The following is a 57142-nucleotide window of genomic DNA, read 5'->3' as shown; positions in this document are numbered from 1 at the left end:
AGTCCTAGCATCCGGCGCCGTCGCTGACAAATGTATCGCAGCGGGAAGGGGAACGCATGTGGGCAAGTTGAAACGTGACGAATACGAACAGTTGCTCGAGCCGCTGGAGGAACAGCTGGTGGCGATGGCGCGCTGGGCGCAGACAAGCGGTGCGCGGATCGTTGTGCTTTTCGAAGGGCGCGATACGGCGGGCAAGGGCGGAGCGATCCGTGCCGTTTCGGAGCGCCTGAACCCCCGGCAATGCCGAATTGCCGCGCTGGCCAAGCCGAGCGAGCGCGAACTGGGCCAGTGGTATTTCCAGCGGTATATCGCCCATCTCCCCGCCGCCGGGGAAATCGTCCTGTTCGACCGCAGTTGGTACAACCGGGCGGGGGTCGAAAAAGTGATGGGGTATGCGACGGAGGAACAGGTCCGGCATTTCCTTGACACGGTGCCGGATTTCGAACGGATGCTCGTGCGCGACGGGATACTGCTGTTCAAATACTGGCTGACGACCGATCAGGACAAACAGGAAGAGCGCCTGGCGGAGCGGTTGGAAGACCCGCTCAAACGCTGGAAGCTTTCCCCGATCGACCTCGCCGCGCGGGGTAAATATGCGGAGTACACCGCGGCGCGCGAAGCCATGCTGGAAGCGACCCATAGCAAACACGCACCGTGGACGCTCGTCGATTTCAACGATCAGAAACTCGGGCGGCTGACCTTGGTCCGTGACTTGCTCGACCGCCTGCCGGACACCAATGTCGAACCGCCGCCGCTTGAATTTCCGCCGCTGGGGCATGATCCGCTACCGGAAAGCTACGCTGTCCTGAAACCGATCAAGCCGTACGAGACCTGACCAGCGCTACGCGGCGGCGCCAGCGGCAAATTCGCGGAGCATGTTCTTGGCGATCACCAGTTGCAGGATTTGCGTGGTCCCTTCGTAGATCGTGTAAATCCGGCTGTCGCGGTAGAACCGTTCGGCTTCGTATTCCGCAAGATAGCCGGCGCCGCCGTGGATCTGGACACAGCGGTCGGCGACCCGGTTGCACATTTCCGAGGCGAACATCTTGGCGCTGGCGCATTCAATGATCGCCTTGCCCTTGTCGGCCTTTTCCGATGCGTCGCGCAGCATGCATTCGGCGGCGTAGATTTCCGCCCGGCTGTCAGCCAGCATCGCCTGGATGAGCTGGAAATTGGCGATCGGCTCGCCGAATGCCTTGCGTTCGCTGGCATAGCGCAGCGCCGTATCGAGGATCCGCTGGGCATAACCCGCGCTGGCTGCGCCGACCGAAAGACGGCCGTTGTCGAGGCTCTGCATCGCGGTGGCAAAGCCCTTGCCTTCTTCCCCGCCGAGCAGCGCATCGCCCGGCAATTTCACGTCGTCGAGATAAATGTCGGCGATGTGGCTGCCCGACTGGCCCATTTTCCGGTCGGGTTTGCCGACCGAGATGCCGGGGCTGTCCATCGGCACCAGGAAGGCGCTGACATGAGCGTTTCGCGGCAGGGCTTCCTGGCTAGTCCGCGCCATGATCAGGCCCAGTTTCGCATGGGGCGCGTTGGTGATGTAGCGCTTTGACCCGTTAAGGACATAGCCGTTACCGTCCTTCCGCGCCGTGGTCGCCATCGCGGCGCTGTCGGAACCGGAGCCCGGTTCGGTCAGGCCGAAGCAGGCGATTTCCCCGGCGGCAAGGCGCGGCAGCCACTCGGCCTTTTGTTCATCCGTACCCGAATTCTTCAGTGCCGAACAAACCATCCCGAGATTGATCGAAGTGATCGACCGGTATGCCGGCAGCGCGTAGCTGAGCACCCGGATGGTCTCGACATATTGCGGCACGTTCATGCCCGAACCGCCGTATTCTTCCGGCATGGTCAGTCCGAACAGGCCCATTTCGCGCATTTCGTCGAGCAAATCGTCCGGAATCCGGTCGTTGGCAATCACCTCGGCCTCCGCCGGGATCAGCCGCTCGCGGACGTAGCGTTTGAGCTGGTCGATGAATTGGTCGAAGATTTCGGGATCCATGCCGGTGGTGGCCATAAAAAGTCCTTCTGAGCTATCCTCGTGGCTCCCTGCGGTTCAAGTGAGCCGTGTGTGGCGGAACTATTCCTACTGCGGGGTGGTCGGCGCGTCTTCGGCGGGTTCGGTCACGATCTCCTCTGGCGGGAGCTGGCGCGCTTCGAGCATTTCCGCCGCTTCGTCGAGCGCCCGGGCTTCGCCGACCGTAACTCCGCCAGGGCCGGGATCGTTGTCCGCCGGACCGCAAGCTGAAAGCGCGCCGAGGATCAGAAAGGGAAAGACAGGTTTCATTCCGCCACCATAGCGAGATGGCGGAAAAGGAAAAGCGGGCGAATCGCTGTCACGATCCGCCCGCCTCCCTTGTGTCGTGAGCCGGACTCGCGGCCCCGCTTCGGATGCTTTCGATCAGTTCGGAGCCGTCGGTGCGGGCGGTGTCCGCGTGGCGGTCGGCGTCGCGCCGGTCATTTCCTGGATTTCGGCCGCTGCAGCGGCTGCCGCGTCACCGGCCGCGTCGGCTTCGCTGCCTACGGGGTCGGTTGGCTCAGCCGTTGCGGCTTCGACCGCGTTGGCTTCCGGATCGGCTGCAGGCACTTCGGTGACGGGCTCCATCGCGTCGTTGGCAGGCATTTCGACGGTATCAGCCTCGGCCTCGACCGACGCATCGTCGGAACTGCCGCAGGCGGCAAGCGCCAGCGCCGAAAGAGATGCAAACAGCACGGTGGTGATCTTGTTCATGGTAGTGTTCTCCGGAAAGTTTCTGTCCGCCTTCTAGCGAGGTGCAAAAGGCGGGGCAAATACCAATTCTCCCCCGCCGATGATCCCGCCGGGCATTCACCCCGCGCGCTGCATCTGCCATGGAGCGGCGCATGCATGACCCGCTGCCAGACTTCGACCCGGAGCAATCCCGCGCTCCGCAGCAAGGCTTTTCGCTGGAAGATGCCCGCGCGCGGCTGAAAAGCATCTTCGGCTTCGACGAATTTCGTGGCCGCCAGCCCGAGGTGCTCGAACGGGTATTGGCAGGAAAGTCCACGCTGGCCGTGATGCCGACCGGCGCGGGCAAGTCGCTCACCTACCAGTTGCCCGCCACCATGATGGCGGGGACCTGCGTGGTGATCTCGCCGCTGATCGCGCTGATGCACGACCAACTGCGCTCCGCCCGTGCCAACGGTATCCGGGCGGCCACCCTGACCAGCGCCGACGCCGACTGGCGCGAGACGATGGACGCGTTCCGCGCGGGGCAGCTCGATCTGCTGTATGTGGCGCCGGAACGGGCGAGCCAGCCGGGTTTCCGCGATATGCTGGGCAGCGCGCCGCTGGCCCTGTTCGCTATCGACGAGGCGCATTGCGTGTCCGAATGGGGGCATGATTTCCGCCCAGACTACCGGCAGCTGCGCCCGATGATGGACGCGTTTCCCAAGGTGCCCCGACTGGCCCTGACGGCGACGGCGGACGAACACACCCGCGCCGATATTCTGGCCCAGCTGGGTATTCCCCGGAACGGGATGATCATCGCGGGCTTCGACCGGCCCAACATCCGCTACACGATCCGCCACCGCGACAGCGCGGCGAAGCAGATCGCGCGCCTGATGGCCGAAACGCCGGGGCCGGGAATCGTCTACGCGCCGACCCGGCGCAAGGTGGAGGCGTTGGCCGAACAACTGGCCGCGGCAACCGGTCGTCCGGTGCTGCCTTACCACGCAGGCCTTCCGGCGGAGGAACGCAGCGCCAACCAGGCGGCGTTCGTGGCGAGCGAGGACATGGTGATCTGCGCGACCATCGCGTTCGGGATGGGGATCGACAAGCCCGACGTACGGTTTGTGGCCCATGCCGGGATCCCCAAGTCGATCGAGGCCTATTACCAGGAGACCGGCCGTGCCGGGCGCGACGGGGACCCGGCGATCGCGGTCATGCTGTGGGGCGCAGGCGATTTCGCGCAGGCCCGCCAGCGGCTGAGCGAAACCCCGGAAGAGCGGCGCGGGGGTGAGCGCACCCGGCTGGACGCGCTGGCGACGCTGGTCGAAGCTCCCGGTTGCCGCCGTGCGATCCTGCTGCGCCATTTCGGCGAAAATCCTCCCGAGTCCTGCGGGAATTGCGACAATTGCCTCAATCCGCCCAAGGTGGCCGACACCTCAGAGGTCGCCCGCAAGCTGCTGTCCGCCGTCTATCGCACAGGACAAAGTTTCGGCTTCGGCCACATCCAGAAGGTGCTGACCGGCAACGCCGACGAGCGGATTCGCCAGCGCGGGCATGACCGGTTGAGTGTGTTCGGTATCGTCGGTGAAAGCGAGGCGGCGCTGCTGCAACCGCTCTCCCGCGCGCTGCAGGCCCGCGGCGCTCTTGTCGCCACGGAACATGGCGGACTGGCGCTGGGCGGCAATGCTCGCGCTATCCTGAAGGGCGACGAAACGGTTGAGATCGTCCTGGCGCCCCCTCGCGAAAGGGGCCGGAAACGCGGGACCGCGGCGGCCAACCCGGTCGGCGATCCGCTGTTCGACGCCTTGCGCGAATTGCGGCGTGAGCTGGCGGTGGAGGCGCAGATGCCGCCTTATGTCATCTTCCACGACGCGACCTTGCGCGAAATGGCTGCCGCGAGGCCATCGAACCTCGGCGAGCTTGGCAAGATCGGCGGTGTCGGCGCGAAAAAGCTCGAGGCCTATGGCGACGCGTTCCTCGCGGCTATCCGGCGGCATTGACGAGATGGATTGACTCCCCTCCGAATTGATATAAATATGATATCATAATTATATCGGAGGAGATTCGGAATGTCGGTTGAAAACGGGGGCCATAGGGGCAGGATGAACGTCAGCCGCGAACGCGCGGCGACGACTTACAGCGGTTACATAATGTTGCTGGTGCTGGTGGTAATTGCGGCACTCGCGGTCTGGACGCTTACGGGCGGCCGGCCGGACAATATCGGTGGCGCGGTCGATAATGCGGGAAGGATGGCCGAGTTCGTCTTCTTCAGTTCGCTAGGCGTGCTGAGCTTGTTGTTCCTGCTCGTATCCTGCGGGTTCTTCATGATCCAGCCCAACCAGGCGGCGGTGATCACGCTGTTCGGGGAATACCGCGGCAGCGAGCGGACCGAGGGCCTCCGCTGGATCTGGCCGTGGATGATGCGCAAGAAGCTGTCCGCACGCGCGCATAACGTCCATTCCGACCGGGTGAAAATCAACGACCTGCGCGGCAATCCGATCGAGATCGCCTGCAACGTGGTGTGGCGCGTGCAGGATACCGCGCAAGCGAGCTTCGACGTCGACGATTACAAGGAATTCGTCAGCATCCAGATCGAGGCGGGGCTGCGAACTGTCGGCGCGCGCCATCCGTATGACGATTTCGAGGGCGAAGCGGTGACGCTGCGCGGCGGGGCGGACGTGATCAACCGCGAATTGCTGGAGGAACTGAACGACCGGTTGGCGGTCGCCGGGATCGTGGTCGACGAAGCGGGCCTGACCCATCTGGCCTATGCCTCCGAAATCGCCAGCGCCATGCTCAAACGCCAGCAGGCGGACGCGATCATCGCCGCCCGGGCGAAGATCGTGCTCGGCGCGGTCGGCATGGTTGAGGATGCGCTGAACAAGCTCAGCACCGACGGGATCGTCGAACTCGATGACGAGCGCCGCGCGGCGATGGTTTCGAACCTGCTGGTGGTGCTGTGCAGCGAACGCGAGACGCATCCCGTGGTCAACGCCGGCTCGCTATACTGAGCGCGGGCAGGCAGTACGATGTCCAAAAAGGCCTTCGCCCTCCGGCTCGATCCGGCAGTTCATGCCGCGATCGAGCGGTTGGCGGCGGCCGAGCTGCGTTCTGCCAACGCGCAGATCGAAATGCTTCTGCGCGAGGCCTTGTCCGCGCGCGGAATCCAGATTGCCGACGCACCCAAGCCCCGGCGCGGCCGCCCGCCCGGAAAGGAAGGAGCAAATCCCAATGCTGCATAGATTTTTCGAGCCCGGGTACTGGTTTGCACCCAAGAAATTAGGATATGGCGCCGGACTTCCGATCGCGTGGCAGGGATGGGTCCTGCTGCTTTGCTATATCGCTTTGGTATCAGGCATCGGCTTGTTCATGGGTTCTCTTGGCGGATATGGAATTGTCGCGGGCGTCGCGCTGATTATCCTCATCTCCTTCCCCTTCATGGTGATCGTCAGGCGGCGCACCGAGGGCGGCTGGAAATGGCGGCCGTGACGGTCCACGCTGGCAGATGCTTAGCTGGGCGTTAACCCGAGCCTGATACGCGGGCGGAATGAAGTCATCCGACCGCGCCATGCCTGCTCGCCCCGCCCCCGCCGTGCCCGGGATCCTGGCCGCACTGGCCATTCCCGTCATTCCGCTCGCGCCGATGCTCGCGCAAACTGCGGCGCCGTTCACGGTGACCGAGACCGGGCAGACCTTCGGCCAGTTGCAACAGGCGGTGAACGCAATCGGCAGCGGTAACGGAACCATCGCCATCGCGCCGGGAACCTACCGCCAGTGCGCGGTGCAGACGGCGGGTTCGGTGGCTTATCTCGCGGCCCGGCCCGGCACCGTCACCTTCGACAGCGTCACCTGTGAAGGCAAGGCAGCGCTGGTGCTGCGCGGCCGCGACGCCAGCGTTTCCGGGATCGTGTTTCGCGGCATGGCGGTGCCCGATTTCAACGGGGCGGGCATCCGGCTCGAACAAGGAAACCTTACCGTCGCGCAAAGCTGGTTCGCCGACAGCCAACAGGGCATCCTGTCGGGCGATGACCAGAACAGCCGGATCGTGATCGATAAATCCACCTTCTCCGGCCTTGGTACCTGCGAGGGGTCGGGCGGCTGTGCGCATTCCATCTATATCGGCGACTACGGCCATCTCCGCGTCACCCGGAGCCGGTTCGAGAAGGGCAATGGCGGCCATTATGTAAAAGCCCGCGCGGCCCGCGTGGACGTCGCCTCGTCCAGCTTCGACGACAGCGCGGGGCAGGAAACCAACTACATGATCGACCTGCCCGCCGGAGCCGTCGGCCAGATCAGCAACAACTGGTTCGTCCAGGGGCAGAGCAAGGAAAACTACTCCGCGTTCATCGCGGTCGGTGCGGAAGGCAAGCTGCACAGTTCCGACGGGCTCGAGATCGCCGGGAACGATGCCCGCCTCGCGCCCGCAGTGCACCGCAACACGGTTTTCGTGGCCGATTGGTCGGGCGCGCAGCTGGCAATCGGAAACAATAACCTCGGCACCGGCCTTACAGCTTACGAGCGGCGGTAGCGGCGGAACCATTACGCCCCCTGCCGGATTGTATCGGTGAAGGAGCGGGCACAATGGCTGGCGGTTGGACGCGTGATGGCGCGGTTCAGGATCAAATCGATGACACGGTAAGCGACGCGGTGAAAGCTGCGCGTTCGCGGATCCCGCGCGGAGAAAGCCCCGAATATTGCGACGAATGCGGCGAGGCCATTCCGGAAAAGCGCCGCGCCGCTCTTCCCGGTATCCGGACCTGCGTCGCGTGCCAGTCCGGACGTGACAGCGCGGTAAAGCATTCCGCCATCAACCGCCGCGGCAGCAAGGATAGCCAGCTTCGTTGAACCGCGTGGCCGCTGCGTCTAGGGCGCAGGTCTTAGGCGCGCCGGACTGCCGCGCCCGCACAACCAGGACAAACCATGGCCTTTAGTCCCTTCATCTGGCTGCAACACATTGCGCCCCAGCACACTTTGTCCCGCGCGGCGGGGATGATCGCGCGGGGGCGGAACAGAGCGCTCAAGGACCAGCTGATCCGGCGCTTCATTAGCGCGTACGATGTCGACATGGCCGAGGCCGAGACACCCGCTGCCGACTATCCGTCGTTCAACGACTTCTTCACCCGCTCCCTCAAGCCCGGCGCGCGCCCGATTGCGGACAGTGAAACCTTCGTCGTCAGCCCGGCAGACGGGGCGATCAGCCAGCTTGGCCGCATCGAAGGGGGCCGCATCGTGCAGGCCAAGGGGCAGAGCTATACCGCCGAAGAGCTGATTGGCGGCGATGCGGACCTCGCGGCCCGGTTCGAGGGCGGGCATTTCATCACCATTTACCTGTCCCCGAGCGACTACCACCGCGTCCACATGCCGGTCGCCGGGACCTTGCGAGAGACCACCTATATTCCTGGCGCGCTGTTCTCCGTCAACACGGTGACCGCCGCCGCCGTGTCCCGCCTGTTCGCCCGCAACGAACGGCTATCCTGCATCTTCGACACGAAGCAAGGCGCGGTCGCGAGCGTGATGGTGGGGGCGATGATCGTCGCCAGTATCGAGACAGTGTGGTCGGGCCCGGTCACGCCGCACGGCAAGCAGGTGATCCGCACCGATTATACAGGAACGCAGGCACTGCATCTGGAAGCAGGCGCGGAAATGGGCCGGTTCCTGCTCGGATCGACGGTGGTCCTGCTGTTCGAGCGCGGAAAGATCGAATGGCTGGACGGATTGAAACCCTTGGACAAGGTCCGCATGGGGCAGGCGCTGGCACGGAAGACCGCTTCCGGTTAGTCGAGCAGGTGGCCGGACCGGTCGCGTTTGGTGCCCAGATAGCGGGCGTTGTGCGGGTTGGCGGGCAGTTGATGCTGGACGCGCTCGATCACGCGGACGCCGGCCTCTTCCAGCGCCACGACCTTGCGCAAGTTGTTGGTCATCAGCTTCACGTCACGCACTCCGAGCAGCTCGAGCATTCGCGCAGCCGTACCGAAATCGCGCGCCTCGTCTGGCAGACCGAGCCGCTGGTTCGCGTCCACGGTGTCGAATCCCTGGTCCTGCAGGCGGTAGGCACGCATCTTGTTGACCAGGCCGATCCCCCGGCCTTCCTGCCGCATATACAACAAGACACCCCAACCGCCACCGTCCGCTTCATCGGCCATCGCTGTCAACGCCGCATGCAATTGCGGGCCGCAATCGCATTTCAGGCTACCGAGGATATCGCCGGTCAGACATTCGGAGTGCAAGCGAACAAGCGGCGCGCGGTCCGACATCTGCGTGCCGATCACCAGCGCGACGTGTTCGCGGGTGTCGTCGGCGCTGCGGAAGGCGACGATCTCGGTGTTTTCGCAGGCCGCAATCGGCAGGCGTGCGCGGGCAGCAATCGTCAGTCTGGCGGTGTCGGCCCAATGCGCCAGATCACCTGCCGCGACCGGCTGCGCTTCGCCGGCTCCTTCCGGATCGACCAGGAATGCCGGCAGGATGCCTGCGAGCCGGGCCAGTTCCAGCGCGGCATCGGCGGCATCGGTCCATGCGAGCAATTCGGCCTTGAAAGGGCCTTTCAGCGGGCTGGCAAGGTCGAGAGCGGGATCGGCAATCGGACGGGCGGCGGCGAGGGTGAACGGTTCCGCGCCGCGTATCAGTACCGGCGCGTGCGGCGCAGCGGCTTCGCGCTGGTTGACCAGTTTGAGCGTGGCGGCGCGGGCGGAGGAAATCAGCATCCGCGGCGCGTGGGCCTGCGCGTCGATCGCGGTTTCGACCGGCAGCAGCACCGGCCCATCTCCGACACCTCCGCCCTCCATCCTCAGCGGCCAGCCATGGCGCAGCGCGTCGATCGCCTGCGCCACCCGCCGCGCCGGCGATGGAGAGAGCGGCGATTCGCTCAGAGATCGAACTCCGTCACCAACGGGACATGGTCGGACGGCTTGTCCCAGGCGCGGCAATCCTCGCAGACGTAATGCCCGGTCGACGCCGCTGCCAGTTCCGGGCTGGCCCACATGTGGTCGAGCCTGCGCCCCCGGTCATTGACCCGCCAGTCTTTGGAACGGTAGCTCCACCAGCTGAAATAGCGTTCCGGGTCGAGGATATGCTGGCGGCCGATATCGACCCAGCCATGCGCGTCCTGGAACCGTTTGAGCGTCTCGACCTCGAGCGGGGTGTGGCTGACCACTTTCAACAATTGCTTGTGGTTCCACACATCGCTTTCCAGCGGGGCGATGTTGAAATCGCCAACGATCAGCGTGGGGCCGGAAACGGTCTCCGCCCAGCGCGTCATCCGTTCGAGGAAGTCGAGTTTCTGGCCGAATTTGCTGTTGAGTTCGCGGTCCGGAATGTCGCCGCCCGCAGGCACATAGACATTTTCCAGCAGCATGCCGCGGCCCGGTCCGAGCAGTTCGACACCGACGTGGCGAGCCTCGCCATTGTCCTGCCAGTCGTTGCGGGTCACTTCTTTCAGCGGGATACGGCTGACGGTGGCGACGCCGTGATAGCCCTTCTGCCCGTGCACCGCATGGTGGGTGTAACCAAGCGCGGCGAAGGCTTCGTAGGGGAAGGTTTCCTCGACCGTCTTTATTTCCTGCAGGCACAGCACGTCGGGCGCCTGTTCGGTCAGGAAACGTTCGACGATCGGCATCCGCAGGCGGACCGAATTGATGTTCCAGGTAGCGATCTTGATCATGCGCGCGGGGATAGGGGGCCAGCGCGGCACTGTCTATTGGTTTGGCCCACTGGTTTGTTGCAGGAGCCACCACCCAAAAAAGAAACCCCCGCGCCGGGGGCATTGGCACGAGGGTTTCCTATTTAGCGTTCGTCACGCTTGTACGAGAAGGCCTTGATGACAGCAGGACAACAGGGGGGAAACCCGCTGTCAGCCAACTCGTAGTCGTAAACTAGTCGTTTTTGGCTTGCTGGCCAATGAACAAAGCGACGCATCTTGTCGTATTTATACAACGACACGTCGGCTGAATGGTTAGCGAGGCCGACGAGTCGTTTGGCGCGGGTCATCGTAGGTGAAGCTCTTGTCGCTCACCGACACCCCGTATTTATGATTCCGCAGCTTGACCGTGGTGCGGTTGTTTTGCGAATCGAGAGCAACCCAATTGGTCAGCTGCCAGCCGCCCGGCGCCGCACCGTTGCGAATGAAGATCATCGTGATCACCCCGAACTCGGGACGCTTCGGATCGCGCACTTCGACACTGATCACTTCGGAGTTTCCGGTGGGGATCAGCTTGCCATACTTGGCGATGTCGCGTTTGGGATCGAGCAGGGCACCGAGCGGCGAATCCTGGATAGGCCAGCGCTGCACCTGGTTGACGTCGTAGTCGATCATCGTCAGCGATTTGCCGTTCGAGACGATCAGCATGTTGACGTCTTTTTGGTATTCGAACCGGATCTTGCCCGGCCGCTTCAGCGTCATGACGCCGGATACGGACCGGCCCTGACGGTCGGTCTGGACGAAGTCGGCCTTCATCGTGGAGATTCCGCGGATTGCCTCGACCGCGTTATCGATCTGGCTTTGCGCCGCGGCGACCGGGGCGGCGGTGGCCAGCATGGCTGCTGGCACCGCGATTGCAGCGGCTCCGGCAAGCAATGTCTTGAAGGCGCTGCTGGAAATAGAACCCAGCAGGGACGGGCGATTGGTCAGGTTTGAAATGTTCATGCTCCGGCAAATGACAGCGAAGCGTTGAACCGTGTCTGAATTGATCCGCTGCCGGAAATTCAGCTTACTTGATCTTCGCTTCCTTGAACTCGACATGCTTGCGCACGACGGGATCGTATTTGCGAAACGTCATCTTTTCCGTGATGTTCCGGGGATTTTTGGTGGTGGTGTAATAGAAGCCGGTGTCAGCGGTCGAAACCAGCTTGATCTTTACTGTTGCAGGTTTCGCCATGGCGGGTTCCTAAATTCTCTGATGGGGCCGAAAGGGCCGAAATAATACCGGCGGCGCGCCCGATAAGGGGGACCGCCGCCGTTCAAGCCGCCGCCATTGGGACAGCAGCCCTAAAAAGTCAAGCGCGATTGAGCGTGTTTGCGCGCGGGGTTACCACTCCACCTTGCCGCGGTTGGCCTTCACCGTGCCGCGGTTTTTCTTGCCCTTGATCCGCGCTTCCTTGTTGATCCGGTTGACCCGGCTTTTCTTGCGGACGCGGGGCGCGCGCTGCGCTTCCTCGAGCATTTCGGTGATTCGTTTTCGGGCATCATCCCGATTCGCTTCCTGGGTCCGGTAGCTGCGCGCCGTCAGGACAATCTCGCCCTTCGAAGTCATCCGGCTTCCGGCAAGTGCCTTGAGCCGATTGAACACGGCAGGTTCCAGCCGCAGCGCGAACACGTCCAGTCGGACCTGCACCGCGGTCGCCACCTTGTTCACATTCTGCCCGCCCGGACCGGAGGACGCGATGAAGCTTTCCTCCACCAGCCCCATCGCGCGGGACACGATGTCAGACATCGGCGGGAACCGGCTCCTCGAGATCCGTGAATCCGAGCCGGAGAAAATCCGCGGGCATCGGCGCGGTAGCGGTGATCGGTGGCTTGCCATCGCGCGGAACGATCAGCCCGGCTGCGTGCAGCATGGTCCGGGTCCCGCGTTTGTCGGCGGGGTCTTCCTCGGTAGACACGGCACCATAAACCGGATCATTCAGGAGCGCCTTGCCCAGGCCCGCTTCCGCATGGATGCGAATCTGGTGGGTCCGGCCGGTCTCGGGGCGGAATTCGACCAGCGTGTTGCCGCCCTGCACATCGATCCGCCGCCAATGGGTAACCGAGGGCTTGCCTTTTTTGGCGGCGATCATCCGCCAGCCCTTCTCCGCGCTGCTGATCTTCGACAGGGCCAGTTCGATGGTCCCTTCTTCCTCCGCCAGTTCGCCCGCAATGATCCCGAGATAGCGCTTGATCACCAGCCGATCCTCGAACGCCTTGGCAAAGCGTTTGTGCGCCTTGGGATTGCGCGCCAGCAGCAGGCAGCCGGACGTATCGGTGTCGAGCCGGTGCACGGCAGCAGGCGGGCGCTGGAAACCCAGCTTCAGGTCCTCGTAATGGTCCTCCAAAGCGCGGCCGCCCTTGCGCGGGCGGTCTATCGACAGGCCTGCCGGCTTGTCGATCACCAGCGCTTCGCCGTCTTCAAACAGGATCGGGATATTCATACGAACTTCGCTTTCATCAGGCCGCGGACAGCATTGCCCAGCAGAAATCCCTGTTCGAGATCGGCAATCTGCAGATTGGATTCAAGCGCCTTGCCCGCTTCGAGGAGCGAACGGCGCAACACTCCGGGGAGAAGCCCCAGTCCGGCTGGCGGGGTCAGCAGGATGCCGTCCCGTTCGACGAAGATGCTGGTCCAGCTGCCTTCGGATAGCAGCCCGTCATCGCGCAGCAACAACGCTTCCCCGGCGTTTTCACCGCGGGCAACCGCCAGTGCGTCCTGATAGAACCCGCGGTCGGTGGTTTTGTGCCGTAGCCGCCAGTCACCGCTGTCGACCGGCAACGGGAGCACGATGCATTCGACCGGCTCGGCAGGGGGATCGCCCAGTTGCTGCGCTTCCAGCGCGATCGCGCCGCTGCGCGCGAGCAGCAGGCGAACCTTGGCGGGGGCTTCAAGTTCGAAACACAGCGCCTGGATCTGGTTGCGGGTCTGGTGACGGTCGAATGCAAAGCCCAATTCCGCCGCACTCGCCTTCATGCGTTCAAGATGCAGTTCGAGCAATTCCATGCCCGTTTCGGGATCGAATTTCATGCTCTCGATCAAATCGAACCCGCCCGCATGTTGGCGCGCGAACCCGCCCTTGAGAATCGCTTCGCGCCATTCGGGCATCGCTTCGCTGTCAGCAACGATGGCCGAGCCGACGCCAAGCACGGCGGCGCCTTGGTTATTCTCGATCGGGGTGAGGCGGAGGGTACGGATAGCGACGTTGAAAGCGGCATCGCCATTGGCATCGATTCGTCCGATCGCCCCGCAATAGGGGCCGCGCGCATCGCGTTCGGCCTGGCCGAGCAATTCCATCGCGCGGATTTTCGGTGCGCCGGTGATCGAACCGCACGGAAAAATCGCGCGGATCAGGTCCGCCGCGCCTTTGCCGTCTTGCAGCCGCGCGCGGACGGTGGAGACCATCTGGTGCACCGTTGGATAGCTTTCGACCGTAAACGGCGAGTCCACCTCGACGCTGCCCGCTTCCGCCACGCGCGACAGATCGTTGCGCATCAGATCGACGATCATCAGGTTTTCGGCGCGGTCCTTGACCGAACCGGCCAGCTCTTCCGCGAGCGCCGCGTCGGCTGCCGCGTCCTGACCGCGCGGGCGGGTGCCTTTCATCGGTTTGACCTTGGCCTCGTCCCCGCGCAGGCTGAAGAACAGTTCGGGCGAGAGGCTGAGCAGCCAATGCGCCCCGTCAAACACGATCCCGCCATACCCGGCCTGCGCCGCGGGCCGTAGCGCCGCGTACAGCGCCGCCGGATCGCCGCGATAGCTGCCGGCGAGGGGGAACGTGAGATTGGCCTGATAGATATCACCCGCCCGGATCGCGTCCTGCAGCGCGGCAAAGGCTTCGGCATACCCGCCGGGCGACAGCTGCGGATCCAGCGGTCCAAGCGACGCGGTCCCTTCCGAGCGCGCGGACAGCCAATCCGGAACTGCATCTGCGGACACGGTTTCGGCATGGTCGAATAACCCGAGCCATACCAGCGGACCGCTTGCGCCGCAGCGTTCCTGCGCCAAGTCAGCCAGTTTCGGTTCCAGCGCCAGGCCGGCTTCGTAGGCGATATACCCCGCCAGCGTGCCGCCTTCGGCCATCCGTGCGGCATCGGCGGCGGCCAGCACACCCGCCACTTCGTCCGCTTGCCGCGCCACGAAAATCCGCCGCGGACTATCATAGACATGCGCGTCCACGCCGCCATCTCCGCGGGCGTCGTCGAGCAGGACAAAGGGTTGCCGGTCGGCCATAATCCCCGCCATATACGGACACCGGCAAATTGGAACAGCCTGCAGCGCGAAAGCTGGCGCTTGACCGGCGCGCCCCCCCTGCGCCAGAGGTCGGGAAAGCGGATGGGGAGTGTTGAGGGTGAGCGATATTTTTCTGGACCAGATCTTCCTGGGACTGGGCGCAAATGGCGAGAAACAATCGCTGCATCTGGGCCGGGCCAATCGCCACGGGTTGATCGCAGGGGCGACGGGCACCGGCAAGACGGTCACGCTGCAAGGGTTGGCCGAGAGCTTCTCCGCCCGCGGCGTGCCGGTGTTCGTGGCCGATGTGAAGGGCGACTTAGCGGGTATCTCGATGCCCGGGTCCCCGACGTTCAAACACGCCGACAAGCTGGAAAGTCGGGCCAAGGAACTCGGCATGGACGACTATGCCTATTCCGATAACCCGGCGGTATTCTGGGACCTCTACGGTGAACAGGGCCACCCGATCCGCACCACGATTTCGGAAATGGGCCCGCTATTGCTCGCCCGCCTGCTCGACCTCAACGAAACGCAGGAAGGCGTCCTCAACATCGTGTTCCGCTTCGCTGACGAAGAAGGAATGCTGCTGCTCGACCTCGAGGACCTGCAAACGATGCTGGTCTATACGTCGGAACATGCCAGCGAACTGACCGCCAAATACGGGAACGTCTCGAAAGCCAGCATCGGCACGATCCAGCGCCAATTGCTCAGCCTCGACAGCCAGGGCGGGGGACAGTTCTTCGGCGAACCGGCGTTGGAAATCGCCGACTTCATTAAGCTGGACGATCAGGGCCGCGGTTACATCAACGTGCTGGCGGCTGACAAATTGATGCGCAGCCCGAAGCTGTATGCCACCTTCCTGCTGTGGCTGCTGGCGGAATTGTTCGAGACGCTGCCCGAAGTCGGCGATCCGGAAAAGCCGAAACTGGTGTTCTTCTTCGACGAGGCCCACCTGCTGTTCGACGATGCGCCCAAGGCATTGGAAGACAAGATCGAACAGGTTGTCCGTCTGATCCGCTCCAAGGGTGTCGGCGTGTTCTTCGTGACGCAGAACCCGATCGACATTCCCGAGGAAGTCGCCGGGCAATTGGGCAACCGGGTCCAGCACGCGCTGCGCGCTTTCACCCCGAAGGACCAGAAGGCGATCCGCGCCGCCGCCGATACCTTCCGGATCAATCCCGATCTCGACGTCGAGACCGCGATCACCGAATTGCGCACGGGCGAGGCGCTCGTTTCGACCCTGATGGAAGACGGCGCGCCGGGCATCGTGCAGCGGACCCTGATCAAGCCGCCGCGATCACGCCTCGGGCCGATAACGCCCAAGGAACGCGCGATCATGCAGTCGATCTCGCCAGTCGAGGGCAAATATGACGAGCGGGTCGACCGTGAAAGCGCCGCCGAAGTGATCGCCCAGAAGATGATCGATGCCGCCGCGACCGCCGAGGAAGTGGAAGCGCAGGGGCGCGAGGCAGTCGCCAAACAGGAACGCAAGTCGACTTCATTGTGGGACGGCCTGGGCGGCAAGGTGGCCAAGGCCGCCGGCAGCGCCGCAGCGGCGAGCGCCGGGTCGATCCTGGCGGCGAAACTCAGCGGCAGGAAGAGCCGCGCCAATCCTACCGCCAGCGCCGCCAGTTCGGCGGGCGGGACCATAGCGACCGAAATCGGCAAGGCGGTGGGGATACCGGGACTTGGCCGGTTCGCCCGCAATCTGATCGGCGGCTTGATGCGCTAAGGCGGCGTCACGCCCCCGAGGCCGGCGCGGGGGGCAGGATGATGTCCGCGCGAAGGCCGCCTGCGGAACGGTTCGACAATTCCAGTCGCCCGCCATGCTGTTCAGCGATCGCGCGGGCCAGCGTCAGCCCCAGGCCCGCACCGCCGGTGTCGCGGTTGCGCGACGCCTCCCCCCGGGTGAAGGGTTCCTGCATCGCTTCGATCCGGTCTTCGGGAATGCCGGGGCCGCTGTCCTCCACCCGCAGGACGGTTTCCGCGCCAGACTGAACGAGGGAAACCGTGGCCGAACCGCCATACCGCACAGCGTTGGCAATCAAATTGCGCAATGCGCGGCGCAGCCAGGTAACATGCACCGGATGGACGATCCGGCTGGTCTCCGCCAGCGTGACCGGGTCGCCCATGTCCTCGAATTCCTCGACCACCGAGGCCACCAGTGAAGAAAGCTCGGCGCGTTCGGGAGGCTCGCTGGCCCGGCCAACGCGGGCGAGCGAGAGGATATCGTCGAGCGAGCGGGTGATATCCTCGATGCTCGCCGCCATCCTTCCGCGCTCGTGATCGTCCTCCACGCTTTCGATCCGTACACGGAGCGCGGCGAGAGGCGTCTTGAGATCGTGGCCGATCGCGCCGAGCATCACGTTCTTCTCGTCGAGCAGGGCGCCGACCTTGGCTTCCATCCTGTTATGCGCGGCGATCAGGCGGCGGATATCATCGGGCCCTTCCGGCGTGAGCGGCGTAGAGGGATCCTGCGTCCTGGCGAAGCGTTCGGTGCGGCCGGTCAGCAGCTTGAGCGGCCGGGTTATCCGCCGCAGCAGGAGGAACTGCAGCGCGAACAGGAACAGGAAAATAAGCAGGGTCTGGCCGATGATCGTTCTCAGGGCACCCCGCTGCGGGGGCGGTTCCACCACCCGGGCGACCGTCCAGCCGGCGCGCTGCGGCATTTGCGCCGCGGCCACCATCACCCGGGTGCCTGGGCCCATCGCGCGCGCCATCCGTTCGCGCAGCCGGCTGCGATCCCTGGTCATCGGATCGACGGATAGTGGACGGGTGACCACGATCACGTCGCCTACAGCAATTCCCTGCTGCCCGAGGATATCCCGCAGCGCCTGTTCGCGCGACCGGTCACGGGTCTCCCCGGCGAGCAGGGGGGATGTCCCGGTCACCTGCAGGCGGAGAGGTATCGGCAGGCCCTGGGTCATTCCGCCCCCGCTTGCGCCCGCCCAGGCCCGGCGTTCGGCGCGGCGGGAGCGGTTTCCGTCACCGTTTTCCCGGCCCCTGCGGCGCTCGGCACGCTCGCGGTCCGGCTGGGGATTGCCAAGCAAGCGAAATGCAGCCGCGTTGACGAGCGCCTGTTCGCGCCGGTTTTCCGCGGCCTGGTACAGCAGCGCGGCGGAGATGGATTGGGCGACCAGCAGTCCCAGCGCCAGCGCCAGCAGCATCTGTCCCAACAGACTGCGGGGCCACAGCCGGAATGCGGGGCGGGTCATCGGGTTTGCGATGCAGGCGCGGTACGGCGCACGTCGGCTGCCAGCCGGTAGCCGCCGCCGCGCACGGTCTGGATGATTTCGGGGTTGCGGCTGTCCACCTCGATCTTGCGGCGGAGACGGCTGACCTGGTTATCGACCGCGCGGTCGAACAGATGCGCTTCCCGTCCCTGGACCATGTCGAGCAGGCGGTCGCGGTCGAGTACCTGGCGCGGATGGTCGAGGAAGGCGCGCAGCAACCGGAACTCTGCGGTGGAAATCGCGATCATCGCCCCTTCGGGATCGATCAGCTTGCGCTTCAGCGGGTCCATCGACCAGCCTTCGAAGACATACAGCGCGGTTTCTTCCTCGGGTGCCGGGGCCCGGCGGGCTCGGCGCAGGACCGACCGGATGCGGGCGACCAGTTCGCGCGGTTCGAAGGGTTTGACGACATAATCGTCCGCACCGATTTCCAGCCCGACGATCCGGTCGGTCGGTTCGGTCTTCGCAGTCAGCAGGATCACTGGCAAATCCCGGGTTTCGATCAGGTGTCGGCACAGCGACAGCCCGTCCTCTCCCGGCATCATGATGTCGAGCAGCACCAGGTCGGGGGTGAATTCGATCAGCTTGGCCCGCGCCGCGGCCGCGCTTTCCGCTTCCTGCACGGCAAACCCCTGGCGAGTGAGATACTCGGCCAGGGGCTCGCGCAGGATAGGCTCGTCATCGACCAGCAGGATCCGGGTGGGCGTGTCTTCGATCATGTCGCGTTCCCGCCTACCCGTTTCCGTATGGTCCGATCAAGCTGTGCTCAGTTGGCGGGGGCTGCAGCGGCCTTGCGTTCGGCGCGTTGGGCCCGCATCGCTTCGCGGGCTGCCGTCCGTTCTGCCTGGGTGATGCTGCCGTCGTTGTTGGTATCGGCCTTGGCAAAGCGGGCCTGCGTGGCGGCGTCGAATTCGGCGCGGCTGATGGCCTTGTCGCCGTTGGTGTCGGCCCGCATCATGTGGCCCATCTTACCGCCGCGCTTGCCGCCCTTCATGGCGTGATGGCCGCGTTTGCCCCGCTTTTCGCCGGTCATTTCACCGCGTTCGCCGCGCTTTTCCATGCGCGCTTCACGGGCTGCGGTCATTTCGGCTTCGGACACTTCGCCGCTGCCGTCCGTATCCATCCGGGCGAACATCTGCGAACGGCGCGCTTCGCGGTCCGCTGCATTGATCACGCCGTCCTGGTTGGCGTCCATCCTGGCGAACCGGCTGGCCGCGTGGGCGGTAGCTTCGGCGCGGGTAACCACACCGTTGCCGTCCGCATCAGGGCCGGTCTTGGTCTGCGCATAGGCAAAACCGCCGGCACCAACGGCCAGGGCTGCGGCTGCGGAAAGGGCGAGTGGGAAAGTGAACTTACGCATGGTGTTATGCTCCTGAAAAAAATCCAAGAGCTGCGGGGTGCCCGATCAGGGGGAGGGAAACCTTGGTGGCACCGCCGCAACTCACATCCAGCGTTCTAGGCCCCTATTGTCGCAGGAATATCCCCGGGACAAAGCGAATTGTCGCAAAGTGTCGCAGGACCCGCTGCCCGTTCATCGGGGCGCAAAAGTCAGGCGTCAGCGCGGGCGGTGCTCGGTTCCTTCACCGGCGGTGATGAAAACGGCTTCGGCTTCTTCCTCCACATCCGCCGTGTGCCACACGCCCGGCGGATTGATTGCGTATTGGCCGGGCCGCAAAATGGTCGAGACCTGTTCGCCCGCGATTTCCTGGATCAGCGTGATGGCGCCGCTGGTGCACAGCACCATTTCGCTGCCGGCGGGATGCATCTCCCAGACGTCCCAATCGCCGGCGAAGCGGTGCATGCTGACCAGCCGTCCCTCCGCCCCGTCAGCGGCATAGCGATCGCTGTAATCGCCGTACCATTGCATCCCGTTGAAGGGCGGCTGGGTCTCCGACGTGGCGCCAAGACCCAGATGCACCCAATTTTCGTGCAGATCGGGCGCTGAGCCTGTCATCTCAGCTGCCCGTCATCAGGAAGGCGTTCAGTTTGTTGCCATCGGGATCGCGGAAATAGGCGGCGTAGAACCCGTCACCCCGCGCGCCCGGTGCGCCTTCATCGCTGCCGCCATTGGCCAGCGCGATGTCATAAATCCGCTGGACCTGTTCCTCGCTGGCCGCCTCAAAGGCCACCATCACGCCGTTGCCCACGGATGCAGCTTCACCGTCGAATGGCTTGGTTGCGGCAATGCCGGGCGCGCCGCCGGCCGTGCCCCAAGCGATGAAACTGTCGAATTCCATCATGCGTCCCACGCCCATTTCGGCGGCGATCGCATCGTAGAATTTGGCCGAACGCGGCAAGTCGTTGCTGCCGACGGTAACATATCCGATCATCTCTGGGTTCCTCCTCCTGCAAACATGAGGCGACTCGCCCCAGTTGGAACATTACCAGAACATCAATATGCCTACAAGATCGGGCGTTACAGCGGCCGGCACCCTTCTTCGACCCACGCGCGGACCTCGGCATCCGCTGGCGCCGTCAGCTGTGGAAGCAGGATTTTCCCGACCTGCGCATGATAATCGTTCCACCATGCTATCTCTTCTCGTGTCAGCAGGCCGACATCGACCATGCTGCGGTCGATCGGCACGAAGGTGAGTGTTTCGAAGCCGAAATACGTCCCTTCCGCGCCGGGGATTTCCCGCGGTTCCACCAGCACCAGATTTTCGATCCGGATGCCGAATTCGCCTGCCTTGTAATACCCCGGCTCGTTCGACAGGAACATGCCCGCCTGCAGCGGTTCGTCCGTCCCCGCCTGTCCGCCGCCCGATTTCGCGATCCGCTGCGGGCCTTCATGCACCGCCAGGAAGCTGCCGACACCGTGGCCGGTGCCGTGGGCGTAATCGACCCCCGCCTGCCACAGGAACTGGCGGGCGAACGCGTCGAGCTGGCTGCCGGCGGTATTTTCCGGGAACACGGCCAAAGCGATGGCGATATGGCCCTTCAAAACGCGGGTGTAGCGGTCCTTGACCTCAGCCGATGGTTCGACCGGTTCGATCCATACGGTGCGGGTAATGTCGGTGGTGCCGTCGACATACTGGCCGCCCGAATCGACCAAATAGACGCTGCCCGGCGCAATCGGAATATTGCTGTCCTCGTCCACGCGGTAATGCGGCAACGCGGCGTGGGGACCGGCGGCGGAAATGGTATCGAAGGACAGGTCCTTGAGCATCCCCGTCTGCTCGCGGAATTCGCGCAGCTTCGCCGCTGCGTCCAGTTCGGTCACCCCGCCAGCGGGCGCGGTCTTCGTTAGCCAGTGGAGGAATTTCGACACCGCCACGCCGTCGCGCGCCTGGGCATCGCGGTGTCCCTGCTGTTCGACCGGGTTCTTGACCGCCTTGGGCAATAACGCGGGATCGCGCGCGGCGACGACGGTGGCCCCGGCGTCTTCCAGGGTCTGGAAAATGGCCGCGACCCCGCTGCCGGGATCGACCGCGATCTTCTTGTCCCGCAGGTGCTGGAGCGCACTTTCGAATTCCGTGCGGGGCCGGATGGTGACCGCGTTGCCCAGGTGCCGGGCAACTTCGGGGGTGATCTTTTCGGGCGCGATGAACAATTCTGCCGTGCCGTCGGCATGGGCCAGCACATAGGACAGTGTCACAGGAGTGCGGTCGACATCCGAACCGCGAATGTTCAGCAGCCACGCGATCGAATCGAGTGCGCCGATTACCGCGCCGTCGAGCCCTTCCGATTTCAGCCAGTCAGCCACCAGTTCGCGCTTTTCCGCGCTCGATTGCCCGGCGTTGCTGTCATCATGGACCATGACCGCGGCGTCCGAGGGGGCGGGCCGGTCTTCCCAGACCGCGTCAACCGGGTTGGCGTCGACCGGGACAAGTTCCGCGCCGATCTTTGCGAGCGCTTGCGACACGTTGTCCGCCCAGCCGCGCGTGTGGAGCCACGGGTCGTAACCGATCCGCGCGCCGGAACCTGCGTTGGCGGCAATCCATGCGCCGATGCTCTCCTTGGGGATCTGGCAGTAATCATACAGATTGCCGTCCACCTGGTCGCGGACCTGCACGGTATAACGCCCGTCCACGAACATCGCCGCCTTGTGTTCCAGCACCACCGCACTGCCGACCGAGCCTCCGAATCCGGTCAGCCATGCCAGCCGCTGGGCATAGGAGCCGATATATTCCGACATGTGCTCGTCGGAAATCGGAACAACGAAACCGTCCAGTCCTCGCTTCTTCAACTCCTCCCGGAGGGCGGAGAGACGGGCTTCGTGTGTTAGCATCAGCATGGTTGCGGTCCTTTCGTGACCAACATAGAGGGCCAGCATGACCAATTCCACCTCTGCGGCACCTGCCGCCGCCCCGACCGCCCTGAAAAAGCCCTCGTCCGCGACCCATCACGGCATCACGGTCAGTGATGATTACGCGTGGCTGCGCGACCCGAAATACCCGGTGGTGGACGATGCGGAGGTGCTGGCGCATCTGGCGGCGGAGAACGCCTGGTTCGAACACCGCATGGGGCCGCACAAGCCGCTGGTCGATAGCCTGTTCAAGGAAATGCGCGCCCGGATCAAGGAAGCGGATACCTCCGTCCCGCAGAAGGATGGCGACTGGCTCTACTGGGTCGAATATGAGGAAGGCGCGGAATACCGCCGCTGGTGGCGGAAGCCGGTAACCGGTGGCGACGACGAGCTAATTCTCGACGAACCGGCACTGGCCGAAGGGAAGGAATATTTCCGCCTTGGCGCGCTCGCGGTCAGCAAGGGCGGGACCAAGCTGGCGTTTTCGGTCGATGACAACGGGTCGGAGCGGTTCACCGCGCGGGTCAAGGATCTGGTCACCGGCGACATGCTGGGTGACGAGATTCCCGGCACGCTGTCCTCGCTGGTGTGGTGCGCGGGCGACCGGGCGCTGGTCTACAGCCTCGCCAACGAACAATGGCGCACCGACAACGCACGGCTCCACTGGCTGGGCACGAGCGTGGCGGACGATGTCGAACTTTATCACGAGGATGACGAAGGCTTCCGCGTGGGATCGGGGCTGTCATCGAACGAGAAATGGGTGGTCATTTCCGCTGGCGATCATGAAACCGGCGAAAGTTATATCATCCCGGCTGACGATCCCCTGGCCGCGCCGCTGCTGGTCAAGTCGCGGCAGAAGGGCGTCGAGTACGATGTGGACGAGCGGGATGGGACGCTGTTCATCCACACCAACGACACGCACGAAAACTTCCGCATCGCGACCGCGCCGCTGGACAATCCGGGCGAATGGACCACGCTGATCGAGGGATCGGACGAGTTTTACATCACCGGGTTCGAACTGTTCCGCGATTTCTACGTCGTCGAGGGGCGCCGCGGCGGTCTCGACGTGATCGAAGTGCGGTACTACGACGACCCGCAGCGGATCGAGCCGATCACCTTCCCCGAAGCGAGCTACAGTGCGGGGCTGGGCGACAACCGCGAATGGCACATGGAGCAGCTGCGGCTGTCCTATGAAAGCATGGTCAGCCCGGGCACGACCTATGATTACGATGTTGCGGCGCGGACGCTCGAAACCCTGAAGGTCCAGGAAATCCCCTCGGGATATGATGCCGACCTCTATACCACGGAACGGCTCGAGATCGCGGCGCGGGACGGCACGATGATCCCGGTCAGCGTGCTTTACCGCAAGGACCGGGTGACCCCCGGCCCGCTGCATCTATACGGCTACGGCGCTTACGGGATTTCCATTCCGCCCGGTTTTTCGACCACCCGGTTTAGCCTTGTGGACCGCGGCTTTGCCTATGCGATTGCGCATATCCGCGGCGGCGACGACCTCGGGCGGGCGTGGTACAAGGCGGGCAAACTGGAAAGCCGTAACAACGCCTTTACTGATTTTGTCGATGTGGCAAGCGGCCTGATCGATCGCGGCCTGACGCAAGTGGGCAAGATCAGCATCTCGGGTGGGTCGGCGGGCGGCGAACTGATGGGCGCGGTGATCAATTCCGACCCGCACCTGTTCGGCGCGGTGGTGGCGCATGTGCCCTTCGTGGATGTGCTGGCGACGATGCTCGATGCCACGCTGCCGCTGACCCCGGGCGAATGGCCAGAGTGGGGCAATCCGATCGAGGACCGGGCCGCGTTCGAGCTTATCCAGTCCTACAGTCCGTATGATCAGGTGAAGGCACAGGATTATCCCCCGATGCTGGTCACTGCCGGGCTCAACGATCCGCGCGTGACGTATTGGGAGCCGGCAAAATGGGTCGCCAAACTGCGCGAGCTGAAAACGGACCAGAACGAATTGCTGCTCAAGACCAACATGGGCGCGGGCCATGGCGGCAAATCGGGCCGCTTCGAAAGCCTGACCGAGACCGCCGAGGAATTCGCGTTCATCCTGTGGCAGATGGACGTGGCGGAGTGAGCAACCGCTTCACCAGGACCTTCACCGCAGGGCCGGACCATATCGACGTGATGGGCCATGTGAACAACGCGGTGTGGGTCCAGTGGGTGCAGGACATGGCGACGGCCCATTGGGAAGCAGCGGCACGGCCGGAGGACAAGGAAGCGTTCGTCTGGCTCGTGATCCGGCACGAGATCGATTACCGCGGCAATATCTCCGTCGGGCAAAGCGTCACCGCGGAAACCTGGATCCCCGATGGCGCGCGCGGCGCGAAATCAAACCGGCGTGTCGACTTTACCGATTCGGCGGGCAGGGTGATCGTCTCGGCCAGCACGACCTGGGCGATGCTGGACCGCGAGACCGGCCGGCTCGCCCGCGTCCGGCCCGAAGTAATGGCGCCGTTCGCCCAGCCTTGATGCGCCCGGGTTAAGCGGCGACCTGTTTGCCGGGCCGACGTTCGCCGCGCCGGTCGGGAAATCCGATCAGCTTTTCGAACACCGCGCGGTTCCGCCCCGCTTCCTTGGCTTGGTATAGCAGTTCGTCGGCCCGGACATACAGTTCGTTGAAACTGGTCGCTTCCAACCCTTCCAGCGGCATTTCGATCAGCCCCATGCTGGCGGTGACCAACCGGTCGAGCCCCGGCACTTCGCCGGCGGTCCGGGTCGGGATCGCCGTTCGGCGCTGTTCAGCCATCCGATGCGTGTCCGAACCGCGCAGCAGCAGGACGAATTCCTCCCCGCCAAGCCGCATCGCCAGCACATTCTCGTCGGGTTCCAGCGCCTGCGCGACGGCCTGCAAGACGGCATCCCCCACCGCATGACCGTGCGTATCGTTGACCAGCTTGAACCGGTCGAGATCGATGAGCGCGAACGTATGGAAGCCCAGCGCGCGCAGTTCGGCAAAGCGAGGTTCGATCCCTCGCCGGTTCATCAGGCCGGTCAGGGGATCGCATTCGGACAGCGCCTCGGACAGGCGGGCCTTCGAAATGGCCTGATCTCGCTGGCGGCGCACGATCATGAAACGGTCGGCCACGCCAAGCGCGGTGGCGACGCATTCCAGTGCAATTCCGAAATGAAACAGGCCGTTGGCATCGGTCTGGGTCAATTCGGGCACAAAATAGCTGATCACGCGCGCCGATCCGGCCAGGAACAGCGGTGTCCAGCCGATCAGCTGGAACCAGATCGCACGGCTACCGCTGCGAATTGCACTCCACATTACCATGGCGAACAGGGGCAGCATCATCGCGGAGCCGAAGTAGAACAGGTCGGATGAATAGCGGCCAAGGTTCTCGATGGCGCTGGCGTGGACCAGGGTAATGAAACCGGCCCACAGCGCGCCGAACATCAAGGCTCTGCGCATCGCGGGGGACAGTTTGCCGGGCTCGATGAAATGGGCCGCAAACATCGCCGCCGAAACGATCATTCCGCCCAGTGACACGACGACTCCTGCCCGCAGCTGCTGCATGCTCAGATCAACGAACCACGTATAAAAGCCAGCGGTCAGCACAATCTGGGCCAAGGCACAGATCGACAGGGCCAGGTGCCACAGCAAGAACGGCTCTCTCAGGATGCGGTAAAAGGCCAGGTTGAAGGCCAGCGGCATCATGATCATCCCGCACAGGACTGCCAGGAACAGCAAGAGACCCCGCTCGCGCGAAGCATTCCCCGGCAGTTCGTCCGCGAGTTCGAGTTGATCGAAGACGATCTGCTGTCCGGCTCCTTCGACGGCTATATAGACGAACCGTGTGTGCCCGGTGATTGCCGGGAGCGCGGCGGAATATCGCAGGTCGGGCAATCCGGGCTGCACTTCGCCAAAGGAGTAGCCGCGTGTGCGCATGGACCCATCGCGGTCTTCTGCAAGGATTTCGATGCGCTTGAAGGTTGCGCTGCGACCGATAAGAAAGCGGGGCAGATTTTCGTCGACCGTGCCGGGCTCGCGGCCGATTTCCATACGCAATACAGTGCGTTCCTGCGACAGGTCGAAATTGCCCGCCGCGCAATTCCACACGGGTTGCGAGGCGGTCAATCGTGCCAGGCTAATGTTGGCAGGGCCGCTGACCGAACACGCCGCACGCTGCACGGAAGCGCCCGAAACGGTAGGCATCGCCGCAGCGGGCAGGGCGATACCGGCGCCGATCAGCGCGATACACCAAACCAGTGCCCTGAAGAGTAAGTCCCGCCCCATCGTGGCACGGGTAACGAAAACTACTTAGCCCAAGGTTAAAAGGGCCAATCTTTTCAGCTTATTGCAGCGTCCACGGAAAGGTGCTGGTAACCAAGTTCATCCGCCACCGCGGCATAGGTCACTCGCCCGGCATGGACATTCAGCCCCTCGGCCAGATGCGGGTTGCGGCGCATCGCTTCCTTCCAGCCCATCTGCGCGATTTTCAACGCATGGGGCAGGGTGACGTTGTTCAGCGCGTAGGTGCTGGTCCGGGCCACCGCGCCGGGCATGTTGGCGACGCAGTAATGCACGATGTCATCCACCACATAGGTCGGTTCGGCATGGGTGGTGGCGTGACTGGTTTCGAAACAACCGCCTTGGTCGATCGCGACATCCACCAGCACCGCGCCGGGGCACATGGTCTTCAGCATCGCGCGGCTGACCAGTTTGGGCGCGGCCGCCCCCGGGACCAGTACCGCGCCGATTACCAGGTCCGCTTCCGCCACGGATTCCTCGAGGTTCGCCTTGTTCGAGAAACGGGTCTTGGCCCGGCTTTCGAAGTGAATGCCGAGCTTTTCGAGCACTTCGGGATCGCGGTCGAGAATGGTGGTATCCGCCCCAAGGCCGACCGCCATCTGCGCCGCGTTGAAGCCGACTACGCCGCCTCCGATCACCACGACCTTGCCCGGAAGAACGCCGGGGACGCCGCCCAGCAGCACGCCGCGTCCGCCGTGCGCTTTTTCCAGCGCGGTGGCGCCCGCCTGGATGCTCATCCGCCCGGCAACCTGGCTCATCGGCTTCAGCAGCGGCAGACTGCCGCCCGGACCGGTCACGGTTTCATAGGCGATCGCGGTGACGCCTGAGCGGACGAGGTCGGCCGTCTGTTCGGGGTCCGGCGCGAGATGAAGGTAGGTGTAGAGGATCTGGCCTTCGCGCAGCTTGGCGCGCTCGACTGCCTGGGGTTCCTTGACCTTGACCACCATTTCGCAATTGGCGAAAATCGGGTCTGGCCCGTCCTGGATGACCGCTCCGGCGGCGAGGTACTGGTCATCGGTCGCGCTGATGCCCATTCCGGCACCGGTCTCGACCCAGACCTGGTGGCCGTTGACGGTCAGTTCCTTGACGCTTTCGGGGGTCAGGCCGACCCGGTATTCGTGATTCTTGATTTCCTTGGGGCAACCGACGAGCATGGCGCTTCTCCTTGGCCCGGGTCGTTACAAGTGAAACCGGATTGGTGCAACGCCGTTCCGTCCCTTGTAAACTTAAAGCGGATTGCCGTCCCGGTCGCGGTAAATCTCGCGGCGCCCGACATGGTTGGCAGGACCGACGAGACCTTCTTCTTCCATCCGTTCGATCCATTTGGCGGCGGTGTTGTAACCTACGCCCATCTGGCGCTGCAGCCAGCTGCCGCTCGCCTTCTGGCTTTCGAACACCGACTGGCAGGCCTGGCGGTATTTGCGCTCGTCCGGATCGTCGCTGGAGGTCAGTTCATCGTCGAAACTGAAGCCGCCGTCTTCCGGTTCCTCGGTTACCGCATCGACGTAATCCGGTTTGCCCTGCGCCCGCCAGTGGCTGGCGACCCGTTCGACTTCCTCGTCCGAGACGAAGGGCCCGTGGACACGTACCATCGCACCGGTGTTCGGCTTGTACAACATGTCACCCTTGCCCAGCAGCTGTTCGCTGCCCTGTTCGCCCAGGATGGTGCGGCTGTCGATCCGGCTGGTGACCTTGAAGCTGATCCGGGTGGGGAGGTTGGCCTTGATCACGCCGGTGATGACATCGACCGAGGGGCGCTGGGTCGCCATGATCAGGTGGATGCCCGCGGCGCGCGATTTCTGGCTCAGGCGCTGGATCAGCACTTCGATTTCCTTGCCGATGGTGACCATCAAGTCGGCCAGTTCGTCGACGATCAGGACGATCTGCGGCAACGGCTGGTAATCGAGCTGTTCTTCCTCGAACAATTCCTCGCCGGTGTCTGGATCGAAACCGATGCCGACCCTGCGGCCGAGCGGCTTGCCCTTGGCGATCGCAGTGTTGACCCGTTCGTTGAAGCCGTTGAGGTTGCGCGCGCCGATGCTGCTCATCATCCGGTAACGGCGTTCCATTTCCTCGACCGCCCATTTCAGAGCACGCACCGATTTATGCGGTTCGGTAACCACCGGTGAAAGCAGGTGAGGGATATCGTCGTAGCTCTTGAGTTCCAGCACCTTGGGATCGATCAGGATCAGGCGGCATTCGGCTGGCGTGAAACGGTACAGCAGCGACAGCAGGATGCAGTTGAGGCCGACCGACTTGCCCGACCCGGTGGTCCCGGCGACCAGCAGATGAGGCATCGCGGCGAGATCGGCGACGATCGGATCCCCGGCAATATCCTTGCCCAGGATGATCGGCAGATTTCCGGTCGAATCGGCAAACGCCGCGCAAGCCACCAGTTCCTTGAGTGCGACCGTCTGGCGGTCCGCGTTGGGCAGTTCGATGCCCATCACGGTCTTGCCCGGGATTGGCGAGACGCGCGCACTGATCGCGGACATATTCCGCGCGATATCTTCCGCCAGGCCGATGACCCGGCTGGCCTTGATCCCCGGTGCCGGTTCCAGTTCGTACATGGTCACCACCGGGCCGGTGCGCACCGCGGTAATCTCGCCCTTGACGTTGAAATCGTCGAGCACGGTTTCGAGCAGGCGGGCGTTGCGTTCCAGCGCCATCTTGTCGAGCTTGGGGGCCTGGTGGACCGGCGGTTCTTCCAGCAATTCGAGGCCCGGCAATTCGTACTTCGCAAACATGTCGCGCTGTTTGGTCTTGGCCATCGCGGCTTTCTTGGGCGGCGCGGAAGGATCGGTAATCTCGGGCATCCGGCGTGCGGGCTGCTGCGTGAAGGGCTCGTCCGCCGCAGGCTTGGCAGTTGCCACCCGAGCCTTGCGCCGCGGGGCAAAGGCATCGTCCTCGCCCGGTTCGTCCGATGCACGTTGGAGGAAAGCCGGCAAGGTGAGCAATTGCGCCCAATCGATCGCGAAAACGCGGGTCACCAGCGTCGCCCCGCCCACCAGGCACAGCAGGGCCAGGCCGAGGATAGTCCATGGCTGGGCACCTTCGGGGAAGCGGCCCGCGACCGCTTCGATCGCCCCGGCGCCGAGCAGGCCGGAAATGCCGCCAAGCGTGGCGGGGAAGGTTCCGCCGGGCCCTTGGAACGTAAGCGCCAGCACCGTGGAAATGAGCGTCATCGCCGCCAGCAGCATACCGACCGGCTGCCACCAGCGCGTTTCGGTATCGCGGTCCTCCTGTTCGACATCGCGCCACAATTTCCGCGCGCCGACATACAGCAGCGGCAGCAGCAGGATGCCGGTCAGGCCGAACAGGAACAGGACCCGTTCCGCCGCCCATGCGCCGGCCATTCCCATCCAGTTGCCGATATCGGTTCCCGCGGCCGCGGTGGAGGCACTGGGGTCGGTGTGCGTGTAGCTTACCAGTGCCAATCCGAGGAAGATCGCTGCCAGCAGCAGCGCGGCGGCCCCGGTCATCTGCAGGGCACGGCGCAGCGAACGGCGGAATGCCGCGCGCCAGTCCGTCGCCGATGATTTCCCGATTGCGCGGGTGGCCATGGTGTCTTCCTCACATCACCTGCAATCAGGTGTCCTAGGGGTATAATGCACAGCGCGGGACTCCCGCGTCAAGAATCCGATCGCAAAAAGACGCCGTTCGCAGTTCTACTGTGGCGCGCCTGCCAGTTCGTTCGCCAGCCCGTCGATGGCTCCCCAGCGCGGCCAGCCGAGTTGCTCCGCGCGGGCGGGGTTCATTCCTCCAAGCGCAATAGCCGGCGCAGCGGATTGCTTTGCGAGGGCATGGAAGCCCTCCGAACCCAGGACCTCGACCCCCGGATGGGAGCGGGTGGCAAAGACCGGCGATACGAAAACTCCGTCCGCTCCGTGCGTGTTCGCCCGGGCAATTTCGGCAGCGTCATGGGCGGCGGCAAGCCAGAGCATGCGGTCGGGGCGCTGGTCCGTTTCTATTGGACGCCCGCCATAGAGCCCGTCCGCGCCCCAGTCCGCCCCTTCGTGCCATCGTTTGGACGAAAGGATTACGCGGTGATCCTGCGTGCGGGCAACTTTAGCCAACTGGCCGAACCGGGCGCGCCGATCTTCGCCCCCGAGATGGTAATGGCGAAACACGAACCCGGAACCCCGCGGGAGCGCCCGTAGCGCCCTTTCCAGCGCGCCATCGTTGCGGGCATCGCTCAGCAGCCAAAGCAGCGGCAGGGTCTGGCATGTCATCATGCCTCCGCTATAGCGCAGCGATGACCGAAAACGAACACGCCGCCGCCCGCCTTTTAACCGTGCGCGAGAAAATCGCTGCCGCTGCCGCCCTTGCCCAGCGCGAGGTCGAGGATATTACCCTGATCGCGGTCAGCAAGACCCATGATGCGGATACTATCCTGCCGCTGCTAAATGCGGGGCAGCGGGTATTCGGGGAAAACCGCGTGCAGGAAACCGCTGCCAAATGGCCCGCCCTGCGCGAAGAATTGCCGGACGTTCAACTGCATCTTGTCGGCAGCCTCCAGTCCAACAAGGCAGGCGACGCGGTCAGCCTGTTCGACTGCATCCATTCGCTCGACCGGCCGAGCCTGGTCAAGTCGCTGGCCGGCGCGATGGACAAGGCCGGGCGGCGGATACCTTGCTTTATCCAGGTCGACATCGGCGATGAAGAGCAGAAAGGCGGCTGCGCGATTGCCGACCTTCCTGCGCTGATCGAGCAGGCGAGGGTTGCCGATATCCCGTTGGCCGGACTGATGTGCGTGCCGCCCGCCGGGATCGAGCCGACCCCGTTCTTCGCGCTGCTCGACAAGCTCGCGGCCGATCACGGCCTTGACGGGCTGAGCATGGGCATGAGCGGCGATTTCGAGACTGCGGTGAAACTCGGGGCGACCCATGTCCGCGTCGGCACCGCCCTGTTCGGCGCACGCGAATAGCGCGCACGAAAAAGGGGGCCGCTTCCTTCCGGAAACGGCCCCCTTTTCTTCGAATCTAAGACCTAGAACTTGCCGCGAACAGTCACGCCGTAGGTGCGCGGCTCGGCGAGGAATGCCGAGTAGACCTGCTGCGAAGCGACGAACGGCGTGTTGAACGCAACCTGCGTGTAGCCCTTGTCGAACAGGTTCTGTGCCCAGCCTTCGATCGCCCAGGCTTCATCCGGTCCGCGGATGCCGATGCGGGCGTTCACGAGGAAGAAGCCGTCCTGTTCCTTGCCGTAGAGGAGGTCCGAACCGGTGTTGTAATCGCCGGTCATGCGGGCGTTGACGAAGAACAGTCCCGACAGGCCGCTGCTGCCCAGTTCGGGAGTGTAGCTGAACGAGGTCGTGCCGACCCATTCCGGCGCGTTCGACAGATTGTCACCCGGCAGCAGGCGAAGGGCCGGATCGAGCGGCGAACCGGTGTCGCGGCCGATCAGATCGTCTTCATAGCTGGTGTCGGTGTAGGTGATGCCCATGGTCATGGTCAGGTCGGGAACCGGGCTGAGCGATGCTTCGAGTTCAACCCCTTGCGCGACCACACCCGGTTTGACGTCATCGGGCGCGCAAGTACCGGTCACGGCGCTCGCATCGGTATCCGCTCCGCCCAGATCGGTGCCGCAGGCGTTGACGTTCTGCACCAGGAAGACCGAACCGTTGAAGGTGTTCAGCTGGAAATTGCTGAATTCCTGGCGGTAGATCGCGCCGCTGAGCGAGAAGCCCGGAGCGGTGAACTTGGCGCCGATTTCATAGGCGTCAACTTCTTCCTGGTCGAATTGCAGGTTCGCTGTCGTGCCGACCACTGCCGGATTTCCGGCGACCGGATTGCTCAGCGCCGAACGGTCGAGGTTGAACCCGCCCGCCTTGTAGCCGCGCGAATAGCTGCTGTAGAGCAGCAGGTCGGGGGTCGGCTGCCACGACAGGACCGCCGTGCCCGAAAACGCATCTTCTTTGCGGCTGTCGCTGAGCGACAGGCCGTTGATCTCGGAAGTCGAGTTGCCCTGGCAGGACAGGGAGATAAGCCCGCCAGCAAGGCCGGCGAGGGTCGGCACGCCAAGCAGGCCGGACAACAGCGCCCGGTTCTGCGGGCAGTAGATGTTGTCATTGCCGAATGATGCGTCGAAATCCTTGGTTTCGTTAGTGTAACGAAGGCCGAGCGTCAGATCGAGCGTGTTGGTGATGTGGAAGATGTTGTGCGTGAAGAACGCGAAGTTCTTGCTGTTCTGCTCGTAGATATCGCCCGTGCCGCCAACATCGTTGACCTGCGCCAGCGTATCGAGGCCAGCGAAGATCAGCGGGGTTGCCGCGCCGAACGCGCCGGCACCGCCATTGGCGGCCTGGAGGACTGCGCGCCCACCTGCGCTGAGGCAGCCGGTGCTCAGCGGTGATGCCAGGGCGGGGTTGACGGCGTTGACGATCCGGCAGGGGGCAAAGGCCCCGTACTGGGTGCCGAACCGCAGATTGTCCCGCACGGTCAGGTCTTCGTTGGCGAAGAAGCCGCCAACCAGCCAATCGAGCCGGTCATCGAACGCCGTGCCCTGGAGACGGAGTTCCTGGGTGAAGGTTTCGAACGCCCGTGCGCCGGCATCCCTGCCCGGCTCGCGGTAGAGAATGTCCACCGTCGTGTAATCGGTGTCCGAACCCTGGTTGTTGGAATATTCGCGGTATCCGGTGATCGACGTCAGGGAGACGTTCCCGAAATCGTAATTCACTTCGAAGGCGGCACCGTAATCCTCGGTCTCGCCCTCGTAGGAACGGCCGGGGGTCGAATAGATGTCGTAATTGAACGTGTCCTGCGTCAGCGCATTCGGGTTCTGGCCGAGCGCCAGCAGGACCGGGATGATCGGGTTCTGGGTGCTGGTCAGCGCCGGACTGCCGGGCAGCGGGCGGGCGAAAGAATCTAGCCCGGGCGAGACGCGCGCCAGCGGAGCAAAACCGGGCTGCACGAACACGGCGGCGCAGCAGGCTTCGTCTTTCTTGGAATAATCGAGCGTCAGCCGGGCATCGAGCGCGTCGTTCGGTTCGAACAGCAACTGGCCGCGGACCAGGTAACGGTCGCGATTGTTCACCTTGGTATCGTTGGTGACGTCGTTGTAGAACCCGTCGCGCTTGAAATAGACTGCATCGACCCGGGCGGCGATGGTTTCGGTCACCGGACCGGTGAGGCCGCCTTCGGCACGGATCGCGTCGTAATTGCCGTAGCTGAACGCGCCGTAACCGCCGAAATCGAACTCCGGCTTGGCGGTGTAGATGCTGATCAGACCGGCAGACGCGTTACGCCCGCCAAGCGTGCCCTGCGGGCCGCGGAGAATTTCGATCCGGTCGATCGGACCCAGTTCGCTAAGCGCGTTGCCGCTGCGCGAACGGTAGACACCGTCAACGAAGACCGCGACCGAACTTTCGAGGCCAGGATTGTCCCCGACGGTGCCGATCCCGCGGATACGGGCCGAACCGTTGGCTTCGTTCCCGGTGGAGGACACCAGCAGCGAGGGAGCGACTTGGTTCAGTTCGCGAATGTCGTTGGCACCCGATTTCTCGAGCAGGTCACCAGAAACGGCGGAAATGGCCACCGGAACGTCCGACAATTGCTGCTCGCGGCCCTGCGCGGTCACGACAATGATCGAGGAATCGTCAAAATCCTGCTGTTCAGGAGCCGGTTGCTCCTGCGCGAAGGCCGGCATCGCCGCCATCGAAGCAATGGACACACAAACAAGGGACGTAGTTGCCCGCAAAGCGAATTTCATGATCATGCTCTCCCAAACATTATTATTATTGATTGCCCATTTATTGCATGAACATTGCGCAACACCAGTTTTTAATCAAGACCCACGTTGTTGCATCCAACAGTCATGCTTCTTCGAGTTCTGCTTGCCGTTCGTCACTGGCCGCATCGAGCAAAGCACCCTCGATAGACCGCAATCTTTCGGCGCTGGTTATTTTATTCCCAAGAAGGTCGGTTACATAGAAATTATCTGCCGCGCGCTCACCATACGACGTGATGTGTGCCGAATATACCACAAGCTGGAATTCGAAAAGCGACCGGGCGAGGCGGTTGAGCAGGGCCGGACGGTCGCGCGCGTTCACTTCGATGACGGTGAACCGGTTGGAGGCTTCGTTGTCGAACAGCACCCGCGGGCGAACGTCGAAAGTGCGCGCGCGCGAATGCGGGAGCGGGCGTTTGGCAAGCCGCGGCACCAGTTCGATCCGGTTCGCGAGCGCGTCGGAAATCGACCGCTTGATACGGTCGATCTGGCCGGGTTCGCGGAATGGTTTTCCGAGCGGGTCCTGGATCAGGAAATTGTCGACCGCCCAGCCGCTCCGGGTCGTATGGATACGCGCGTCGATGATGTTCGCGCCGGCAAGGTGGATACCGCCCGCGATCCGGTAGAACAGGCCGGGATGATCCGACGCGATGATCGTGACCAGCGTCGCGCCGCGTCCTTCGTCATACTCGCAGTGGATCGACAGTTCTTCTTCGCGGCTTCGGGCGACGGAAAACTGGACCAGGTTGCGGGCGATGATTTCTTCGGGTTCCGCAATCCAGTAGGCATCGCCGAACAGCTTGCCGAAATCGTCGATCATGTGCGAATTTTCGCCCATCAGGCCCGCAACGGTTTCCTTTTTGTAAGCGACCCGTTCCTTGCGCCGATGGGGCATGTGGCCAAGCCGCAGCCGTTCCTGCGCCGCATCCGATAGCTCGCCCAGCAACTGCCGTTTCCAGCTGTTCCAGACGCCCGGCCCGACCGCGCGGATATCCACCGCGGTCAGCATCATCAGGTGGCGCAGCCGCTCGACGCTCTGCACTTCGGCGACGAAATTCTCGATCGTCTGCGGGTCCGTCAGGTCCCGCTTGAAGGCGGTTGCGCTCATCAGCAGGTGATAGCGGACCAGCCATGCGACGAGGTCGGTCTCGCCCTGGTCCAGCCCGAAACGGGGGCACAGTTCCTCGGCCACTTCGGCGCCCAGCACCGAATGATCACCGCCCCGGCCCTTGGCGATATCGTGCAGCAGGACCGCGACATAGGCTGCCCGGCGCGAGGCGACCTGGTGGATCAGCCGGGATGCGCGGGGATGGTCTTCGACCAGCTCGCCGCGTTCGATCCGGCTGAGCAAGCCGATTGCACGGATGGTGTGTTCGTCGACGGTGTAATGGTGGTACATGTCGAACTGCATCTGCGCGTTGACGCGCCCGAAATCGGGTACGAACTTGCCGAAAACGCCCGTTTCGTTGAACCATCGCAGGACTTTTTCCGGGTCGTTCCTGCCCGTCAGCAGGTCGAGGAACAGCGCGTTGGCCCGCGGGTCCTTGCGAACGGCCGAAGTGATCAGGCCGGAATCGCGGTCGGCCTGCCGCATGGTCGCGGGGTGCACTTCCAGCCCTTCGGCTTCGGCGATCTGGAACACTTCGATCAGCCGGGCGGGATCTTTCGCAAACCAGTCGTCGGTCGGGGCTTCGATCTTCCCGCCGTTGACCCGGTATCCCTTGACCCAGCGAGGGCGGGTGGTGAACCCGGCCAGCAGGCCGCGCCGGGAACGACGCTGCGCGAATTGCTGGTCGATATGGTCGAGGAACACCCCGGTCAGGCTGCCGACCCGTTTCGCTTGCAGAAAATAGAGCTGCATGAACCGTTCCACCGCGCTCTTGCCCGGACGGTCGGCGAAGTTCATCCGCTGCGCTACCTGGCGCTGCAGATCGAAGGTCAGCCGGTCTTCCGCGCGGCCGGTGATCATGTGCAAGTGGCAGCGCACCGCCAGCATGAAGGTTTCTGCACGGCGGAACGAACGGTATTCCAGCCGGGTCAGCAAGCCCGCTTCGACCAGGTCCGCCCCGCTCCTGACCTTGTGGATGTATTTGCCGATCCAGTAGAGCGTCTGCAGGTCGCGCAGGCCGCCCTTGCCGTCTTTCACATTGGGCTCGACGACATAGCGGCTGTCGCCCATCCGCTTGTGCCGTGCGTTGCGTTCTTCCAGCTTCTCGGACAGGAATTTGCGCTCGGTCCCGGCCACCACTTCGGCGAAGAAGCGCTTGCGGGATTCGTCGTAGAGATCATTGTCACCCCACAGGAAGCGCCCTTCCAGCAGCGACGTGCGGATCGAAAGGTCTTCCTTCGCCATCCGCACCATATCGTCGGGCGTGCGGCTGGAATGACCCACCTTCAGGCCCAGGTCCCACAGGAAATAGAGGATCGCCTCGATTACCTGTTCACACCACGGCGCACGCCGGGTGGGGGTGAAAAACGCGATATCGACGTCGGAATGGGGGGCCATTTCGGCGCGGCCGTAACCGCCCACTGCCATGATGCTCAGCCGTTCGCCGGTCGACCGGTTGCCGGAGGGATAGACATCGCGGACCACGTGATCGTGGATCAGACGGACCAGCTGGTCGACAAGGAATGCCTGGCCTGCGCAGCATTCGTGCCCCGCGGACGGCTTTTCTTCCAGCCGGCGCGCCACTTCGGCCCGCCCGTCATCCAGCGCGCCGCGCAGCAGGGCCACGATTTCCGGCCTCGCCCCGGCGCCATCGCGCGCGACCAGTTCCGCGATCGCGGCACCGATTGCCCGCCGGTCGATAATCGCGCGCTGGTTGGGGATCCTTACCTGGTTCACAAGCTCAATAGATTCCCCGCGGCGTCAAGGGTTTGGATCAACCTGCACCCATTGCGGCGGCGTATTGTTCGCGCAGGGTCTTCTTGTCGATCTTCTGGGTGCCCAGCTTGGGCAGCGGCTCATCCGCTTCCCATAGGTGGGCAGGAAGCTTGAAAGGTGCAAGCTTGCCGTCGAGAAAGGCGCAGAGTTCGTCCGGTGTCAGCGCCGCGCCTTCGCGCACCATATAGGTCGCGCCGACAATTTCGCCGAACCGCTCGTCGGGCAGGCCGAACACCGAACATTCCGCCACGTCAGGGTGGGCGTAAATCGCCTGTTCGACTTCGATGCAGGAGATATTCTCCCCGCCGCGGATGATGATGTCCTTCTTGCGGTCGACGATGAACAGATAGCCGTCCTCGTCGACATAGCCGAGGTCCCCGGTGCGGAAATAGCCATCCTTGGTGAAGGCCGCCTTGGTCGCCGCGTCGTTTTTCCAGTAGCCGCGGAAGTTGGCGATGGTGCGCAGGCAGACTTCGCCGACCTGGCCCTGGTCCAGTTTCTCGCCGTCATCGTCGAGGATCGCAAGATCTACCAGCGGGCGGCTGGCCTTGCCCGTGCTGCCGGGCTTGGCGAGGTAGTTCTCGTTGAAATTGCCGCAGCCGACTGCGTTGGTTTCGGTCAGGCCGTACCCCAGCAGCGGGAAGCCGTCGGGAAACGAATCGCGGATCTTCGCCACATGGTCGACCGGGCGCGGCGCACCGCCGGCGGCGAAGCTCTTGCAGGTTGAAAGATCATAGTCGCCGCGGTCGGGATGGGTCGCCATTTCGTAGCTCATCAGCGGCACGCCGACGAAATAGCTGACCTTTTCCGCTTCGATCAGGCGCATGGCTTCGCGCGCGTTCCACTTGGGCATCAGCACCAATTTGCGGCCGATGGCGTAGCTTTGCAGGAACAACGGTACTTCGCCGGTCACGTGGAACAGCGGTACCGCGACCAGCGCGCAGGGCTGGCCGACCGGCGGATTGCCCTGCTTGGTCAGCAGCAGCGAAGCCATCGCGGACTGCGCGACATAGCTCATGGTGCCGGATACCACGCCAAGATGGTCGGACCACGCGCCCTTGGGATAGCCGGTGGAACCGGAGGTGTAGAGGATGGTCGCGACATCGTCCGGCCCCAGGTCGGGCAGGGCGGCAGAACCCGGTTCGGCCCAGATATTGGCAAGGCCGGCCGATGGCGAACCGCCATGATCGATGATCACCAGTTCGGCGGAATGGTCGGTTCCTGCCAGCCGGTCCGCGCGCGCCTGGTCAGCCAGCACCAGGCTGCATTCGGCAATGCGGACACCGAACGCCAGTTCGTCACCGGTCCAGAAACCGTTGAGCAAGGTCGCGCAGCCGCCCGCCATCACGATGCCCATGTAGGAAATGATCCAGTTGGCCGAATTGCGCGCGGCGATGCCGACGCGGTCACCGGTCTTCACCCCGTGGCGAGAAACCAGTCCGGCAGCGACCGCTTGCGCCGCGGCGTAGGTTTCGCCGAAGGTCAGGCGGACGTCGCCATCGACCAGGAACGGCACGTCGGCGTGTTCGTGGCAATAATGCGCGAAATAATGCGCCAGGCTCGGCGGCGCGTTCTTGAACGCCGGCATTTGCTGGCCCGAACGCTCGTGAGGTACCGTTTCAAAGGGCTGCCCTGGTTGCACCAATGCGTCCATTATGGCGTTCAGTGCCTGATCCAGTTCCGTTGCCATCTAGTAGTATCTCCCAATCCCGATTATGCGGTCCGCCTTGTTCCGGCGAATTCGCGCTGGTCAATCCATATGAGCCCGAATGTTCGCGGCAAAGGGTTTAACCTCCCGCCGGGCTATGCCAAAAGCCGCTGGGGATCCGGCGATGCGGGATATCCATGCGGCTTCTGGTTACTTAAGGGGTAAGCTTCTTGCTGTCACTACTGGCATCTGCCGCTGCATCCGATCCGATCCAATGGGCGGAACTCGGGCTGAAACCCGGCATTGAAATCGGGTCCTTCACCCTGCGCTATTATTCGCTCGCCTATCTGGGCGGGCTACTGTTCGCCTATTGGCACCTGTCGAAGATGCTCCGCGAACCCGGCGCGCCGATGGCCCAGCGCCATGCGGACGACCTGTTCTTTTACTGTACGCTGGGGATCATCCTCGGCGGTCGGCTCGGTTACGCGATGTTCTACGATCCGGCGCTGTTCACCAGTTTCGAAGGCGATGGGTTCGTATCCTACCGGTTGCTGCGGCTGTGGGACGGCGGAATGAGTTTCCACGGCGGGCTAATGGGCGTGTTGGCAGCGATCGCTTTCGTCAGCTGGCGCGGCCAATTGAGCTTCCTGCGGGTGTGCGATTACATCGCGGTCAACGTTCCGGTGGGCATGATGCTCGGCCGGCTCGCCAATTTCGTGAACGGGGAATTGTGGGGCCGGGTGATCACCGTTCCCAGCGACGTGCCGTGGGCGATGGTGTTCCCCGGCGCCGGCCCTCTGGCCCGGCATCCCTCGCAGCTTTACCAGGCGGCACTGGAAGGTGCGATCCTCGTCGTGATCCTGCTCTACGCTTTCTGGCGTACCCGGGCGCGGTACCGCCCGGGGCTGATGGTGGGGATGTTCACCACCGGAGTTTCCATCGGACGCTTCGTGTCCGAATTCTTCCGCGAACCCGATGCGCAACTGGCCGACTTCGCGCGCGAGACCGGCTTGTCGATGGGCCAGTGGCTGACCATTCCGCTGATCGTGCTGGGCATTGCGGTGATGGCGCGCGCGCTGATCCGCCGGCCGCTCGCCAGCGGCACGAAGGGTGATCCCGCTCCCGCATGAAGTTGAGCCCCGACGAACCCGGCGGCGACCATGCGGAGATGTTCCGCCGGCTGATCCGCACCCACGGTCCGATTTCGCTGTCCCGCTTCATGGGGGAAAGCAACGCGAGCTATTACGCGGGCAAGGATCCGCTGGGGGCGGACGGCGATTTCGTCACCGCGCCCGAGATCAGCCAGATGTTCGGCGAGCTGATCGGGTTGTGGCTGGCGGATATGTGGATCGCCGCCGGCCGCCCGCAACCGGTCCACTATGTCGAACTCGGTCCCGGGCGCGGCACGCTGGCGAAGGACGCTCTGCGCAGTGCCGGGCGGTACGGGTTGGAACCGTCGGTCCATCTGGTCGAGGGGTCGCCCGTCCTGCGCGAAATCCAGCGGGCCGCGCTGGGGCCGGTGACCTTCCACGGCGACCTGACCGGCGTGCCGGCGGACGGGCCGTTACTGCTGGTGGCGAACGAGTTTCTCGATGCACTGCCGATCCGGCAGCTGGTCCGCACGGCGCACGGCTGGCGCGAACGGATGGTCGGGCTGCACGAGGATAGGCTGGCATTCGTTGCCGGAGACCAGCCGATGGATGCTGCGGTCCCGCCCGAATGGCAGGACGCCGCGGAGGGGACTCTGATCGAAACCTGCCCCGCGGCGGCGGCCGTCATGCATGAAATTGCCGCGCGGCTGGCGGCGCAGGGCGGGGCAGCGCTGCTGATCGATTACGGCCATGCGCAGCGTCGCTCCGGATCGACCTTGCAGGCGGTACGCGGGCACAGGAAGGTCGATCCGCTGGACGCGCCGGGCGCTGCGGACCTGACCGCGCACGTCGATTTTGACACCCTCGACAGCATCGCCCGTACGCATGATGTCCGGTTACTCGGCACGGTGCCGCAGGGCAAATGGCTGACCGGTCTCGGCATCGACATGCGCGCCGAAGCGCTTTCCCGGGCGGCCCCTCACCTTGCCGCACAGCTACAGCAGGACAAGCAGCGGCTGGTCGCGGACGAGGAGATGGGCATGCTGTTCAAGGTAATGGGCCTCGCCGGGCCGGGCTGGCCGGGCGGGTCCGGTTTCCCGGCGGATTAGCGGCGTAACCTAAAAGCCGATCTTGTCCGCCAGTGTCCGGGCAGCCTGCGCCGGGGACCGCTTGTCCTCCAGCCGGTCAACCGAGAGGTTCGCTTCGCGCATTGCCTCGACGGAAATCGCGCCGACCAGCGGTTCCAGCGCGGCCACCAGCCGGGCGTCCTTGGCCGCGTCGGGAGAAATCAGCACCAGCGCATCGTAGGACGGGAACGCGCCCTTGGTATCCTCGATGATCCGCAGCCGGTCGGCAGCCACCCGCCCGTCGGACGTATAGGCGGAAATGACATCCGCTTCGCCGCCCGTGAGGGCGTCGTACAGGAAGGTGCTGGTGAAGTTGCGCTGCCGGTCGAAGTCCAGTCCATACGCGCTGCGCACCGCAATCCATTCCGGACGTTCGAAAAACTCGACATCGCCGCCGATCGTCAGGCGCGGAGCCGCCCGGGCCAGGTCGCCAAGCGTCTCGATACCCAATGCCGCCGCGCGGTCTTCGCGCATGGCCAGGGCGTAGGCATTTTCAAAACCGAGCTGCCCCAGGACGAGGGTGCCAGTGCTTTCCCGTTCCCACCGGACCAATTCGTCATACATCGCTTCGCGGCCCGGATTGTCGCTCCGGCCGAGCTGGTTGGTCCATAGGGTGCCGGTGTAATCGACCGAGATGTCGATCCCCCCGCTGGTCAGCGCCTGGTGCACCACCGCCGACCCCAGCCCGTCGCGGTATTCGACCGAATAGCCCGCACTTTCCAGCCTCTGGCCGATCAGCCGGGCGAGGATATATTGCTCGGAGAAATTCTTGGCGCCGATCACGATGGTATCGCCGGTGGTTGGCCGCTGGGCAATTCCGGCGGCGGCGACTCCCGCCAGCGCCAGTGCAATACCGCTCCACACCAGCCAGCGCTTGCGCCGGGCAAACCCGCGCTCGACCGCGCCGAGCAGCGCGTCAGCAACCATCGCAAGGCCGGCCGAGGCGATGCATCCAGCCAACACCAGCGCCCAGTTCTGGGTCTGCAATCCCGCGAAGATCGGATCGCCGAGGCTGGGCTGGCCGATCGTTGTCGATAGCGTGGCCGCGCCGATGGTCCAAACTGCGGCGGTCCGGATCCCCGCCATGATGTACGGCGCGGCGAGCGGTGCCTCCACCAGCCGCAGTTTCTGCCACCGGGTCATGCCCACGCCGTCCGCGGCCTCCAGCACGCCGCCCGCCATGTGTTCGCGCGCCGTCACCGCGTTGCGCAGGATCGGCAGCAGGGCGTAGAGCGCCAGCGCCAGCAGCGCGGGCAGGAAGCCGAGGGTCGGTAGCCCCTCGCCGAAGACACTGCGCAGGCTGAGCAGGACCGGGAAGAACAATGCCAGCAACGCCAGCGCGGGGATGGTCTGGACCAGGCTGGCGAAACCCAGCGCGATCCGCGACACCGGCGGCGAGCGGCTGGCCCACACCGCGAGCGGCAGCGCGGTGATGATCCCCAGCGCCAGCGCGGCGGCGGCGAGCAGGACATGGGCGGACAATTTGTCCCCCATTCCGGCCAGATGGGTCAGGATATCGCTCACCGTGCAGCGTCCAGCCGGGCAAGGGCGGCGGCCTGTTCGCGCGGTACGGCCACCAGCCCCTGCGCAATATCGCCGCCCGCACCGGCCAGCAACGCCTGCGGCGGTTCGTCCGCCACGATCCGGCCGCCGTCCATCACCAGCACCCGGTCGGCCAGCAGCAACGCTTCCGCCATGTCATGCGTTACCATTATCGTGGTCAGGCCGAGCCGCTCGTGCAGCAGGCGCACCCGCTTGCCCAGTCCGTCGCGCGTCACGGGGTCGAGCGCGCCGAAGGGTTCGTCCATCAGCAGCAGGTGCGGATTTCCTGCCAGCGCCCGCGCCACGCCAATCCGCTGACGCTGGCCGCCCGAGAGTTCATGCGGCATGCGGACGGCATATTCCGGCTCCAGTTCGACCAGTTCCAGCAGTTCGGCAATCCGCTCCGCGCTCGCCCGTTTGCCAGCAAGACGCGGGCCGATGCCGATATTTTCCGCCACGGTCATATGCGGGAACAGGCCGACGCCCTGGAACACATAACCCAGCCGGCGGCGCAATGCGGCTGGCGGGGCATCGCGCACGTCGCGGCCTTCGAAAATTACCCGCCCCTGGTCCGGATCTCCCAGCCTGTTGACCATTTTCAGCAGCGTCGACTTGCCCGACCCCGACGCCCCGACCAGCGCTACGAAACTGCCCTGCGCGATGGCGCAATCGGTGGCCGCAACCGCGACCACGCCGGCGAAACTTCGGGAGACATTTTCAAAACGCAGGTGCGGGCCGGTCGGCGTCGGGGATGCAGGCTGGTCCATCGGTGCCCGCTCTATGGCCTCGGCCTGGCGAGGTCAAAGCCTGCCATCAGGACCGGAAGCGCGGGTATCTACAGCACCGATAGCGGCAGGGTGAGCCGCGCCATGAAACCTTCGGGCCGCATTTCGCGCTCCAGCTTCCCGCGAAGTTGGCTGGTTACGGTCATTTCCACCAGCCTGGTGCCGAAGCCCTGATGCTCGGGGTCCGCCGGGCTGCCCGATACTGGCAACGGCCCGCCGATCTCCTGCCATTCGATGATCGCCGAGCCGCCGCTCTCGATGCCGTTCTCACCGCTGCTTTCTTCGCTCGCCGGGTAACCACCTGCGGCGCTGCCTTCGGTGTGGCTCACGGTCACCGCGACCCTGCCTTCGGGCACCGACAAGGCACCGTATTTTGCCGCGTTGGTGGCGAATTCGTGGAACACCAGCGCCAGAGGCGTGGCCGATTGGACCCCGATCGTTACCCCGTCGCCGCGCACGGTGACGCGCCCGGAACTTCCTTCGGCATAGGGCTTCAGCAATATCTCGAGCAGCCCGTGGAGACTGTCGCCCATTTCGTTATCGACGGGACGCACGAAATCATGCGCGCGCCCCAACGCGCGGATCTTGCTGTTCAGCTCTTCGGCAAACACGTCGGCTTCGGGCCGGGTGCGGGAGGTCAGCGAGATAAGCCCGGAAACCACCGCGAAGATGTTTTTGATCCGGTGGGACAATTCCAGCGCCAGCAGCTTGTTGTTTTCCGAATGCCGGTACGCGTCGTCGACATCCGTGACCGTCCCGGCCCAGCGCAACCGGGAGGTGACCTTGGAGGACATCGGCCGCGCCCGTGCGAGCGCCCACCGATAGCTTCCGTCGCGCTGCCTCAGGCGGTATCTGCCCTCGTAAGGGGTGGCCGTCCTGACACACTCGAGGAATTCGGAAAGCGCCGTGTCGAAATCGTCGGGATGGATGAACGCGCCCCATTCGATTGCGGTCTGGGGCGGCTCGGCGCCGGTCACTTCTTTCCAGCTGGCGTTAAAATAATCGAACTGGCCGTTCGCGTCGGCCGACCACGCGATCTGCGTCAGGCTGTCGAGAATCGTGCGGAGGCGAACCCGGCTGGTCTCCAGCTTGCTTTCCGCTTCTCGGCGCTCGCGGTTGTGCCGCATCCGGCAGGTAACCGATTGCGCCAGCGTTTCCAGGCCTTTCAGCTGGAACGGCGTGAGGCCCTCCGGGCGGGCAACGGTGTCGATGACGCACAGTGCGCCGATCGGGGTGCCGTCCTCGGCGTGCAGCGGAGCCCCGGCGTAGAAGCGGATATTTTCCGGCCCGGTTACCAGCGAGAAATCGGCAAAGCGCGGGTCTTTCGTCGCGTCAGGCACGACGAGGGGCGCGGTGCCTTTCATCGAATGCGCACAGAACGAGGTTGAACGGTGGGTTTCACGTTCCTCGGTGCCTTCACGGGCGAGGAACCACTGCCGTTCCCCGTCGACGACGGTGACAGTGGACAGCGGCGTGTTGCAGAGTTCGGCAGCGAAATGGACTATCGCGTTGATTTCCGGATCATCCTGCAGCGCATCGAGGCCGTGGGAGGCCAGGATTTGCGCGCGCGCGGCCTCGGCTGCCTCGGTATCGGGCAACGCGCCGACCAGGGTCGCTGACGACCCGCTTTCGGGTTTGAATCGTTGAGGCACTTTTTTCGGCGCGCTTTCATGCTCGGGAGGGGTCTATTCGACGGAATTCACTACTTGGGGAACCAAAATTTCGCAAACAGTTGTAGTCGCGCCCTGTTGGGAAGTTCCCGAAGCAGCTTGACCCCGATTGTGCGGGAGATAGGATCGCGGTCAGGGGGGCAGAACTGATGAACACAACCGCCAGGCCAATGCCGCATGCGCTCGCGCCGACATGGTTCGACGTGGTACTCGCCGTGCTTTCCGCGGCGTTGCTTGCCGCTGTCCTCGGGGCGTTGGCCGGAGGGCGGGGCGAATGGTCGATGTTGCCGGCGAACGTCTGGTTTCACCTCGTAACGATCATCATTGCCCTTGCTCTGACGCCGGTCATGCTGCTGCGGTTCCGCGGGGACCGGCTGCACCGGACGCTGGGCTATGTCTGGCTGGTCAGCATGGTCACCACCGCGCTGATGTCGTTCTCGATCCGCCAGATCAACGACGGGACTTTCAGTTTCATCCATCTGCTGTCGGTGCTGACCCTGTGGGTCTGTTACAAGCTCGTCCGCAACGCCCGCGCGCATGACCCCATCGGTCATCGCCGCGAAGTTCGGGGGATCGTGCTGGGCGCCTTGATGATCGCCGGATTTTTCACCTTCCAGTTCGACCGGGTGATGGGCCAATGGCTGATCGCTTTGACGGCGGGGAATTGATGGTTTAGCCAGACAGCGGATCGCGGCATTTTTCGCGTTCGGGGGCATAGCTGCGCAACGATCGCAGCGGGGGACGGGGTGAATCTGATGGCATCGATCCCGCACCCGCGCGGCACCCGGGTTCCCAGCCTGCTATCGCGCGGCGTGCGCCAGATTATCCTGTGGCTGTACCGTTTGAAAGGCTGGAAGCTCGACGGCAACCTTCCGGGGATCCCCAAATATGTCATCGCCGGCGCGCCGCATTCGTCGAACTGGGACTTCGTGTTCTTCGTCGGAGCAACCGCAGAGCAAGGCGTCCAGCCCAATTTCATGGGCAAGAACACGCTGTTCCGGTGGCCGATGGCCAGGTTCATGCTGGATATGGGCGGCATCCCGGTCGACCGTTCGAAAAGCGCCAATTACGTTGCCCAGGTCGCTGCCGAATTCGCCGCGCGCGACACGCTGGCGCTGGTGATCGCGGCAGAGGGTACCCGTTCGTCCAAAGGGGAATGGCGGTCGGGGTTTTACCATATCGCGATGGCGAGCGGGGTACCCATCGTCCCCTCGTGGGTGTGCAACAGGCGAAAGATCCTCGGGTTCGGCCCGCCGATCATGCCGACCGGGGACTACGCGGCGGACCTATCGCAGATCGCCGCGTTCATGCGGTCACGGCTGCCGGATTATGACCGCTACAAGGTGCTTGAAGCGCAGGCAGCGGCCTTGGTGGAGGCGCGTGATGCTTGACGCACTGCTGGTAAATGCGGGCATCCTGCTGGCGTTGGTACTGGCCTTGTGGCTGGTATCGGTGCGGATCGGCGACGTGTCCTTCATCGATGGCTTCTGGGGAGCGGGCATGGCGATCATGGCCATCACCAGTTTCTCGCAGTTGCCGGATCCCGGCCGGCTTTCGGTACTGCTGCTGGCGATGACGGCGGTGTGGGGTTTCCGGCTCGGCATCCATTTGTTCCGCCGCTGGCGGGCTGAGGGCGAGGACCAGCGGTACGCGAAAATCTTGCGGAAGGACCGCGAGAAAGAACGTTTCGCCTTCGCCGCGTTGACCAAGATCTGGCTCGGGCAGGCGGTGCTGCTGTTCCTCGTGTCGAGCCCCGCGCAGGCCGGTATCCTGCGCAGCGGACAGGATCTGCCGATATCATGGCTGGTATGGGCCGGCTTCGCGCTGTGGTGCTTGGGCATGGTATTCGAAGTGGTCGGCGATTGGCAGCTGTCCCGCTTCAAGGCGGACCCCTCTAACAAGGGCGAGGTGATGGACCGCGGCCTGTGGCGCTACACCCGGCACCCGAATTATTTCGGTGACGCCTGCGTCTGGTGGGGCATCTGGCTCGCAGCGGCCTCGACTGGATGGGATGTGGCCCTGTGGACGGTCGCCGGGCCGATCTTCCTGACGTTCACGCTGACCCGCTGGTCGGGGGCGCCGCTGCTCGAAGGCGGCATGAAGAAACGCCGCCCCGGATATGCCGATTATATCGAACGGACATCCGGCTTCGTGCCGATGCCGCCGAAAAAGCGGGCATAGCCGCGCCGTCGCGCCGCCGTGTTGAAGTTCGTCGACACATGGGGGCACTTGGCGTAAAATCGCTTCACGCGGCGGGGATGAATACGCCAGATGCGGATCCATGCCGGAGCGGACGGAAGCGGACATGTACGACAGCGATCTGAACGACCAACGCGAACAACTCGTCGAATTGGCGATGCAGGCCATCGCCCGGCGCGGCGGGGACATCTCCAAGGCGATCCTCGCTGCCGATACGCAGGTCACCCGCGCCAAGATCGACCAGGTGTTTCCCGAGGAAGCCGACCTGGCCGCAGCGCTGGTAGAACGCTGGTTCCGCCCATTGGTCGCGATCATGGAGGACGTGCTCGCCGCCGACCTTCCGCCCAACCGCAAGATGTATGAATTCTTCGCCCGCCGCTTCGATTACCTGCGCGCGCAGTTCCAGCGTGATCCGGCCAATTTCGCGCTGTTTGTCGAACTTGGTGACAGGCACTGGGACGAAGTTCGCAGCTATGTCGATCTGGGTGATCATTACCTCAGCGAGATTATCGCGCAGGCGCAGGCCGACGGGTATTTCGCGGGCCTGACGATCAACCACTCGCTGTCGCTGATCAACCAGATGCTGGTGACCTATGTCCAGCCGATGTTCCTGATCATGATCCCCGACCGTCTGAGCGAAGACAAGCTGGCCCGCATCGTCGATACCATCTTCGCCGGTCTGTCCGCTACCGCCGGCGGCGCTGCCGGAGTGTCGAAGCTGAGGATCGCCTGAGCCGACCTATTTGATCTCGGTAATTCGCCCGGTATCGGGCAATTCGCGCACCGGCACCGCGCGCAGATATTCCTCCATGGCATCAAGATCGACAGGGCCGGTGACGCTGTCCGAGCCCTCGGTAAACACGGTGAAACTGTCGCCCCCGGCGGCCAGGAAACTGTTCATCGTCACGCGGTAAGTGGCGGCGGGATCGATCGGCTTTCCGCCGAGTGTTGCCGATACGATCCGATCGCCCGGAGGTTGGCGAAGATCATAGGTCATGGCGAAACCTTCCGACGGCGAAAACGCCTGGAGGAAGCTCTCTCCGTCGAACTGCTGCTCGAGCAGCGCAAGCAGCTGCGCGCCGGTGTAACTGCGCGTGATCAGCAGATTGCCGAAGGGTTGGATGGAATAGATATCTCCGTAACTGACCGTGGTTCCGTCCACCGGATCAAGCGCCGCACGGATGCCCGAATTGTTCATCAGCGCGATCTGCGCTCCGGCGCTGCGGGTTGCTGCGAGCTGGGCGTCGGCGATCAGATTGCCCAGCCGGGTTTCTTCGGTGGCGGGGCCGGGCTTACGGGCAGAACCGCTGATGACACCCACTTTCCGGTCGGCTGCCTCTCTGGATGCCTCGACATAGCGCCCGACATAGGCGGCGACCTCGGCATTGGCGGGAAACACCTCGAACGCCGGGTTGGCCGGTGCCAGCGCCCCGTCAGGCCCGCGGACCTCACTCTGGACGACGATGTTGTCAGCTTCGATCGCGATCACTTCGCCCGCGGCAGTGTTTACGGTCACGGCAATATCGGTCAGCATCGAACCGCCGTATCCGGCGCTGGTGACGAGGAATTTGCGGCTCGGGTCGATCGCCGAATAATCGCACACATAGGCGTTGTGGGTATGGCCCGAAATCACCAGGTCGACCCTCGGATCGACCCGCCCGAGTATCTGCAGCAACGCGCCCGAAACGCCGCCGCAGCTTTTGTCGTTATAGCCGACCTTGGTGTAGAGGCCCTGATGGATCGACACCACGATCACGTCGACGCCCTGTTCGACCAGCTCGGGCACCAGCGCATTGATCGTGTCCGCTTCGTCGGCAAAGGTCAGCCCGTCCACGCCGGACGGGGTCACCAGCGAGGGCGTTTCGACGGTGGTCAGGCCGATAATGCCGACTGCGATTTCCGCATCGCCGGTACCGAACCGCTTGATGCCGTAAGGCGGGAACAGCGTGCTGCCGTCCTCGGTGATCACATTCGCTGCAAGAAAGCCGAACTCGGCGCCGGGAAATTCGCTTTCGACCTGGCATGGATCGCGCAGCGAGTATTTGGCGCAGCCCCCTTCCTGCAGCCGTAGCAGTTCCCGCCATCCGCGGTCGAATTCGTGGTTGCCGACCGCGTTGAAGCCGAGCCCGATACGGTTCATCGCGCCGATTGCCGGTTCGTCGAGGAAAATGGACGAAGCCAGGGGGCTCGCGCCGATCAGGTCGCCTGCCGCCACCACCAGGCTGTGTTCGTCCTGCGCGCGGTATTTCGCCACCGCGCTCGCCAGATAGGCGGCCCCGGCAGCGGGCACTTCCTGCAGTTCGCCGGCATCGTCCATCACCCGGATCGGCCGCCGGATCGGTTCGATATTGCCGTGAAAATCGTTGAGCCCGATGATCCTGAGTGTGACCGGTTCGGGCGCGGCGGGGGTTTCTGGAATCGTCGCGCAGGCGGACAGAGTGATGGCGGCGAGCGCTGCGGCAAAAAGGCGGGTGATCATGCCGCGAAGCCTTAGCGGCCGCATGCGACATAAGAAAGTCTGATCGAATGCCGCATTACTTGGATGGCAAAAGTTGCTAGGTTCCATTTCGAAACAAGGCGGGGAAATCGGGAATGCCGGACGGAACGCAGCGTACTTGCCTGATCATGGGCGCGGGGATCGGACTTGGTTCCGGGCTCGCGCGCGCCTTCGCCGCGGAAGGGCTGACCGTCTGCCTCGCGCGCCGTGCACGAAACCTGCCCGAACTCGAGACACTGGCGGAGGAAGTTCGCGGCACGGGCGGCACCGCCCACGCGTTCGGGGTCGATGCGCGAGACGAGGCGGAAGTGGCCGCACTGATCGACCGCATCGAAGCCGACATCGGACCGCTCGAGGTGGTGATTTTCAACATCGGAGCCAATGTCCGGTTCTCGATCCGTGACACCACGGCAAGGGTCTTCCGCAAGGTGTGGGAGATGGCAACCTTCGCGGGCTTCCTGACCGGGCGGGAGGCAGCGCGGGTGATGGTTCCGCGCGGCTGCGGCACGATCATCTTCACCGGCGCGACCGCTTCGGTACGCGGCAGCGCGGGCTTTGCCGCCTTCGCCAGCGCCAAGCACGGACTTCGGGCTCTCGCGCAGAGCATGGCGCGGGAACTGGCTCCGGAGGGTGTCCATGTAGTGCACACCGTGATCGACGGGCTGGTCGATGGCAAATTCGCCCGTGAAAACTTCGCCGATGTCGCGGAACGCTCCGCTGAAGACCGGATCCTCAGCCCGGATGATATCGCGCAAAGCTATGTCGCCCTGTGGCGGCAGCCGCGATCCGCATGGACCCATGAACTTGACCTGCGACCCTGGACGGAGACTTTCTGACATGCCCGCAGCCGTGGAATTCCTGTTCGATTTCGTCAGCCCCAACGCCTATCTGGCGTATTATCCGCTCAAGGAAATTGCCGCGAAGCACGGTGCCGAAATCGTCATCACGCCGGTGTTTCTGGGCGGAATGCACAAGCTGACCGGCAACGCGCCGCCTTTCATCCGCGACGCCGGGGTGAAGGGGAAGAACGCCTATGCAATGCTGGAAATGGAGCGGTTCATCGCCCGCCACGGCTTCGACAAATTCCGCATGAACCCGCATTTTCCGTTCAATTCGGTCCAACTCCAAAGGATGCTGGTCGCGGCGAAGGATATGGGGAGGGCTGTGGAATTCATCGACTTCCTGTTGCCGCAGGTGTGGGAACAGGGCGCCGACGTGACCGATCCCGACGCGGTCACCGCGCTGCTCGCGGCCTCCCCGTTCGATCCGCAGGACCTGTTGGAAAAAATCCAGTCGCCGGACGTGAAACAGCGGCTGGCGGATAGCACCGCCGAGGCTGTCGAGCGCGGAGCGTTCGGGGTCCCGACCTTCTTCGTCGGCGGCGAGATGTATTTCGGGAAAGACCGGTTGGCGCAGCTCGAGGAAGCGCTGGCAGCCGGCTAGATTTCCTGCGCGGCGGCCCAGCCGCTAGCCCACGCCCACTGGAAATTGTACCCGCCCAGCCAGCCGGTCACGTCGACGGCTTCGCCGATCGCGAACAGGCCGGGGACTTTCTTCGCCTGCATCGTTTTGGAGGACAATTCGGCCGTGCTGATACCGCCCGAGGTCACTTCCGCCTTGGCCAGTCCTTCGCTGCCGTTGGGGCAGAACGGCCACCGCGCGAGCCGCGCTTCGGCAGCGTCCAATAGCTTGTCCGAAAGCGTCTGAAGGTCGCTTTCGTGGCCCAGCCGGTCGGCCAAAGTCACGGCCAGGCGGTCCGGCAAGGCATCCTTGAGAATGGTCCGGAGGGTACTGCGCGGGGCAGTACGCTTGAGTTCGCGCAGCCATCCGGCGGGCTTGCCGGGCAGGAAGTCGATACTTACCGTGTCGCCCGGCCGCCAATAGGAGGATATCTGCAGGATCGCCGGACCGGACAGCCCCTTGTGCGTAAACAGTGCCGCCTCGTGGAAACTCGTCTTGCCGCAGATCGCGTCGACCGGGGCAGAAACGCCGGAAAGATCGCGAAAAAGCACGTCTTCCCCGCCAAGGGTGAGCGGCACCAGCGCCGGGCGCGGTTCGACCACCTTGAGCCCGAACTGTCGCGCCAGTTCATAGGCGTATCCGGTCGCGCCCATTTTCGGAATAGACGGCCCGCCGGTGGCGATTACCACAGCCTTGGCCGTCAGGACCTGCCCGTTTGCGGCGACCGAAAAGACCCCGTCCACATGGTCGACGGCGGTTACCTCGACATCGCAGCGTACTTCCGCGCCGCCTTTGGCGCATTCTTCAAGCAGCATGGCGACGATCTGTTTGGATGACCCGTCGCAGAACAATTGGCCGAGGGTCTTTTCATGCCATGCAATGCCGTGCGCCTCGACCAGGGCGAGAAAATCGCGCGCGGTGTAGCGGCTGAGCGCCGATTTGGCGAAATGCGGATTGGCCGAGAGGTACCGGTCGGGCGCGGTGTTGATGTTGGTGAAATTACACCGTCCACCGCCCGAAATGAGGATTTTCTTGCCTGGTTGCTCGGCCTTCTCGAGGACCAGCACTCGTCGCCCGCGTTGACCCGCTATAGCAGCGCACATCAGCCCAGCCGCCCCGGCGCCAAGGATGATCGCGTCGTAGGGTTCGGTCATGGCCGCTGGGCCCCGATCCGCTTACGTGTCGAGATTGGCGACGTTGAGCGCGTTGTCCTGGATGAACTCACGCCGCGGTTCTACCACGTCGCCCATCAGGCGGGTGAAAATCTCGTCGGTCACGTCGGCGTCTTCCACCTTCACCTGCAGCAATGCGCGGTTGTCCGGGTCCAGCGTGGTTTCCCACAATTGGTCGGCGTTCATCTCGCCCAGCCCCTTGTAGCGGGCGATGGCGAGACCCTTGCGGCCGGCCGCCAACACGGCATCCAGCAATTGCGTCGGGCGGGTGATCGATTCTTCGTCGGAAATGACCGGCGCATCATCGGTGCTATCATCTTGGCCAGTGTCGGCCCGGGCGCTGTCGTCCGTTTCAACATCCTGCGAATCAGTCGCCGTGCTTTTCACCAGCCGCGACGGGTTTTCGTACACATCGGCTTGTTCGGAGGCGATCTTGTGCATCTTGCGCGCTTCGGCACTGGTCAGGAACGCGGCGTCGATCTCGTGCACGTCGGTCACCCCGCGCCACAGCCGGTCGAACCGGACGCCGCCGTCATCCTTGAGCGAGGCGGACCATTTGGCTTCCTGATCGCCCAGTTGCAGGCGGCGCGCGGCGTTGGTGAGCGCGGCTTCGCGCCCGGCCTTGTCGAGATCGGGATCGAGGACGCCCGCGAGCGCCATCGCCTCGATCAGCGCGGGGTCGTATTTGCGCGGCACGAAGGCCATCAGATTACGGATGCGGAGCGCATGATCGACGAGGCCGGACAGTTCGCCGCCGCCGCGCGAGATCTTGCCGCCGCCGCCAGCGGTTTCGAGAAGCCGGCCCTGCAAGCCTCCTTCGACCAGGTAACGGTCGAGCGCGGCCTGATCCTTGAGGTAAACTTCGCTCCGGCCCTTGTTGACCTTGAACAAAGGCGGCTGCGCGATGAACAAATGACCCGAGCGGATGATGTCGGGCATCTGGCGGTGAAAGAACGTCAGCAGCAGCGTGCGGATATGCGCACCGTCGACATCGGCGTCGGTCATGATCACGATCTTGTGATACCGCAGTTTTTCTAGGTTGAATTCGTCGCGGATGCCGGTGCCCATCGCCTGGATCAGCGTGCCGACTTCCTTCGAAGAAATGATCCGGTCGAACCGCGCCCGCTCGACGTTGAGGATCTTGCCCTTCAGCGGCAGGATCGCCTGGTAATGGCGGTCGCGCCCCTGCTTGGCGCTGCCGCCAGCGGAATCGCCCTCGACCAGGAACAACTCGCTTTTCGCCGGATCGCGTTCCTGGCAATCGGCCAGCTTGCCGGGCAGGCTGGCGATGTCCATCGCGCCCTTGCGGCGGGTCAGTTCGCGGGCTTTCTTGGCGGCTTCGCGCGCGGCGGCGGCGTCGATGATTTTCTGGACGATGGTTTTCGCGTGGGCCGGGTTTTCCTCCAGCCAATCGCTCATCTTGTCCGCCATCAGGCTTTCCAGCGGTTGGCGCACTTCGGAAGAAACCAGCTTGTCCTTGGTCTGCGATCCGAATTTGGGATCGGGCAGCTTGACCGAGACGATCGCGGTCAGGCCTTCACGCATGTCTTCTCCGGTCAGCGAGACCTTTTCCTTCTTCATCAGCCCGGTGCGTTCGGCGTAATTGTTGAGCGTACGCGTCAGCGCGGCGCGGAACGCGGCCAGGTGGGTGCCGCCGTCACGCTGGGGGATGTTGTTGGTGAAACACAGGACGTTTTCGTAATAGCTGTCGTTCCATTCGAGTGCGACTTCAATGCCGATGGAATCCCGCTCGGCAGAGATCGCGATCGGTTCGGGGATCAGCGCGACCTTGTTGCGGTCGAGATATTTTACGAACGCACCGATGCCGCCTTCGTAGAACAGGTCGTGCTCGACCACTTCCTCGTGCCGCTTGTCGCGCAGCTTGATATGGACGCCGGAATTGAGGAACGCGAGCTCGCGGTAGCGATGTTCGAGCTTCTCGAAATCGAAATCGAGGACATTCTTGAAGGTGTCGGTACTGGCCTGGAAGGTCACCCTGGTGCCCTTGCGCTTGCCGCCATCGTCGGCCGGCGGTGCGTCGCCCTTGACCACCAGCGGGCCGACACTGTCGCCATGCTCAAAGCGCATCCAGTGCTCCTTGCCGTCACGCCAGATGGTCAGTTCCAGCCATTCGGACAGGGCGTTCACCACCGATACGCCCACACCGTGGAGGCCGCCGGACACCTTGTAGGCGTTTTCGTCAGAAGTGTTTTCGAATTTACCGCCTGCGTGCAGCTGCGTCATGATCACTTCCGCCGCGGACATGCCTTCTTCCTTGTGCATGTCCACCGGAATACCGCGACCGTTGTCTTCCACCGAGACGGAGCCGTCGGGGTTGAGTTCGATCAGCACCAGGTCGCAATGGCCGGCGAGCGCTTCGTCGATCGCGTTGTCGGATACCTCGAACACCATGTGGTGCAGGCCGCTGCCGTCGTCGGTGTCGCCGATATACATGCCCGGGCGCTTGCGCACCGCGTCGAGGCCCTTGAGGACCTTGATCGAATCCGCTTCGTACAGGTTCTGGTTCGGAAGGGCCTTCGCGGGCGGACCGCCGGTTGTATCGGAACCCGCATTTTCAGGAGTTGGTGCGGGCTGGTTTTCGGGTGTTTCACTCATGCCCATCATATAGGGCGTCGAGGGCCCTTACCCAAGCGAATTGGCCGTGTTCAGCGGTGTTTTTCCACCGTTCGCAGCACCGTGGCTGCGGATAATGTACGCTGATGCACGAAAAACGAGGCGCGGCCACTCCGGGGGGGGGGAGGTGGAGTGGGCCGCGCCTCTAAGCCTTCACTTAGGATCAGGCGCCGGATCGTCAGGCGATCGGTACGCCGATCATCACACCGCTAATCGTAACGGCTGCGAGGAAGGCCAGGACATGGGATGCTAATTTGTGCATCGAAATGCTCCTGTTGTTGTGTGCCGGGGCGGCAGAGGGGAGAGAGGGAGAGAACTCTGCCGACCCGGTATGACGCTGAAATAATATTACGCGCGGCTTTTTACAAATGAGAAAACTGCCAGACATGTTCAGTTTTTTGCAACAGTCAGCCGGTCATGGTGCATGCGGTGCACTCGTGGCTGGGGAAGGCTCGGCCAGCGTTGGGCGCGCGCGCTTGCCAGCCCTCGCGGTGCATCCTAGTCCCGCGCGATGACCAGCACCGCCAACGCTCCTTACGCCGATTCGGCCCGATCCGACCCTTCTGTGCCCGATAGCATCCTGATCGTCGATTTCGGCAGCCAGGTGACCCAGTTGATAGCTCGGCGGGTGCGCGAAGCCGGCGTCTATTCCGAAATCGCCCCGTTCACGATGGCGGAGGAAGCGTTCCACCGGCTGAAACCCAAAGGCATCATCCTGTCCGGTTCACCCGCCGGAGTGCCCGACGAAGGCAGCCCGCGCGCCCCGCAAATGCTGTTCGAGGCGGGCGTGCCGATCCTCGGTATCTGTTACGGTCAGCAGGTGATGACGCACCAGCTCGGCGGCGAAGTGCGCCCCGGCCACGAAACGGGCGAAGGCGGCGAATTTGGCCGGGCCTTCCTGACCGTCACCAAGCCATGCGCCCTGTTTGACGGGCTCTGGACCGAAGGCGAGCGGCACCAGGTGTGGATGAGCCACGGCGACAAGGTGACCAAATTCGCCCCCGGTTTCGAAATCGTCGCGATCAGCGACGGCGCGCCCTTCGCGGTAATCGCCGACGAGGAGCGCAAGTTCTACGGCACCCAGTTCCATCCCGAAGTGGTCCACACCCCCGACGGCGGGAAGCTGCTGGCCAATTTCGTGCGCCACGTCTGCGGGCTGGCGGGCGACTGGACCATGGCCGAGTTCCGCAAGACCAAGATCGAGGAAATCCGCGCGCAGGTAGGGGACGGGAAGGTTATTTGCGGCCTCAGCGGCGGGGTCGACAGCGCGGTTGCCGCGGTACTGATCCACGAGGCGATCGGCGAACAGCTCACCTGCGTCTTTGTCGACCACGGACTGATGCGGCTGAACGAGGCCGAGCAGGTCGTCACCCTGTTCCGCGACCATTACAACATCCCGCTGGTCCATGTGGACGCGGAGGAAATGTTCCTCACCGGCCTTGCCGGGCTCACCGATCCGGAAAAGAAGCGCAAGTTTATCGGCGGCGCCTTCATCGACCTGTTCGAGAAGGAAGCCAAAGCTATCGGCGGGGCGGACTTTCTCGCGCAAGGCACGCTTTATCCCGACGTGATCGAGAGCGTATCGTTCACCGGCGGTCCCAGCGTGACGATCAAGAGCCACCACAATGTCGGCGGCCTGCCCGAACGCATGAACATGCAGCTGGTCGAACCTTTGCGCGAATTGTTCAAGGACGAAGTGCGCGAACTGGGGCGGGAACTCGGCCTGCCCGAAATATTCGTCGGGCGTCATCCGTTCCCCGGACCCGGCCTGGCGATCCGTATCCCCGGCGAAGTGACCAAGGAACGCTGTGACATCCTGCGCAAGGCGGACGCGATCTATCTCGAGGAAATCCGTAACGCGGGCCTGTACGATGCGATCTGGCAGGCGTTTGCCGTGCTGCTGCCGGTCAAGACCGTCGGCGTGATGGGCGATGCGCGCACCTATGACAGCGTTTGCGGCCTGCGCGCGGTGACCAGTACCGACGGGATGACCGCCGATGTCTATCCCTTTGACGCCAGTTTCCTGACCGGCTGCGCCACGCGGATCGTGAACGAGGTGAAGGGCGTCAACCGCGTGGTGTACGATTACACCAGCAAGCCGCCCGGCACGATCGAGTGGGAGTGACCGAATAACGCAGCAGCGTCCGCACTTTCCGGTGCGGACGCCGCCTTATGGATACTGGCAGTCCAGCGCTCAGGCGCGGTCGAAGAAATCCACCTTGCCGGTGTCGAGGTCGTAATACGCCCCGATTACTTTCAGGGCCCCGGTCGCCAACGGTTCCTGCAGCAGCGGATCGGTCTGTTCCCGCAGATAGCCTGCCACCCGGCGCACGTTCGAGCGGACGGAATTGTCC

At 63.9% G+C, this 57142-nt stretch carries 51 protein-coding genes (1 of these 51 cut by a window edge); 21 read left to right on the top strand and 30 right to left on the bottom strand.

Annotated elements, in window-relative coordinates; genetic code table 11:
- Positions 1 to 58 precede the first annotated feature (58 nt).
- The gene (gene ppk2 / locus GRI65_RS07400) at positions 59 to 835 is read left to right on the top strand and encodes a polyphosphate kinase 2 (RefSeq protein WP_160755894.1); all 777 of its coding nucleotides are present in this window, start codon (positions 59 to 61) and stop codon (positions 833 to 835) included.
- Between the two features lie 6 nt (positions 836 to 841).
- On the opposite strand, the gene GRI65_RS07395 is transcribed toward ppk2, so the two are convergent.
- The 3 genes from GRI65_RS07395 to GRI65_RS15115 all read right to left on the bottom strand — a co-directional run bounded on the left by GRI65_RS07395 (position 842) and on the right by GRI65_RS15115 (position 2728).
- The gene (locus GRI65_RS07395) at positions 842 to 2014 is read right to left on the bottom strand and encodes an acyl-CoA dehydrogenase family protein (protein WP_160755893.1); all 1173 of its coding nucleotides are present in this window, start codon (positions 2012 to 2014) and stop codon (positions 842 to 844) included.
- A 69-nt stretch (positions 2015 to 2083) separates the two neighbouring features.
- Complete coding sequence (locus GRI65_RS07390; RefSeq protein ID WP_160755892.1) at positions 2084 to 2284, bottom strand: hypothetical protein; 201 nt, start codon at positions 2282 to 2284, stop codon at positions 2084 to 2086.
- Positions 2285 to 2398: 114 nt separating this feature from the next.
- Positions 2399 to 2728, bottom strand: coding sequence for a hypothetical protein (locus tag GRI65_RS15115; RefSeq protein ID WP_202391296.1), 330 nt, complete (start codon positions 2726 to 2728; stop codon positions 2399 to 2401).
- Between the two features lie 131 nt (positions 2729 to 2859).
- Between GRI65_RS15115 and recQ the strand changes: the two genes are divergently transcribed.
- The 7 genes from recQ (at position 2860) to asd (ending at position 8464) form a co-directional block, all read left to right on the top strand.
- Positions 2860 to 4686: a DNA helicase RecQ gene (gene recQ, locus GRI65_RS07385; RefSeq protein ID WP_160755891.1), complete on the top strand. Its 1827-nt coding sequence runs from the start codon at positions 2860 to 2862 to the stop codon at positions 4684 to 4686.
- Positions 4687 to 4755: 69 nt separating this feature from the next.
- On the top strand, positions 4756 to 5697 hold the full coding sequence (locus tag GRI65_RS07380; protein WP_232843993.1) for an SPFH domain-containing protein: 942 nt from the start codon (positions 4756 to 4758) through the stop codon (positions 5695 to 5697).
- An 18-nt stretch (positions 5698 to 5715) separates the two neighbouring features.
- Complete coding sequence (locus GRI65_RS07375) at positions 5716 to 5928, top strand: toxin-antitoxin system HicB family antitoxin (protein WP_160755890.1); 213 nt, start codon at positions 5716 to 5718, stop codon at positions 5926 to 5928.
- A complete protein-coding gene (locus GRI65_RS07370; RefSeq protein WP_160755889.1) occupies positions 5918 to 6175 on the top strand; it encodes a hypothetical protein in 258 nt (85 codons plus the stop codon). The genes GRI65_RS07375 and GRI65_RS07370 overlap by 11 nt, the downstream gene beginning before the upstream one ends.
- A gap of 58 nt (positions 6176 to 6233) precedes the next feature.
- The gene (locus tag GRI65_RS07365; RefSeq protein ID WP_160755888.1) at positions 6234 to 7214 is read left to right on the top strand and encodes a right-handed parallel beta-helix repeat-containing protein; all 981 of its coding nucleotides are present in this window, start codon (positions 6234 to 6236) and stop codon (positions 7212 to 7214) included.
- A gap of 53 nt (positions 7215 to 7267) precedes the next feature.
- On the top strand, positions 7268 to 7531 hold the full coding sequence (locus GRI65_RS07360) for a DksA/TraR family C4-type zinc finger protein (protein WP_160755887.1): 264 nt from the start codon (positions 7268 to 7270) through the stop codon (positions 7529 to 7531).
- A gap of 75 nt (positions 7532 to 7606) precedes the next feature.
- A complete protein-coding gene (gene asd / locus GRI65_RS07355) occupies positions 7607 to 8464 on the top strand; it encodes an archaetidylserine decarboxylase (protein ID WP_160755886.1) in 858 nt (285 codons plus the stop codon).
- Here the strand turns inward: asd and ribA are convergent.
- From ribA to pabB, 7 genes are all read right to left on the bottom strand, one after another.
- The gene (gene ribA / locus GRI65_RS07350; RefSeq protein ID WP_332872615.1) at positions 8461 to 9513 is read right to left on the bottom strand and encodes a GTP cyclohydrolase II; all 1053 of its coding nucleotides are present in this window, start codon (positions 9511 to 9513) and stop codon (positions 8461 to 8463) included. The genes asd and ribA overlap by 4 nt on opposite strands.
- Positions 9514 to 9548: 35 nt before the next feature.
- A complete protein-coding gene (locus GRI65_RS07345; protein ID WP_160755885.1) occupies positions 9549 to 10343 on the bottom strand; it encodes an exodeoxyribonuclease III in 795 nt (264 codons plus the stop codon).
- Positions 10344 to 10634: 291 nt separating this feature from the next.
- Positions 10635 to 11324 carry a LolA family protein gene (locus tag GRI65_RS07340; RefSeq protein ID WP_160755884.1) on the bottom strand — a complete coding sequence of 230 codons (690 nt, stop codon included), beginning with the start codon at positions 11322 to 11324 and terminating at the stop codon, positions 10635 to 10637.
- Positions 11325 to 11388: 64 nt separating this feature from the next.
- Positions 11389 to 11556 (bottom strand): 50S ribosomal protein L33, encoded by a 168-nt coding sequence (gene rpmG / locus GRI65_RS07335; RefSeq protein WP_160755883.1) that lies wholly within the window; start codon positions 11554 to 11556, stop codon positions 11389 to 11391.
- 150 nt (positions 11557 to 11706) lie between these two features.
- Complete coding sequence (gene arfB / locus GRI65_RS07330) at positions 11707 to 12111, bottom strand: alternative ribosome rescue aminoacyl-tRNA hydrolase ArfB (RefSeq protein ID WP_160755882.1); 405 nt, start codon at positions 12109 to 12111, stop codon at positions 11707 to 11709.
- Complete coding sequence (locus GRI65_RS07325) at positions 12104 to 12805, bottom strand: RluA family pseudouridine synthase (protein WP_160755881.1); 702 nt, start codon at positions 12803 to 12805, stop codon at positions 12104 to 12106. The genes arfB and GRI65_RS07325 overlap by 8 nt, the downstream gene beginning before the upstream one ends.
- Positions 12802 to 14595, bottom strand: a complete 1794-nt coding sequence (gene pabB / locus GRI65_RS07320; protein WP_160755880.1) for an aminodeoxychorismate synthase component I — start codon at positions 14593 to 14595, stop codon at positions 12802 to 12804. The genes GRI65_RS07325 and pabB overlap by 4 nt, the downstream gene beginning before the upstream one ends.
- A 133-nt stretch (positions 14596 to 14728) precedes the next feature.
- On the opposite strand from pabB, the gene GRI65_RS07315 reads away from it, so the two are divergent.
- Complete coding sequence (locus tag GRI65_RS07315) at positions 14729 to 16327, top strand: helicase HerA-like domain-containing protein (RefSeq protein WP_160756529.1); 1599 nt, start codon at positions 14729 to 14731, stop codon at positions 16325 to 16327.
- Positions 16328 to 16334: 7 nt separating this feature from the next.
- Here GRI65_RS07315 and GRI65_RS07310 read toward each other — a convergent pair whose 3' ends face one another.
- The 6 genes from GRI65_RS07310 to GRI65_RS07285 all read right to left on the bottom strand — a co-directional run bounded on the left by GRI65_RS07310 (position 16335) and on the right by GRI65_RS07285 (position 22062).
- Complete coding sequence (locus GRI65_RS07310; RefSeq protein WP_232843992.1) at positions 16335 to 17810, bottom strand: sensor histidine kinase; 1476 nt, start codon at positions 17808 to 17810, stop codon at positions 16335 to 16337.
- Complete coding sequence (locus tag GRI65_RS07305) at positions 17807 to 18547, bottom strand: response regulator (protein WP_160755879.1); 741 nt, start codon at positions 18545 to 18547, stop codon at positions 17807 to 17809. The genes GRI65_RS07310 and GRI65_RS07305 overlap by 4 nt, the downstream gene beginning before the upstream one ends.
- 47 nt (positions 18548 to 18594) lie before the next feature.
- The gene (locus GRI65_RS07300; RefSeq protein ID WP_160755878.1) at positions 18595 to 19188 is read right to left on the bottom strand and encodes an EF-hand domain-containing protein; all 594 of its coding nucleotides are present in this window, start codon (positions 19186 to 19188) and stop codon (positions 18595 to 18597) included.
- A 195-nt stretch (positions 19189 to 19383) separates the two neighbouring features.
- The gene (locus tag GRI65_RS07295) at positions 19384 to 19782 is read right to left on the bottom strand and encodes a cupin domain-containing protein (protein ID WP_160755877.1); all 399 of its coding nucleotides are present in this window, start codon (positions 19780 to 19782) and stop codon (positions 19384 to 19386) included.
- A 1-nt stretch (position 19783) separates the two neighbouring features.
- Entirely contained in the window at positions 19784 to 20158 is a 375-nt protein-coding gene (locus GRI65_RS07290) for a VOC family protein (protein ID WP_160755876.1), read from the bottom strand.
- A gap of 86 nt (positions 20159 to 20244) precedes the next feature.
- Positions 20245 to 22062: an aminopeptidase P family protein gene (locus GRI65_RS07285; RefSeq protein ID WP_160755875.1), complete on the bottom strand. Its 1818-nt coding sequence runs from the start codon at positions 22060 to 22062 to the stop codon at positions 20245 to 20247.
- A gap of 37 nt (positions 22063 to 22099) precedes the next feature.
- Between GRI65_RS07285 and GRI65_RS07280 the strand changes: the two genes are divergently transcribed.
- Together GRI65_RS07280 and GRI65_RS07275 are read left to right on the top strand one after the other, a co-directional pair.
- Positions 22100 to 24172 (top strand): S9 family peptidase, encoded by a 2073-nt coding sequence (locus tag GRI65_RS07280; RefSeq protein ID WP_160755874.1) that lies wholly within the window; start codon positions 22100 to 22102, stop codon positions 24170 to 24172.
- Positions 24169 to 24567, top strand: a complete 399-nt coding sequence (locus GRI65_RS07275) for an acyl-CoA thioesterase (protein WP_160755873.1) — start codon at positions 24169 to 24171, stop codon at positions 24565 to 24567. Before GRI65_RS07280 ends, GRI65_RS07275 begins: the two co-directional genes overlap by 4 nt.
- Before the next feature lie 10 nt (positions 24568 to 24577).
- Here GRI65_RS07275 and GRI65_RS07270 read toward each other — a convergent pair whose 3' ends face one another.
- The 4 genes from GRI65_RS07270 to GRI65_RS07255 form a co-directional block, all read right to left on the bottom strand.
- Positions 24578 to 26335: a GGDEF domain-containing protein gene (locus GRI65_RS07270; RefSeq protein ID WP_160755872.1), complete on the bottom strand. Its 1758-nt coding sequence runs from the start codon at positions 26333 to 26335 to the stop codon at positions 24578 to 24580.
- A gap of 53 nt (positions 26336 to 26388) precedes the next feature.
- The gene (gene ald / locus GRI65_RS07265; RefSeq protein WP_160755871.1) at positions 26389 to 27504 is read right to left on the bottom strand and encodes an alanine dehydrogenase; all 1116 of its coding nucleotides are present in this window, start codon (positions 27502 to 27504) and stop codon (positions 26389 to 26391) included.
- Positions 27505 to 27576: 72 nt separating this feature from the next.
- The gene (locus tag GRI65_RS07260; RefSeq protein WP_160755870.1) at positions 27577 to 29913 is read right to left on the bottom strand and encodes a DNA translocase FtsK; all 2337 of its coding nucleotides are present in this window, start codon (positions 29911 to 29913) and stop codon (positions 27577 to 27579) included.
- A 105-nt stretch (positions 29914 to 30018) separates the two neighbouring features.
- Positions 30019 to 30582: a thiamine phosphate synthase gene (locus GRI65_RS07255; protein WP_160755869.1), complete on the bottom strand. Its 564-nt coding sequence runs from the start codon at positions 30580 to 30582 to the stop codon at positions 30019 to 30021.
- A gap of 23 nt (positions 30583 to 30605) precedes the next feature.
- Between GRI65_RS07255 and GRI65_RS07250 the strand changes: the two genes are divergently transcribed.
- A complete protein-coding gene (locus GRI65_RS07250) occupies positions 30606 to 31277 on the top strand; it encodes a YggS family pyridoxal phosphate-dependent enzyme (RefSeq protein WP_160755868.1) in 672 nt (223 codons plus the stop codon).
- 62 nt (positions 31278 to 31339) lie between these two features.
- On the opposite strand, the gene GRI65_RS07245 is transcribed toward GRI65_RS07250, so the two are convergent.
- The 3 genes from GRI65_RS07245 to GRI65_RS07235 form a co-directional block, all read right to left on the bottom strand.
- On the bottom strand, positions 31340 to 34060 hold the full coding sequence (locus GRI65_RS07245; protein WP_160755867.1) for a TonB-dependent receptor: 2721 nt from the start codon (positions 34058 to 34060) through the stop codon (positions 31340 to 31342).
- Between the two features lie 103 nt (positions 34061 to 34163).
- Entirely contained in the window at positions 34164 to 36923 is a 2760-nt protein-coding gene (locus GRI65_RS07240; RefSeq protein ID WP_160755866.1) for a [protein-PII] uridylyltransferase, read from the bottom strand.
- A gap of 37 nt (positions 36924 to 36960) precedes the next feature.
- A complete protein-coding gene (locus tag GRI65_RS07235; protein WP_160755865.1) occupies positions 36961 to 38652 on the bottom strand; it encodes a class I adenylate-forming enzyme family protein in 1692 nt (563 codons plus the stop codon).
- A gap of 188 nt (positions 38653 to 38840) precedes the next feature.
- Here GRI65_RS07235 and lgt point away from each other — a divergent pair, with 188 nt between their 5' ends.
- Together lgt and GRI65_RS07225 are read left to right on the top strand one after the other, a co-directional pair.
- A complete protein-coding gene (lgt, locus tag GRI65_RS07230; RefSeq protein WP_160755864.1) occupies positions 38841 to 39740 on the top strand; it encodes a prolipoprotein diacylglyceryl transferase in 900 nt (299 codons plus the stop codon).
- Positions 39737 to 40810: a class I SAM-dependent methyltransferase gene (locus tag GRI65_RS07225; RefSeq protein ID WP_160755863.1), complete on the top strand. Its 1074-nt coding sequence runs from the start codon at positions 39737 to 39739 to the stop codon at positions 40808 to 40810. Before lgt ends, GRI65_RS07225 begins: the two co-directional genes overlap by 4 nt.
- A 9-nt stretch (positions 40811 to 40819) precedes the next feature.
- On the opposite strand, the gene GRI65_RS07220 is transcribed toward GRI65_RS07225, so the two are convergent.
- The 3 genes from GRI65_RS07220 to GRI65_RS07210 form a co-directional block, all read right to left on the bottom strand.
- Positions 40820 to 42322 carry a glycine betaine ABC transporter substrate-binding protein gene (locus GRI65_RS07220; RefSeq protein WP_160756527.1) on the bottom strand — a complete coding sequence of 501 codons (1503 nt, stop codon included), beginning with the start codon at positions 42320 to 42322 and terminating at the stop codon, positions 40820 to 40822.
- 26 nt (positions 42323 to 42348) lie between these two features.
- Entirely contained in the window at positions 42349 to 43137 is a 789-nt protein-coding gene (locus GRI65_RS07215) for an ATP-binding cassette domain-containing protein (protein WP_160755862.1), read from the bottom strand.
- Between the two features lie 68 nt (positions 43138 to 43205).
- Positions 43206 to 44807, bottom strand: a complete 1602-nt coding sequence (locus tag GRI65_RS07210) for a sensor histidine kinase (RefSeq protein WP_160755861.1) — start codon at positions 44805 to 44807, stop codon at positions 43206 to 43208.
- A gap of 167 nt (positions 44808 to 44974) precedes the next feature.
- Between GRI65_RS07210 and GRI65_RS07205 the strand changes: the two genes are divergently transcribed.
- The 4 genes from GRI65_RS07205 (at position 44975) to GRI65_RS07190 (ending at position 47757) form a co-directional block, all read left to right on the top strand.
- The gene (locus GRI65_RS07205; protein ID WP_160755860.1) at positions 44975 to 45493 is read left to right on the top strand and encodes a DUF2306 domain-containing protein; all 519 of its coding nucleotides are present in this window, start codon (positions 44975 to 44977) and stop codon (positions 45491 to 45493) included.
- Between the two features lie 87 nt (positions 45494 to 45580).
- Positions 45581 to 46216: a lysophospholipid acyltransferase family protein gene (locus GRI65_RS07200; RefSeq protein WP_160755859.1), complete on the top strand. Its 636-nt coding sequence runs from the start codon at positions 45581 to 45583 to the stop codon at positions 46214 to 46216.
- The gene (locus GRI65_RS07195; protein ID WP_160755858.1) at positions 46209 to 47006 is read left to right on the top strand and encodes a DUF1295 domain-containing protein; all 798 of its coding nucleotides are present in this window, start codon (positions 46209 to 46211) and stop codon (positions 47004 to 47006) included. Before GRI65_RS07200 ends, GRI65_RS07195 begins: the two co-directional genes overlap by 8 nt.
- Positions 47007 to 47130: 124 nt before the next feature.
- Positions 47131 to 47757, top strand: coding sequence for a hypothetical protein (locus GRI65_RS07190; protein ID WP_160755857.1), 627 nt, complete (start codon positions 47131 to 47133; stop codon positions 47755 to 47757).
- Between the two features lie 6 nt (positions 47758 to 47763).
- Here the strand turns inward: GRI65_RS07190 and GRI65_RS07185 are convergent, their stop codons facing one another.
- Positions 47764 to 49503, bottom strand: coding sequence for a bifunctional metallophosphatase/5'-nucleotidase (locus GRI65_RS07185; RefSeq protein WP_202391217.1), 1740 nt, complete (start codon positions 49501 to 49503; stop codon positions 47764 to 47766).
- Between the two features lie 113 nt (positions 49504 to 49616).
- Between GRI65_RS07185 and GRI65_RS07180 the strand changes: the two genes are divergently transcribed.
- Both GRI65_RS07180 and GRI65_RS07175 read left to right on the top strand, forming a co-directional pair.
- On the top strand, positions 49617 to 50357 hold the full coding sequence (locus GRI65_RS07180; RefSeq protein ID WP_160755856.1) for an SDR family NAD(P)-dependent oxidoreductase: 741 nt from the start codon (positions 49617 to 49619) through the stop codon (positions 50355 to 50357).
- Between the two features lies 1 nt (position 50358).
- A complete protein-coding gene (locus GRI65_RS07175) occupies positions 50359 to 50964 on the top strand; it encodes a 2-hydroxychromene-2-carboxylate isomerase (RefSeq protein ID WP_160755855.1) in 606 nt (201 codons plus the stop codon).
- Here GRI65_RS07175 and GRI65_RS07170 read toward each other — a convergent pair.
- Together GRI65_RS07170 and gyrB are read right to left on the bottom strand one after the other, a co-directional pair.
- On the bottom strand, positions 50961 to 52136 hold the full coding sequence (locus GRI65_RS07170; RefSeq protein ID WP_160755854.1) for a BaiN/RdsA family NAD(P)/FAD-dependent oxidoreductase: 1176 nt from the start codon (positions 52134 to 52136) through the stop codon (positions 50961 to 50963). The genes GRI65_RS07175 and GRI65_RS07170 overlap by 4 nt on opposite strands.
- A 21-nt stretch (positions 52137 to 52157) precedes the next feature.
- The gene (gyrB, locus tag GRI65_RS07165) at positions 52158 to 54779 is read right to left on the bottom strand and encodes a DNA topoisomerase (ATP-hydrolyzing) subunit B (protein WP_408609035.1); all 2622 of its coding nucleotides are present in this window, start codon (positions 54777 to 54779) and stop codon (positions 52158 to 52160) included.
- A gap of 520 nt (positions 54780 to 55299) precedes the next feature.
- Here gyrB and guaA point away from each other — a divergent pair.
- A complete protein-coding gene (gene guaA / locus GRI65_RS07160) occupies positions 55300 to 56913 on the top strand; it encodes a glutamine-hydrolyzing GMP synthase (protein ID WP_160755853.1) in 1614 nt (537 codons plus the stop codon).
- Between the two features lie 69 nt (positions 56914 to 56982).
- Here the strand turns inward: guaA and GRI65_RS07155 are convergent, their stop codons facing one another.
- Positions 56983 to 57142 carry the end of a carbonic anhydrase gene (locus tag GRI65_RS07155; RefSeq protein ID WP_232843991.1) on the bottom strand. The gene runs 575 nt beyond the window's last position, so the window shows 160 of its 735 coding nt (coding positions 576–735); its start codon lies beyond the right edge, outside the window; the stop codon is at positions 56983 to 56985.

The sequence above is a fragment of the Allopontixanthobacter sediminis genome, assembly GCF_009828115.1.
GTDB lineage: Bacteria > Pseudomonadota > Alphaproteobacteria > Sphingomonadales > Sphingomonadaceae > Allopontixanthobacter > Allopontixanthobacter sediminis.
Note: the sequence above shows the minus strand (reverse complement) of the source record. Positions and strands in the feature narration are given on the sequence as shown.

Bases quoted from the DNA above. Each gene is read 5' to 3' on its own strand.
- GRI65_RS07280 (WP_160755874.1), top strand. From the start codon at position 22,100: ATGACCAATTCCACCTCTGCGGCACCTGCCGCCGCCCCGACCGCCCTG.
- gyrB (WP_408609035.1), bottom strand. From the start codon at position 54,779: ATGATGGGCATGAGTGAAACACCCGAAAACCAGCCCGCACCAACTCCT.
- GRI65_RS07365 (WP_160755888.1), top strand. From the start codon at position 6,234: ATGAAGTCATCCGACCGCGCCATGCCTGCTCGCCCCGCCCCCGCCGTG.
- arfB (WP_160755882.1), bottom strand. From the start codon at position 12,111: ATGTCTGACATCGTGTCCCGCGCGATGGGGCTGGTGGAGGAAAGCTTC.
- GRI65_RS07205 (WP_160755860.1), top strand. From the start codon at position 44,975: ATGAACACAACCGCCAGGCCAATGCCGCATGCGCTCGCGCCGACATGG.
- GRI65_RS07200 (WP_160755859.1), top strand. From the start codon at position 45,581: ATGGCATCGATCCCGCACCCGCGCGGCACCCGGGTTCCCAGCCTGCTA.
- GRI65_RS07340 (WP_160755884.1), bottom strand. From the start codon at position 11,324: ATGAACATTTCAAACCTGACCAATCGCCCGTCCCTGCTGGGTTCTATT.
- GRI65_RS07270 (WP_160755872.1), bottom strand. From the start codon at position 26,335: ATGGGGCGGGACTTACTCTTCAGGGCACTGGTTTGGTGTATCGCGCTG.
- GRI65_RS07295 (WP_160755877.1), bottom strand. From the start codon at position 19,782: ATGACAGGCTCAGCGCCCGATCTGCACGAAAATTGGGTGCATCTGGGT.
- GRI65_RS07215 (WP_160755862.1), bottom strand. From the start codon at position 43,137: ATGGACCAGCCTGCATCCCCGACGCCGACCGGCCCGCACCTGCGTTTT.
- GRI65_RS07380 (WP_232843993.1), top strand. From the start codon at position 4,756: ATGTCGGTTGAAAACGGGGGCCATAGGGGCAGGATGAACGTCAGCCGC.
- GRI65_RS07325 (WP_160755881.1), bottom strand. From the start codon at position 12,805: ATGAATATCCCGATCCTGTTTGAAGACGGCGAAGCGCTGGTGATCGAC.
- GRI65_RS07195 (WP_160755858.1), top strand. From the start codon at position 46,209: ATGCTTGACGCACTGCTGGTAAATGCGGGCATCCTGCTGGCGTTGGTA.
- GRI65_RS07390 (WP_160755892.1), bottom strand. From the start codon at position 2,284: ATGAAACCTGTCTTTCCCTTTCTGATCCTCGGCGCGCTTTCAGCTTGC.
- GRI65_RS07290 (WP_160755876.1), bottom strand. From the start codon at position 20,158: ATGATCGGATATGTTACCGTCGGCAGCAACGACTTGCCGCGTTCGGCC.
- guaA (WP_160755853.1), top strand. From the start codon at position 55,300: ATGACCAGCACCGCCAACGCTCCTTACGCCGATTCGGCCCGATCCGAC.
- GRI65_RS07310 (WP_232843992.1), bottom strand. From the start codon at position 17,810: ATGACCCGCCCCGCATTCCGGCTGTGGCCCCGCAGTCTGTTGGGACAG.
- GRI65_RS07180 (WP_160755856.1), top strand. From the start codon at position 49,617: ATGCCGGACGGAACGCAGCGTACTTGCCTGATCATGGGCGCGGGGATC.
- GRI65_RS07360 (WP_160755887.1), top strand. From the start codon at position 7,268: ATGGCTGGCGGTTGGACGCGTGATGGCGCGGTTCAGGATCAAATCGAT.
- GRI65_RS15115 (WP_202391296.1), bottom strand. From the start codon at position 2,728: ATGAACAAGATCACCACCGTGCTGTTTGCATCTCTTTCGGCGCTGGCG.
- ald (WP_160755871.1), bottom strand. From the start codon at position 27,504: ATGCTCGTCGGTTGCCCCAAGGAAATCAAGAATCACGAATACCGGGTC.
- GRI65_RS07300 (WP_160755878.1), bottom strand. From the start codon at position 19,188: ATGCGTAAGTTCACTTTCCCACTCGCCCTTTCCGCAGCCGCAGCCCTG.
- GRI65_RS07170 (WP_160755854.1), bottom strand. From the start codon at position 52,136: ATGACCGAACCCTACGACGCGATCATCCTTGGCGCCGGGGCGGCTGGG.
- GRI65_RS07190 (WP_160755857.1), top strand. From the start codon at position 47,131: ATGTACGACAGCGATCTGAACGACCAACGCGAACAACTCGTCGAATTG.
- GRI65_RS07185 (WP_202391217.1), bottom strand. From the start codon at position 49,503: ATGATCACCCGCCTTTTTGCCGCAGCGCTCGCCGCCATCACTCTGTCC.
- GRI65_RS07305 (WP_160755879.1), bottom strand. From the start codon at position 18,547: ATGATCGAAGACACGCCCACCCGGATCCTGCTGGTCGATGACGAGCCT.
- GRI65_RS07375 (WP_160755890.1), top strand. From the start codon at position 5,716: ATGTCCAAAAAGGCCTTCGCCCTCCGGCTCGATCCGGCAGTTCATGCC.
- GRI65_RS07345 (WP_160755885.1), bottom strand. From the start codon at position 10,343: ATGATCAAGATCGCTACCTGGAACATCAATTCGGTCCGCCTGCGGATG.
- rpmG (WP_160755883.1), bottom strand. From the start codon at position 11,556: ATGGCGAAACCTGCAACAGTAAAGATCAAGCTGGTTTCGACCGCTGAC.
- GRI65_RS07255 (WP_160755869.1), bottom strand. From the start codon at position 30,582: ATGACATGCCAGACCCTGCCGCTGCTTTGGCTGCTGAGCGATGCCCGC.
- GRI65_RS07250 (WP_160755868.1), top strand. From the start codon at position 30,606: ATGACCGAAAACGAACACGCCGCCGCCCGCCTTTTAACCGTGCGCGAG.
- pabB (WP_160755880.1), bottom strand. From the start codon at position 14,595: ATGGCCGACCGGCAACCCTTTGTCCTGCTCGACGACGCCCGCGGAGAT.
- GRI65_RS07235 (WP_160755865.1), bottom strand. From the start codon at position 38,652: ATGGCAACGGAACTGGATCAGGCACTGAACGCCATAATGGACGCATTG.
- GRI65_RS07395 (WP_160755893.1), bottom strand. From the start codon at position 2,014: ATGGCCACCACCGGCATGGATCCCGAAATCTTCGACCAATTCATCGAC.
- GRI65_RS07285 (WP_160755875.1), bottom strand. From the start codon at position 22,062: ATGCTGATGCTAACACACGAAGCCCGTCTCTCCGCCCTCCGGGAGGAG.
- recQ (WP_160755891.1), top strand. From the start codon at position 2,860: ATGCATGACCCGCTGCCAGACTTCGACCCGGAGCAATCCCGCGCTCCG.
- GRI65_RS07260 (WP_160755870.1), bottom strand. From the start codon at position 29,913: ATGGCCACCCGCGCAATCGGGAAATCATCGGCGACGGACTGGCGCGCG.
- GRI65_RS07220 (WP_160756527.1), bottom strand. From the start codon at position 42,322: ATGGGGGACAAATTGTCCGCCCATGTCCTGCTCGCCGCCGCCGCGCTG.
- asd (WP_160755886.1), top strand. From the start codon at position 7,607: ATGGCCTTTAGTCCCTTCATCTGGCTGCAACACATTGCGCCCCAGCAC.
- GRI65_RS07245 (WP_160755867.1), bottom strand. From the start codon at position 34,060: ATGAAATTCGCTTTGCGGGCAACTACGTCCCTTGTTTGTGTGTCCATT.
- GRI65_RS07370 (WP_160755889.1), top strand. From the start codon at position 5,918: ATGCTGCATAGATTTTTCGAGCCCGGGTACTGGTTTGCACCCAAGAAA.
- GRI65_RS07175 (WP_160755855.1), top strand. From the start codon at position 50,359: ATGCCCGCAGCCGTGGAATTCCTGTTCGATTTCGTCAGCCCCAACGCC.
- GRI65_RS07225 (WP_160755863.1), top strand. From the start codon at position 39,737: ATGAAGTTGAGCCCCGACGAACCCGGCGGCGACCATGCGGAGATGTTC.